Here is a 57,671-nt window from a genome sequence, read left to right as displayed (position 1 = left end):
CACCACGCGCGTTTAATTGCTTAGAAAGCTCATGTAATGGTGGGACACCGATTCCTCCACCAACTAAAAGAGCTGTCCCACCCTCTTTTACTGCATCCACAGGAAATCCGTTACCGATTGGTCCTAATACATTTACAAGCTGACCTTCACGATTCGTCGCTAAAACCTTTGTTCCACGACCTTCTGCTCGATAAATCATTGTAAATTCGTTGTTATCTTTATCTATATTTGCAATACTGATTGGTCGACGTAAAAGCGGCTCCAATGAATCTGACACCTTTACATGGACAAACTGGCCAGGAGTCATATCCTGAACCAGTTCACCATGAAGTGTCAATTCGAAAATGTTTGTCGCTATTTGCTTTTGAGAGACGACCGTCATTTTCTCTTGACGTATCATATTAGTGTACTACCTCCGCTTTTGGCATTTGTTCTGCTGTAAATGTCATTGATTCAATAACACGTAGCATTGCTTCTGCTGTATCTAATGATGTTAAACATGGGACACCGTTTTCAACTGATTCACGACGGATTCGGAAACCATCACGAGCTGGTTGCTTGCCTTTCGTAAGTGTATTCACTACAAGCTGTGCTTCACCGTTTTGAATTAGATCGATTAATGTTTGGCCTTTTGCACCGATTTTTCCTACGATATCTGTGCGGACACCTGCTGCTTCAAATGCTTTAGCAGTACCTTCTGTAGCCACAATACGATAGCCTACTGTTGAGAAACGTTTTGCAAGGGCAATCGCTTCCTCTTTATCTTTATCAGATACAGTAAATAATACTGTACCTTCTGTGCGAATTTCCATTCCTGCTGCAACTAAGCCTTTGTAAAGGGCTTTTTCTAATGTTGCATCTTTCCCCATTACTTCACCTGTTGATTTCATTTCAGGTCCTAATGTAATGTCGACACGACGTAATTTAGCAAAGGAGAATACTGGCACTTTTACAAATACACCTTTTTGCTCAGTTGCTAAGCCTGTTGGATAACCTTGTTCAATAATTGACTTACCTAGGATTGCTTTTGTTGCAATATTAGCCATAGGGATATTAGTAATTTTACTTAAGAATGGTACTGTACGAGAAGAACGTGGGTTCACCTCTATCACAAATACTTCTCCTTGTGAAATAACATACTGAATGTTCATTAAGCCTATGATGCCAAGACCTTTTGCAAGTCGAGTTGTATAGTCCACTAATGTATCCTTTTGTGCCTGTGTTAATTTTTGTGGTGGGTATACTGAGATAGAGTCACCAGAGTGAACACCTGCACGCTCAATATGCTCCATAATACCTGGGATTAATACATTTTCACCGTCACAAATTGCATCAACTTCAATTTCTTGACCTGTTAAATAACGGTCAACTAATACTGGATGGTCTGGAGATGCTTCAACAGCATTTTCCATATAGTGTTGTAGCTCTTCTTCGTTGTAGACGATTTCCATTGCACGTCCACCTAATACATATGAAGGGCGAACTAACACTGGGAAGCCAAGTCGTCCACCAATAGCAAGTGCTTCCTCAGTTGAGATGGCTGTTTCACCTTGTGGCTGTGGAATATCTATTTCATGTAATGCTTGCTCGAATTTATCTCTATTTTCTGCACGGTCAATATCTTCAAGTGATGTACCTAAGATTTTCACACCATTTGCCGCTAATTTATCCGCAAGATTAATGGCTGTTTGTCCACCAAACTGCACAACTACGCCAATTGGTTGTTCTAGGTCAATAATGTGCATCACGTCTTCGATTGTTAATGGCTCGAAGTATAATTTATCTGAAATCGAGAAGTCCGTGGATACAGTTTCTGGATTAGAGTTAATAATAATTGCCTCATAGCCTGCTTCCTGAATTGCCCATACTGAGTGTACTGTCGCATAGTCAAATTCTACCCCTTGACCAATACGGATTGGACCTGACCCAAGGACAACAACAGATGGCTTGTCTGATTTAATAGATTCGTTTTCTTCCTCATATGTGCCATAGAAGTAAGGTGTTTCAGATTCAAACTCCGCTGCACATGTATCAACCATTTTATAAACTGGGATAATGCCATGTTCTTTACGATATGCATATACTTCCTCAGGTGTTGTTCCCCAAAGCTCTGCAATTTTCTTATCTGCAAAGCCTAGACGTTTTGCTGTACGTAATACGTCCTTATCATTTTTATTGTCAGCGAGTGTTTGCTCCATATCTACAATATTTTTGAATTTATTTAAGAAGAATAAGTCAATTTCAGACCACTCATGAATTTGCTCAATCGTCACGCCGCGACGTAATGCTTCACCGATGAAGAATAGACGTTCGTCTCCCGCTTTGCGGATACGTTTTTCAATCCAAGAATCGGAGTTTTCCTCGGCATGCTTTAACTCTAAGTGCACTTGACCTGTTTCAAGTGAACGAACCGCTTTAAGCATCGCTTCTTCAAATGTACGACCTAGTGCCATAACTTCACCAGTTGCTTTCATTTGTGTACCAAGATTACGTTTTGCTGATTCGAATTTATCGAATGGCCAGCGTGGAATTTTTGCCACGATATAATCTAGTGCTGGCTCGAAGCAAGCATACGTAGAACCTGTTACAGGGTTTTTAATTTCATCTAATGTTAAGCCAACTGCAATTTTCGCTGCTAGTTTGGCAATTGGGTAGCCAGTTGCTTTTGATGCTAACGCTGATGAACGTGATACACGAGGGTTAACCTCGATTACATAGTAATTAAAGCTATATGGATCAAGAGCTAATTGAACATTACAGCCACCTTCAATTTTTAGTGCACGGATAATATCTAGGGAAATATTACGTAGCATTTGATTTTCACGATCTGACAGCGTTTGTGTCGGTGCTACTACGATAGAATCCCCTGTATGAATACCTACTGGGTCAACGTTTTCCATGTTACATACTACAATGGCATTGTCAGCCGCATCACGCATTACTTCATATTCAATCTCTTTATAGCCAGCGATTGATTTTTCTAGTAAACATTGTGTAACTGGAGAGTATTTTAGCCCAGATGTCACGATTTCTTCTAAATCTTGATCATTGTAGCAAATACCACCACCTGTCCCACCTAGCGTAAACGCAGGGCGAACGATAACTGGATAACCAATCCTTACAACAAAGTTTTTCGCTTCATCTAAGTTATGAATAATATCTGATTCAGGCACTGGAGCACCCAGCTCATACATTAAATTACGGAATAAATCACGATCTTCTGCTTTATGGATGGCTTCTAATTTTGTCCCAAGAATCTCAATACTAAGCTCATCTAAAATTCCTGATTTATCTAATTCAATCGCCATATTTAAGCCAGTTTGTCCACCAAGTGTTGGCAGGATAGCATCTGGACGCTCTTTGCGCAAAATACGTGAAACAAACTCAAGTGTGATCGGCTCAATATAAACCTTGTCGGCAATTTCTGTATCTGTCATGATTGTTGCAGGGTTTGAGTTGATTAAAATAACGCGATAGCCTTCCTCTTTTAAAGATAGACAAGCTTGTGTTCCCGCATAGTCAAATTCTGCTGCTTGTCCGATAACGATTGGACCTGATCCGATTACTAAAATAGTTTCAATATCTGTACGTTTAGGCATGTTGTTTCCCCTTCCCTGCTTCTACTTCCATCATTTCGATAAACTCATCAAATAAGTGGTTTGAATCTTCTGGACCTGGTGATGCTTCTGGATGATACTGCACTGTGAAAATTGGATACTTCTTGTGGCGTACACCTTCACAAGTACTATCATTTAATGCGATATGTGTTAATTCTAAATCTGTCTCTTTTAATGATTCAATGTCGATTGCGTAACCGTGGTTTTGAGATGTTATATCTGTACGACCTGTGCGTAAATCTTTTACTGGATGGTTTCCTCCACGGTGTCCAAAAGGTAATTTAAAGCTTCGAGCACCACAAGCAAGTGAGAAGATTTGATGACCTAAGCAAATACCGAACATTGGCACTTTACCAATTAAATTGCGAACTGTTTCAATACCTTCCTGCACATCTTCCGGATTACCTGGACCGTTTGATAGCATAATTCCATCTGGATGCCATGCTAAAATTTCCTCTGCTGATGTGTTATAAGGTACAACTAACACATCACAATCACGTTTGTTTAATTCACGAAGAATACCATGCTTCATACCAAAATCAATTAATACAACACGTTTACCACGTCCCGGTGACGGATAAGCTGCCTTTGGTGATACTTCTCTAACATGGTGTGTAATCGCTGGTGTTGCTTGTAATTTTGCTACGATTTCATCTACATTCACTTCCTCATCAGCAGCTGTTAAAATAGCCTTCACTGAACCTTTACTACGAATAATACGTGTTAATTTTCGTGTATCAATACCCTCGATGCCTGGGATATCCTTTGATGTTAAATAATCATCTACTGTTAAATCACAGCGGAAATTTGAAGGTGTTTTGGCTAATTCACGAACAACAAACCCACGAATAGCAGGTGTAATTGATTCAAAATCATCACGGTTGATACCGTAATTACCAATTAAAGGATATGTTAATGTTACGATTTGTCCGTAGAATGAAGGATCTGAAATGGTTTCCTGATAACCTGTCATACCTGTTGTGAAAACTACCTCACCTTGTGAAGCTCTCTCACTACCGAACGCTGTACCTGTAAATACTGTGCCATCTTCTAAAATAAGTAAACGTTTTTTCATTACTCTGCCTCCTGGTATACGATATTGCCTTCAAAAATTGTTAGGATTGGCCAACCCTTTGCAGCCCAGCCATTGAATGGTGTGTTACGTCCTTTTGATACAAAGCCTTCTGCATCAATTGTTTGCTCTTTATTTAAATCAATTAAAATCATATCTGCCGAAGAACCAACTTCTAATGTGCCATATGGCAAATCAAAAATTTGAGCTGCCTTTACAGTCATCCAGTCAATCAACTGTTTTAACGTCCATTTCCCTGTTTCTACAAATTGTGTATATAGCAGAGGAAATGCTGTTTCAAAGCCTACAATGCCAAACGGTGCACCTACCATGCCGCAGCATTTTTCTTCCACTGTATGTGGCGCATGATCTGTTGCGATACAATCGATTGTGCCATCAAGCAGTGCTGCATGAAGTGAATCTTTATCATCTGCACCACGTAATGGTGGATTCATCTTCCAGTTTGCGTCATCTGATGGAATATCCATTTCTTCAAGTAATAAATGATGTGGGCAAACTTCAGCAGTTACACGAATGCCTGCTGCTTTAGCATCTCGTACAGCACGGACAGATTCCTTAGTTGATACGTGGCAAACATGATAACGTGCACCAGCTGCTTCTGCTAGTAAAACATCTCGCGCAATTTGTACAGATTCACATATGGACGGAATGCCTGGAAGACCAAGCTCTATATTTCGTTTCCCTTCATGCATAACACCATCATAAATTAATGAATTATCTTCACAGTGTGCCACCACAACCATATCGTGCTGAGCAGCATCCTTCATCTGTTCATACATTGTTGAAGCAAGCTGAATACCTACACCATCATCAGAGAATGCAACTGCTCCATGTGCTTTTAATTCCTCAATATTTGTGCGAACCTCACCAGAGATATCCTTTGTGAGCGAGCCATATGGAAGTACTCGAATAACGGCACTTTCCTTAATCAGCCCATTAATTAATTGCATATTTTCTACTGAATCTGGTACTGGTTTTGTATTAGGCATTGCACAAATTGTCGTAAAGCCGCCCTTTGCTGCTGATGCTGAGCCTGTTGCGATTGTTTCCTTATGCTCAAAGCCTGGCTCGCGTAAATGCGTGTGGACATCGACAAAGCCTGGTGCAACAACAAAACCATTTCCTTCAATTATTTCAGCATCTTCAATAGTTACATCTTGTCCGATTGCTGTGATTTTCCCTTCAGCCATGGCGATATTAACAGTATGCAGTTCACCTTGTTCATTTAACATTTGTACATTTTGAAGAATCTTTGTCATGTTATTCTCTCCCCTTTAAAATCGTTTCCACTATAGCCATCCTTGTATAGACACCATTTCGGACTTGCTCAAAAATTCGAGAGCGTTCACACTCTACTAGCTCAGAAGCAATTTCTACATCACGGTTAACAGGTGCTGGATGCATGATAATCGCTGTATCCTTCATTTGTTTCTCTCGTTCAATTGTTAAACCATATTCTTGATGATAGCTTTCCTTCGAGAAGCTTTTATTTACTTTATGACGCTCATGCTGTACACGAAGTAGCATAATGACATCACTTATTTCGATTAAATCATCCCATGAATGATGAGCCTTGAAATCACCTGCCCACTCTTCTGGACAAAGGAAATGCACATTTGCCCCTAGGCGTTGTAATGCTGTTGCATTTGATTTTGCTACACGACTATGGGATATATCTCCAGCGATTGTAACATTTAACCCTTCAAATGAACCAAACTCTTTTTTAATTGTGTAAAGGTCAAGTAATGATTGGGATGGATGCTGCCCTGCTCCATCTCCTGCGTTAATGATGGCTACATTAATACCTTCCAGAAGCTCATTGTAGTATTCATCTTCAGCTGCACGAATGACCACTGCATCCAATCCAATCATTTCTAATGTTTTTACCGTATCGTACATTGTTTCCCCTTTTGTAACACTCGAAAAACCAGCATCAAATGGGATAACTGTACAGCCAATTTTGCGCTCAGCCATTTCAAAGCTTGTTTTTGTTCGGGTACTTGGCTCAAAAAATAAGTTTGCAATGTTGTATGTGCGAGATAACGATGATGCTTCACCCTTTTCAAAAGCTTGTGCACAATCTAGGATGTGGTTAATTTCTTCAGTTGCTAAATGTTCCATCGATAATAAGTTCTTCATCATGTGACCTCCATTAGGTTGTGTATCATGAACGCCTATGTATGACGTTCTCTAAATCAATTTTGCCTTGGCTCATTCATCATCACCTTGAAGGTGGGATGAATGAAGATAAAAAAGCCCCGCTGATGTCATCAACGAGGCATAAGGAGGCGTGACAAACTACAGCAGGCATCGACTCCTGCTTTGGTATGTCCACAACTTCCCTTTTTTTGCCTCTCTGGACAATTCATTAAAAGGTACTACTATGAATTTGTTTCTTGATTGTATGGTATTGGTTTTTCTGCTTCTTTTTTACCAGGTAGGATTGCGTTTAATACAACACCGATAATGGCTGCTAATGCCATACCCTCTATACTTAGAGATTCTGAAATCACAAACTTCGCGCCACCAATACCGATGACTAGAATAACAGAGGCAATCACTAAATTTCGACTATTGCCAAAGTCAATATGATTATCAACTAGCATACGTAATCCACTTGCTGCAATAATACCGAAGAGCAGGATAGATACGCCTCCAAGTACTGCTGTTGGAATCGTCGCAATTACTGCCATTGCTTGCCCGAAAAATGAAAGTAAAATGGCAACAACTGCTGCACCTGCAATGACATACACACTGTAAACACGAGTGATAGCAAGAACACCAATATTTTCACCATAAGTTGTTTTCGGTGGACCACCAATTAATGCACTGATGAATGTACCAAGTCCATCGCCTAACAGTGAACGGTGTAAGCCTGGTTCTTTAATGTAATCTCGATTTACAACTTTACCTAAAACCAACTGGTGACCAATATGTTCTGAAATGGTTACGATAACGATTGGTACCATTGTTAGAAGTAGCGTTGTTGTAATTTCGAAATCATAATGAACACCTGGTATTAAAAAATCAGGACTTGCAAAGAAAGTTGCTTGGGCGATTGGTGAATAATCAACAATGCCGATAATCATTGAATAAACATATCCTACAATTAAGCCAATTAAGATCGGCATTGTACTTAATATACCTTTAAAGAAAATCGTGAAAATAATCGCTGTAAATAATGTTACTAGAGCAGCTGAGAAATGTAAGAAGCTGTACTCTCCATCTACATTCATCGCCATATTAACTGCAGTGCCAGATAATCCTAGACCAATAACCATTATTACTGGACCTACCACAATCGGCGGTAATATTTTCATAATCCATTTATAGCCGCTTTTCCAAATGATAAGGGACACTATACCATATGTAATCCCGACTGCCATTGCGCCTATCATTGCACTACCAACACCGCCTGCTTTTGTGGCAATAATAATCGGTGCAATGAAGGCAAAGGATGATCCTAAATAGGCAGGCACCTGGAATTTCGTTATTAATAAGAAGAACAGTGTAGCAATCCCACTTGTTAGAAGGGCAATTGCTGGGCTAAGTCCAACCAACTGAGGCACTAAAATAGTTGAACCAAACATAGCAAACATATGTTGGAAACTTAAGGTCACTAGTTGAAGCCCTGTTGGTTTGTCCTTAATATCTAATACTGCATTTGACATGGTGTTTCCTCACTTTGTAGTTAGTCTTCTTTATAAAGAATGACGTAATCTTCTCCGTCTACTTCTTGTAAATTCACGATAATGCGCTCTGATCCAGATGTTGGAACATTTTTACCCACATAATCGGCTCTAATCGGTAGCTCTCTATGACCTCTATCAACAAGGACAGCAAGTTGAATTTGAGCAGGTCGCCCTAAATCCATGATAGCGTCTAGTGCCGCGCGTACTGTACGCCCTGTATATAAAACATCATCCACAAGAATAATCTTTTGATTGACAACAAGATAATCAATATCAACTTGTTCAACATGTGCCTGTTCGTTATCATGCTTTGTTGATAAATCATCTCGATATAAGGTGATATCCAGCTCCCCTGTACGAATCGGTTTACCTTCAATTTTTTCAATTCTCTCTGCAAGTCGTTTTGCAAGAAAAGCGCCTCGCGTTTTAATGCCAACTAGTATACATTCATCAATCCCTTTATTACGCTCAATAATTTCATGGGCGATGCGTGTTACTGCTCTTGCCATAGATGGGCCATCTAATAGCTCATTTTGTGCCATGAAGTCTCCTCCTCTCTGATAACTTTTATTGGTCATGTGTCCATAAAAAAACCTCTCGAGGCGAATAGCCTGAGAGGGTTGAATACGTGTTTAAAAGGCATGTTGAATAATTTGCAGCACAAATTATTAGCAACACGATCACATATACCTTCTCAGCCTCTCTGGACTGCCATTAAAGGTGAATATTTTATTTAGTAGTTCATTCACTTTCGTTAGTATAGACCTTCTTTTGCTAAACGTCAATGCCTATTTCTTAAATCATTTAATAATTGTTCATAATCAGCAGGAAGTGGTGCTTCAAACTCTAAATATTCACCTGATGTAGGATGATTGAAGCCTAAAATACCTGCATGTAAAACTTGTCCACCAAAGTCTATTGTCTTTTTGGGACCATATTTTGGATCACCTACAAGTGGATAGTCAATATAATTCATATGCACACGAATTTGATGAGTTCGTCCTGTTTCTAAACGACATTCAAGTAATGTGTAATCACCAAAACGATCAATGACTTGGAAGTGTGTGACAGCATGCTTACCTTTATCCACTACCGCTTGCTTTTGACGATCCTTTTGATCACGGCCAATCGGTGCATCTATTGTTCCTTTATCATGTGCAATATGCCCGTGAACAAGCGCAGTATACTTACGTGTTACTGTTTTATTGACTAGCTGATTGACTAATGATTCATGAGCTGCATCATTTTTAGCAACCATTAATAGTCCTGATGTATCCTTATCAATGCGGTGGACAATGCCTGGACGCAAAATACCGTTAATGCCTGATAAATCCTTACAATGATACATTAAACCATTGACGAGTGTTCCCGTCATATGCCCGGGTGCTGGATGTACAACCATTCCCTTAGGCTTATTCACCACAAGGACATCTGCATCTTCATAAACAATGTCAAGATCTAAGTTTTCAGCAACAACATCTAATGGTTCTGCTTCAGGAACATCTATTTCAACCAAATCTCCCGCTTTTACCTTATACTTCGCCTTAACCGCATCGCCATTTACTTTGACAATGCCTTCTGCAATCCAATTTCCAATTTGTGTGCGCGACCATTCCGATTGCACACTTGAAAGTGCCTTATCAATGCGCTCTCCCTGCTGCTGTTCTTCCATTGTATATGCTACTTGCGTCATTGTTTCACCTGTTTCTTTTCTTTTTTATCTTCTGCAATTAAGCCAATCATTAAAATAACAACTGCAATTGTTAATGCTGCATCCGCAATATTAAAGATTGGGAAATCATAATTAATGACCGGAATTAATACATCTACAAAATCGACCACTTCGCCTCTAAATAATCGGTCAATAAAATTACCAATAGCTCCACCCAATAAAAACATTAAGCCTACTTGAAAGACTGGCTTTCCCTTTGCTTCTTTATGATAAAAATAGATAATCGCACAAATAACGCCTATTGTAACAATGCTAAATAACCACATTTGTCCTTCTAGCATTCCCCATGCTGCACCTCTATTTCGATGAGATAGTATCCCAAGCCATGGGTCCCATACTGCAATCCGTTCACCAAATTCCATATTTTTGACAATCAGCCATTTAGTCCATTGATCTAAAAGGATTACAAATGCGGCCAATCCATAGTACTTATACACAAACATTCCTCCGTTCGCTCAACATCTAACCTATTCTACCATAACAGCCCATCTCAGAATAACTAATATAGCATGAAATTATAGCGGATTCACTTGCACAGCATTTTTTTGAAATGTTCTAATGATGTTCACTAAAAGGAGAAAACTCTATGTAGAAAATAGTATGTCAGGAAGTATATCCCAACATACTATTTTCGGAAAGATTGTTTTACAGTCGATTATGATGAACTGCCTCAATCAAATAATTCAATTGTGAAACATAGGAGGTAATATTGTGAGCATTATAAAACTTATCCTGTGAAAAAGAATAAAGCTGATTAATGCCCTTAATAGATGTTTCAGTGTCGTCCATAATATCAATAAGCTGTTGCTGGAATTGCTTTACTTCTAACAGTGTCTGATTTGTAGCCTGCTGAATTATTTGCATATTTGAAAACAACTCTTGTTCTGACTGCTTAATTCTTTCAAAAAAACTTTTAGTTGTCGTAGCCATATCCTGTGTCTCAATGACTACTTTAGATTCCTGAAGCATTGTTGTCGTGATTCCATCGATTCGATTCACTATATCCGAAATTTTCGTACGAATTTGTACCAATGCCTCTTTACTTTGCTCCGCCAATTTTCGTACTTCATCAGCAACAACTGCGAAACCCTTCCCATGCTCACCCGCACGAGCAGCTTCTATGGATGCATTTAACGCTAAAAGATTCGTCTGATCAGCTATATCACTAATTATTTTTGTAAAAGCTGTAATATGACCAGTCTCAACTTGCACCTCTTTCATGGATTGTTCAAAACGATTAAACACATCCATAACTTTGTTCATTTGCATCAATAATAAATGTATATTTTCATTACCTTCTGCGACTAGAGAAATATTTTCTTTTCCTTTTCCCTCTACAGCATTTGTAATTTCATAAAAGCTTTCTGTCTCATTTACTATATTGACAGCACTCTCATTTGCCTTAGAAACTGTTTGCTGCTGGGTGTTAAGTACTTTTTTGATATTCTCTATCTGTTCAATCATCATACTATCTTCTTTAGCATTATTCTCATTCGCAGTGGTTAACAGTCCAATCAAATCGAACATCCCTTTTAAAACCATATTTTTTTCTTCAGGTGTTAAGCCATTAATTTCTTGTATCAGCACTGCTTTATTTTGTTCATCCCTAGACTGTCTGAAAAATTGTTTTAGCATGTTTTTTTCTCCTATCTATCATTTACCAAATCCTAACAATACTAAGGTCTGATTAATTAATGATTTATTTAACTGTTCACCATAGCTGCAAAATCCAGCTAAACTAGGCAATTCTCTTAATTGGGCATTCAGCGCTGGAAATAATTGCTGATCTTGAAACTGCAATTTTCGTAAAATACAATTACATGCTAATACACCTTCAAGTGAATTAAAATGAGCCGTAAAATCTGCTAAAGTTGATTGTAATGTTGCGATTGGATCTTTAGGCTCCAATAATTCAACAACAGTATCCTGAAACACTTGGCAATAAAAAACAATAGCCCCATTCTGTTCTATTTTAAATGGAGAAGCAATAAGTAACTCCTCATTAAATCGTCGCCCTAAAGGATTTTTCATAAAATACTTTGATAATTGTTGAACATTTATCTCTAAAGCTTTGGCATACGCATTTGCTGCTGGTTCATGATTGATTTCATAGACAATTCGTTTTTCAGGATTTGATTTCGTAATTTTTAATTCAATTCCTGTACTCTTAAATATATTTTCTTTTTGAATATAAAACTGCAGATTAGGTTTTATAAATATAACGATGCCTCCCTTTGAAGTTTGACACCCGTTCAAGCTGACAAGGGTTTCTTCAAATTTTGCATCATCTCCTGCAGTTCCTCCAAAAATCGGGAAGCCATCATAACGAAAAATAGAATTTACGATTGATAACATTTTCTCCTCGCCAGCAACTAAACCTGTTGGGAAGACTAATGCAAGACCCTCTTTAGCAATTTGTGGACTATCTAGTTGTAAGCCTAGCGTTTTTGCGCTGTGTTTTAAATGATCGCGTGCAAATATTGGATACTTCTCAATATTTTCCACTAATACAGCCTTTACCTGTCCAAAATCCTTGCCATAGCTTTGTGCACTTAGACTATATTCAGAAAATCCCTTTGGACCAATTTCGCCAGTTGTTGTTATTCCTACTACTTCACTGTTTGGATATTTGTTATGAAAATAAGAAGTTAATTGATCAAAAGGATGAACTGTACTCGCAAAAAACAACACGAGTGATGGCTCTTTATGTAATTGTGAACTGACTTCTTGAAAAGCCTGCACGGTTTCTCTAGTTGTCGATAGGGTAGCTTGTATAACTGACATATAAATCGACGTCTCCTTCTAACATTAATTGTAAGTACTATAGCATGTGTTGGACGATCTATAAGCAAAAGAATAGCCTTATTTATTATAATTTAGGGTTCATTTCCAAACAATTGAGTAACATTCTTTGAGATACTCGATGTGTCGCCTCATTAACAAAATCAACTTTTCAATAAGACATATGTTTTAGATAAGATAAAAAAAGCTATACCCATCACTTTATAAAGCAAATGGATATAGCTTATATCAATTATACCTCGGCATATTTGCGTCCGGAATCGGCTTTGTGCTTAGGGCTGCGTGATGCAGGTCAGTTAGCCGTTATCGCATGAATGCGATGATTTTAGGCTAACATCCTTTATTAACTCCTTTCCGATTCCGTGACATCCGCCAGGGGCTTTGGGTCAACACGATATTGGTCACTCAGGCGATTTCACAGGATGTGAAGATCTTAGCCTGAGTTCCTCTATTTCAGCTGGTGATTGGACACCCGCTGAAAAGTAGCTTAAATTCGCATTCCTCTCATCACCTATAGAGGTAGGAGACTTCTGTATCTGCCGCTGTCGCTACGCTTACGCGCATAAAACATGCCGCTATGCTTTCGATACAAAAAACATTTGCTGAAAGAAGTTAAATTAGACAGTTTCAGATTCTTTTGAATGCACACGCTTCATAAAATCATTTACATCCGCAGGTACTTTTCGATCTAATAAAGAGACTATGATTACTGAAAGGAAGCCAGCTGGTACTGTCACAATTCCAGGTATTTTAAATTGTAGGAAGCTCGGTAATGTCCCTGGTAAAAAAATCATCCACATGGAAACACCAAGTCCAATTAGTAAACCTGCAATCGCTCCTTTTTCTGTCATCCCTCTCCACCAAATACCTAAAATAAATATTGGTGTAAATGTACTCGCTGCAACGGTAAAGGCTAGAGCTACTAAATGACCAATGGATGCATCCTTTACAAGCAAGCCCAATGCGCCATAAATAATCCCTAAAAAAACAATGGAAACCTTCGCTGCGATTACTCGTTGTTTTTGCGTAATATCTTTTTTCATAACAGTCGCATATAAATCATGTGCCAATGCTCCTGAACTTGTAATGAATAGCCCCGATAAGTTAGAGAATATGGCAGCAAATGCCCCCGCTATAACAAGTCCAAGAAGCCACTTCCCACCTAATGCAAGTGCTGTCGTAGGAATAACCATATTATTTCCACCAAGCACTAAATCACGCATTACCTCTCCACTTGCTGTACCAGAGATAAAAATAGCTCGACCTACGACACCTAAAAATACAGCTAATAAGAAAAACGTACTGGCAATTCCAATCGCCATTAATGCCGATTTACGAGCTGCCTTTGCACTTGGATTTGTATAAAATCTTAGTAAAATATGCGGCAGACCAATTGTTCCTAATGCTAATCCAATTGTCATACTAATGGTTTGCCAAAATGTTGGGAAATAGAAGCCTGTCCCAGTCCAAGCTGCACCATCAAAATTAATATCTTTTCCATCTAGGGCATATGGTGAAGTTCCCGTAATTGGACCACTAAATGAATTAATCGCAGCTAAAATCTTATCGTAGTGTAATCCACTATACATTGCAGCAATCAACATGACTAAAAATGCACCAAGACGAATCCAAAGCTCTAGAGCCTGATTGATGGTTGTTCCTTTCATGCCACCTATACCAACATAGAAAATCATCACTACACATGTAAAGATAATGCCAAATTCGTATGAAGTACCAAAGAACATGCTTAAAATTTGTGCAGCACCTAGTAACTGTGGAGCGGCATAGAAACCAGAAATCGCTAAAACAACCGCTACTGCAACTAGTCGAGCTCGCTTACTATGAAAACGATAGGCTAAAAAATCGGCAACAGTAAATGCACCAAATCGTCTTAATGGACCAGCCACAAAAATAGCTAATAGTGTTAAACCTATAGAGAAGCAAAATGCATAGTATGCACCATCATACCCCAATTGGAAGGTTAGTCCGGCTATCCCAAGAAATGTTGCCGCACTTAAATAATCCCCACCAATTGCTGAACCATTTGTAAACCATCCGAAGCTACGCCCCCCAACGAAGAAATCGGATGCGGTTGTATTTTTTTTCGTTAAATACGTAATATATACAATTGTTCCCATTAAAGCAATGGTCATTATCATTTTCGGTTCCAATAGAGCTTTCATCATTCAGTATTTCCCCCCAAACCTACTTATTAGCTACTTCATATTTCTTTAGGCGTTTTTCGTACAATGTTGTATGGACATAGGCAATAATAAAAGCCATAGCCATCATAATGACAGTTGTAACAAACCATGTTACCGTCATTCCGCCCCAAATTTTCTTAAATGCGAATTCCGGAGCAAACCAGTTCATAATCGGAATACTAAAAATTAAAATGAAATAAAATACCGTTAAGCCAAAACCTGTAGTAAGCTCATCTTTCATAATTTTGTTAGTAGTTGCATCTAGTGGTGGAAGATCCTTAATATCGATTGTTCCAGCTTCCACGTACTCGTAATCATTACTTCCTACTTCCGCCATATTTCAACTCCCCCTTTTTTTCTATACGCAAATAATTATCTGAAATTTCAAATTATTATTCACTACAATTATTCTATTCTATTTTGTTTATAATATAGTTACAAAATATTGCTGTATTAGTACAAAAAAACGCTATTTTAAGTTAAAATACTTTTATCGTTATAATAGAAGGGAGTTGTTACCATTTTAAATATTGTTTGGTACATGGAAAGTTACTTAGAAAAACAACAGATGAGCAACTGGCTAGAAGAATTTCTACCGAATACCTTTATTAATTGTAATCAGCCTAATACAGAGGATGTTGCAATCTTTATCTATGATATTAACCACTTATTTGATTGGGTAAAGGTAAATCGTTTAAAAAGAAATTATCCTAATAGTTTAATTGTCCCTATTGTTGCAGAACACCTTACCTACTCAACTGGTATAGCGATTGAATTAAATTTATCTGCATTACTTATAAAACCTTTACAGAAATCAAAATTCATCAGAATTGTAAAAAAACTTTATACATCTTATAAAGAAAAACAAGCAAGCACACTTACAATGCTTGAGTTATCACAGCAAATTTCACAAGACCACACCTCACCTTTCAGAGAAGCCTTTTTAAAACGGCTTATTCGTGGAGAAATTGAAAATGAGCAGGAAATTATTCAATCTGCCTCCTTTTTATCAAAAGATTGTATCCCAAATATTGTTTTTTTAATTCAAGGCTATATCGATATACATGAAAATCGATGTATTCCTCAGGATGCAAATAGCGTTATTACCAATATGTTTCGCCAGGGCTTTGCAGATAAAGCCTCTCTTTCCTTTTTAAATTTTGAACGTTATTTACTGCTGCTGATGCGTATACCTAATGAAATTACTTCGTTTAAGCATTGGACAGAAGGAGCGGACTCTCTGTATGAGGTAATTGAGATCTTAAAAAAGGAGTATTGTATTCATCTATTTATGGGGATAGGAAGCGTCTTTCATGATCCTATGCAAGTGAAGGAATCCTACAGCCAAGCTCGAAAGGCAAGGAGAAAACCACCTGTTGACAATATACATGCAAGATTTTATGAAGACTTAACAGAACAGGAACAGCTTCAAAGGGCCATTCTTTATATAGAGGAGCATTATGATGAGCAAATTACAATCAGTGATGTTGCCAAATATATAAATTTCAGCGCCACACATTTTAGCAGATTATTCAAAAAGGAAACTGGTCGCAATTTTGTAGATTATGTAGCCTTTACCCGTATCATTAAAACATTGCCTTTTTTAAGAAAATACGACTATACTATTGAGAAAATCTCCTCCATCTGTGGCTTTAACACACCAAATTATTTCAGCCTGACATTTAAAAAATATGTAGGCATTTCTCCAACAGACTACCGCAACACAAAAGAAATTTTATTTAAATAAAAAGTGCATTCACGCCCATCTTCATGTTTCATCAACCAACATAACTAGTAGTATAAAAAGTCCACCACGATTGGTGCTTTCTATGCGTGAGACAGGCCACACCCAGTAAAGGGCGAGAATGCAATTCACTAAATAATTATACATAGGCTTTATTACATGATAGTCTCATCAAAAAACGCAAGCCCCCAATTTTGGAGACTTGCGTTTTCATCACAATTAATATTATTTCTAAACGTAATATTTTTCTACAACTTCTGCACAGCGCGCACAAACTGTTGGATGTGCTTCATTTGCACCAACTGATTCAGAAATTGACCAACAGCGCTCACATTTTTCTCCTGTTGCTTTCTCAACAACAATAGATGCGTGCTCAAGCACTAACGCATCCGCTGGTGCCTTATCAATAGATGCTACTTCAAAGGCTGAAACAATAGAAAGTTGAGCAAAATCAATGCTTGCATCATTTAATAATGCAGCAACATCCTCTTTAGCGTACACAGTTACTTTTGCTTCAAGAGATTTACCGATTGTTTTTGCATTACGGGCTTCTTCTAAAGCTTTTAGAATATCATCACGAACATCAATAATTTTCACCCATTTTGCACGCAGTTCCTCGAAGTTCCCTTGTACATCAACTTCTGGGAAATCAGTTAATTGTACAGAACCCTCTTCTACTACACCTTGAGCATGTAAGTAAGACCACATTTCATCTGTTGTATGAGGAATAATAGGTGTCATTACTTTTACTAACGTCATTAATGTATCATAAATCACCGTTTGCATTGCACGACGATCTTTGTTGTCAGTGCCCTCAATGTATACAACATCTTTTGCAATATCTAGGTAGAATGAGGATAACTCTACAGCAACAAAGTTATTAACAGCATGGTATACAGCTGCAAAATCATAGCGATCATAGGCAGTACGTACAGTTTTTAAGACATCTTGCAGACGCATATAAACGTATTGATCCATTTCACGAAGATCTGCATAGGCTACACGATCTTTAGTTGGATCGAAATCAGCTACATTACCATGTAAGAAACGGAATGTGTTTCGGATTTTACGATAAACTTCAGATACTTGTTTTAGCATATCCATTGAGATACGTACGTCGCTTGTATAATCAACAGAGGCAACCCATAATCGAAGAATATCAGCTCCGTATTGATCCATAACCTTTTGCGGAATAATGACATTTCCTAATGATTTACTCATTTTGCGTCCTTCTCCATCCAGTACGAAACCGTGTGTTAATAGTCCCTTATATGGAGCATAGCCATTAATGGCAACAGACGTAATTAAAGATGAGTTGAACCAGCCACGGTGTTGGTCAGAACCCTCTAAATATAAATCTGCTGGATATTTCATACCACGTTCTACTAGCACGCCTTGATGTGACGACCCTGAATCAAACCAAACATCCATAATGTCATTCTCTTTTGTAAATTCACCATTCGGGCTACCAGCGTGTGTAAAGCCTTCAGGTAATAGTTCTTTAGCTGTTTTTTGGAACCAGATATTTGAGCCATGCTCACGGAACAACGCAGAAACATGCGCAATTGTTTCTGGTGTAATGATTGGCTCACCATTCTCAGCATAGAAAATTGGAATCGGCACACCCCATGCACGCTGACGTGAAATTACCCAGTCACCACGGTCACGAATCATATTGTAAAGGCGCGTTTCACCCCAAGCAGGTGTAAATGCTGTTGCTTTTACAGCCTCTAGTAACTCACCACGGAATGCTTCAACAGACGCAAACCATTGTGGTGTTGCACGATAAATAACTGGTTTTTTTGTACGCCAGTCATGTGGGTATGAGTGCGTAAAGAAATTAAGCTTTTCTAGTGCGCCTACTTCTTGTAATTTTTCGGTAATTAATTTATTTGCATCGTTATAGAACACATCTTCAAAACCAGGTGCCTCCTCTGTGTAGCAGCCACTATTGTCAACAGGGCTTAAAATTGGCAGACCGTATTGCTTACTAATATAATAGTCATCTTCCCCGTGACCAGGTGCTGTATGAACACAGCCAGTACCTGCCTCAGCCGTTACATGCTCACCAACCATCACAAGAGATTCTCGGTCATAGAATGGATGCTGCGCAACAACTCGATCCAGTGCTTCACCTTTAACTTCTTGAACAACTTCATAGGATTCCCAATCAAGTTCTTTAGCAACTGTTTCTAATAATTCTTTAGCAATGATGAATTTTTTATCTGCAACTGCTGCAACTACATAAATAAATTCAGGGTTTACAGAAATCCCTAAGTTCGCTGGAATTGTCCAAGGCGTTGTTGTCCAAATGATAATTTTAGCATCGGCTGGTACTACACCTTTAGCATCTTTAATAGCAAAGCTTACATAAATAGAAGGTGATTTAATATCCTGATATTCAATTTCCGCTTCTGCAAGTGCAGATTCAGAAGAAGGAGACCAGTAAACTGGCTTTAAGCCTTTATAAATATAGCCTTTTTCCGCCATCTTCCCGAACACTTCAATTTGGCGAGCTTCAAATTCTGGTTTTAAAGTAATATATGGATTTTCCCAATCACCACGAATGCCTAAACGACGGAATTGAACTCGTTGATTGTCGATTTGTTCGTACGCATACTTTTCGCATAGTTTTCGGAAGTCCGCAACAGACATCTCTTTACGCTTTACACCTTTGTTTGTTAAAGCCTGCTCAATTGGTAAACCATGAGTATCCCAGCCTGGAATATAGTTTACATGAAAACCATTCATAGAGCGATGGCGTGTAATCATATCTTTTAACACTTTATTTAGTGCATGACCGATATGAATATCACCGTTTGCATAGGGAGGACCATCGTGTAGTACGTACTCAGGACGTCCTTCAGTACGCGCCATCTGTAATTTGTTAATGTCCATTTCATTCCATTTTTCTTGCATTTTTGGTTCATTTGCCGGTAAGTTTCCTCGCATCGGGAAATCTGTTTTAGGCATTAATAAAGTATCCTTATATTCAACCATACTTCTATTCCTCCTTTAATTTTACACACAAAGAACAAAGCTAATGCTTAAGGCATTCATATACATATGACAGCACTTGGCGAATTCAACACGTTTAAGTATTTCTTTCATCGCTTACGATTTAACGAAAGAAAAGTAGCTGTTCGTTGGAAATTAAGCAAATAAAAAAAGCCTCTCTATCCCCACTAAGGGACGAGAAGCTTATACTCGCGGTACCACCCTACTTGTAGCACAAATTTGTACTACCTCTTTAAGCACGTTAACGTTGTGCATCACGAAATAACCTACTTCCATTCAGTTATTTAGCTCTGAAGTGATGTTCATTGTTATTTGCTTGTTTGGGCTCACACTATCCCCAAATCGCTTTGCTACGCCTAACAAATACTGTCTTCGTCTCTGCCAGTATGCATATCTGTTTAAAATAATTACTATTTCATTAGTATATGAAAATCAAACAATCACGTCAAGTTTCACTTATTGCGCTCATACGTCACGCAAAATAAATGTTAAATTTGATCTGATTCCTGTGCTTCTCCCACAGATGCTTGAATTTCTGTTAAATCTATATCATATTGCAACAAATGGTCCCAGTCATCTGCATTTAATAGATCAAGCTGTGCCTCTACAAGCATTTTAAATCGATTACGAAATACCTTGGATTGCTTTTTAAGCTCATCAATTTCAATTGTTACTTTACGAGCCTTTGTTAAAGCTTCATTGAGGATACGATCAGCATTTTTCTCTGCTTCTTTCACAATAAGCTTTGCCTCTTTTTGTGAATTTCTTCGCACCTCATCGGCAGCCTCCTGTGCTACAACAATTGATTTTTGTAACGTTTCCTCTAAAGTGTTAAAATGCCTAGCTTGTTCTAAGGCCATCTCTAACTGTTTTTCAACGTCCTTTTTTTCACGTAATAAAATTTCGTAGTCTTTAATAATTTGATCTAAAAATTCATTTACTTCATCCTCAGCATAGCCCCTGAAGGATTTTGTAAACTCCTTATTATGTATATCAATAGGTGATAATGGCATACGATCCTTCTCTCCTTTACATGTACATTCGTATTTTCTATTATACAATTGTTCCGACAACTTAGCAGTAAAAATTAATGAAATTCACTTGATTTTCAACCTTTTTGGGTCAAACGACCGACTTGTAAACGGATTTTATCTTTTTTTGTACGGCCTTCTGTCATTAGAATTTTTACTCGACCACTACCCCGTATAGATAAAATATCCCCCTCTTGTAATTCAAAAGCAACTGTATCTCGCTCTGTCCAGTTGACACGCACTTTATTACCCGTTATTAAAGCCTGTGCCTTTTGACGAGAAACCTTTAAAATTGTTGCGATAATAACATCTAACCGCATTGAAGTAACCGTGTGAGACTCTTCTAGCCATTCTTCCTCATTTTGCAGAAGCGACTCTGCCTCTTTCATGGATTCTACATGAACCTTCACCTTTCCAATACCTGTTAAATGCAAGCGGACATACTCCGCTATCTCATTTGCTACAACAAACTGGACATGGTGTTCATCAACGCGGATATCACCAAACTTACTTCGATTCAACCCCAATGATAATAATGCGCCAAGTACATCTGGATGACGCAATTGTACAAATTTTATAGGATATTGAATGGTAAACACTGTAAACTGAAAATCTTCCTCCACTGGCTCATAATAAGTGGGATAAATGAGCATTCTTTGTCTTTCTGCCTCATTAAAAAGTCCAGCACTAGCCGTTTGCAATGTGTCGTATTGTCCAATAATGGATGTTACGATAAAGCGCTGACGAGGATCTAAAAAATCAGTGAGCTTTGGTGCGTAGCGGTCCTCCACTTCTCGCTGCCAATTCACCACTTGTTCAATAAAAGGCTGTTCTTCTTTTCTAAAATGTTGTATTAAATGCTCCATTTAACTACACCTCTATTATCTCTCTTTTACTAGTACAATTTCATTGGTATTTTCATGTTTGGTAACCAAAATTTAGTTATGTTAGCTACTTATCGTTTATTAGTATTCCCTAAAATAAAAAATCCCCACCATTTGTGAGGATTTCTTTTACATAAACATAAAGTATATTTTTTGAATGACAATAATAACTCCTCTTTGAACAAAATTAAGGACAAAAATTGCCACGATAGGAGAAATATCAATCATGCCAATTGGCGGAATAAATCGTCTAAAGATACCAAGATACGGTTCACATACATTTGCCAGCATGCGTCCAATAGATGAATTTTGAGCAGCAGGTACCCAAGACATTAAAATGTATGCAATTAACATCAGTGAGTAAATATCAAATGCTAATGATACAAACCTTAAAACATAATAAAAAGTCATATAAACTACAATCCTCGCTATTAATTATCGTCTAAAATAAAATTTGAAATTTCGCCGGACACTTCTACATTATCTGGTGTACATAAGAAGATATCTTTACCAATTCTTTGGATATCGCCGCCAAGTGCATAAACTGTGCCGCTTAAAAAATCAATAATTCGTACGCCTTGTTCACGTTCAATTCGTTGTAGATTGACGATTGTTGCACGTTTATTTTTTAAATGTTCAGCGATATCCTGTGCTTCAGCATAGACTCTAGGTTCTACTAATACAACCTTTGCCCCTTTAGAGTTCATGGCTGCCTGTAAGCTAACAATGTTGTTTGCAGGTGCAGCACTCTGTGGAACAATTTCGTGAATGGGTGCCTTGCGCTCTTTCATAACCTTTTTAGGCTTTACTGAATGAATCGGTTGCTGATGATGTACGGGTTGTTGTTGCTGTTGAATAGGAGCTTGCGTGATTTCTTCTTCTAATTCTTCCTCTAGATAAAAGAAGTTTTTAATTTTATTTTTCATGCTCATCCTGTTCCCCTCTTTCATTTCCAACAAGAGCCGTTCCGACTCGAACGAATGTAGCCCCTTCCTCTACCGCAATTTCAAAGTCATTAGACATGCCCATTGATAACTCGGTACAAGGCGCATGTACGAATCCCTGCTCGGCTATTTGCTGTTGACATTGTTTTAATTGCTTAAAAACAGTGCGAATCATGTCATCGTCATCTGTATTTGGTGCCATCGTCATTAAACCTACTACTTGAATTTTCGTAAAACTTGCTAAAGATTGAATAAAAGGTAGGGCTTCCTCAATCGTTAAACCATGTTTTGATTCTTCACCTGATACATTAATTTGAACAAAGCATTTTACAGGTTTGTCTGCTCTTTTTTCGATTTCTTCTGCTAAACTTAATCGATCCAATGAATGTAAATAATCAATATGGTTAATCACTTGTTTTACCTTACGTGTTTGTAAAGAACCAATATAATGCCAATTTACATCTTCTTGAATTGCTTCTATTTTTCGACTTAAGCCCTCTGGACGATTTTCTCCTAAATGAAGAAGTCCTGCATTGATTGCCTCTTGTGTTCTTCCAACTGAAACTTCTTTTGTTACTGCAATAATTTGAACTTTCTCTGTTTCCCAAATTGAACGTTTTTGGGCTGCATGTATAAGATCATTAATTCTGTTTAAATTTGTTAAGATTTTTGTCACTGTTTTTCCCAACTTTACAACAATAGTTTCCTTTATTGTAACAAGCTATGCCTGAATTATCAATGAATAGCCTGACCTAATATGAAAGGACAGTTGCATCATTCATAGTAAATGAAAATAGCTTGGCTCTAAATAGGCAACCAAATTTAAGATAATGCTTTTACTAAAATAACATCTTTCCCAACAACAAGTACATCTTTCATGTAGACCTTTCTAACAGTATCTTCACCTCGAAAAAGCCCAAGATATTTTCGCGGCTCTGCAATCATAAACGCTGTCACATAGCCTGTTTCTTTTGACACTTCTGCATCTACAACAAACCCTAAAAAACGCCCATTACCTGCTTCAATAACTTCTTTTTGTTGTAACATTGAAAAACGCATTATATCCCTCCTGTAACAATTACTTTATGACATCCACTATTATCTCCATCAAAGTATGCTGTCACTTTATATTTATGTTATGTATTGTTAGATAGCTGAATGAAGATCAATTTCGCCTTGGCGTAATTGTAGCTGCCGCTTTGCTTTCGCTACAGAAAACATTTGTTGCTGTCGCTTCGCTTTCGCACAGATAAACAATACGTCCGGATTTTGGATTGTGCCTAGGCCTGCACGAGGGCCGATACGATGTCGGTCATTTCGGTAATGCCACAGGACGTGGCGTTTTTACCGATGCAGGTCAGTTAGCCGTTTTCGCAGGATGCGAAGAATTTAGGCTAACATCCTTTATTCATTCCTTTGAAAATCCGTGACATCCGCCGGGAGCTTTAGGCCAACCCATCTGTAGAGATGGGAGTCTTCTGTATCTGCCGCTATACTTTCGATACAAAAAACATTTGCTGAATGAAGATAAAATGCGCACCGAAAGCTCTGGTGCGCATTGTCTACTACTTATAATCTTTCTGCATTGTTTCAATCGCATTTTTTTCTAGACGTGAAATTTGCGCTTGAGAGATTCCCAATTCTTTTGCAATTTCTGTTTGTGTCTCACCGTAATAAAAGCGCTTGGCAACAATCATTTGTTGTCGTTCATCTAACTTTTGCAAACTTTCCTTCACCGACACGTAGGCAACCCATTGATCTTCAGATACATCATCATCACGTAATTGATCCATCATATAAACAGCGTCTCCACCGTCTGAATAAATAGGCTCTTGTAAAGAAACAGGATCTTGAATGGCATCTAAAGCGAATAAAACATCTTCCTTTTTCATGTCAATCATTTCTGCAATTTCTTCAATCGTTGGTTCTCGTAAATTGTCAGTTATCCATTGCTCTTTTGCCTGCATTGCTTTATACGCAATATCTCTTAAAGAACGAGAAACGCGTAACGCATGATGATCACGCAGATGGCGACGAATTTCTCCAATAATCATTGGTACAGCATATGTTGAAAATCGCACATTATGCTTTAAATCAAAATGATCGATGGCTTTCATGAGGCCGATGCAGCCTACCTGAAATAAATCATCTGCCTGTTCACCCCTATAGGCAAATCTACCGACAATACTGAGCACTAACCTTAAATTGCACATCACAAGCTCTTCTCTAATCTCGGTTTCTCCTGCTTGTAATCGGATGAAGAGTTCCTTCATTTCCTCGTGCTTTAAAATTGGCAAAGTCGATGTATCTAAGCCGCAAAGATCTACTTTAGTTCGCATATTCGATTCCTCCGGATGTTATTCTCTGACTAAACCGTGACATCAGTTTGTCCGAGAGAAACGAGAATATGCACAAAAGCTATGACCAATTTTAGGTAGGTTAATTTTCCCTCTCTAAGATATTGGCTGGTTTAAATTTTCACGTAAATCTTGAATGATTTTCTTCTCTAATCGGGAAATATAAGATTGTGAAATCCCTAAATGATCCGCAACTTCTTTTTGTGTCATTTCAACTTTACCATTGAGGCCAAAACGACATTCCATAATGTATCTTTCACGCGCACCTAGTAAATTAATAGCATGAAACATATGCTGACGCTCAATTTTCTTTTCTACATTGTCTAAAATAATATGCTCTTCTGTGCCTAAAATATCAGACAATAGTAATTCATTGCCATCAGCATCAGAATTAAGTGGTTCGTCTAGCGAAACTTCACCTTTCATGCGACTTGTTTTCCGTAAATGCATGAGAATTTCATTTTCAATACAACGGGAAGCATACGTTGCAAGTTTAATATTTTTATCCGTATTGAACGTTTCAATTGCCTTAATTAAACCGATCGAGCCAATACTAATTAAATCCTCAATCGGCGTACCCGTATTATCAAAACGTCTAGCAATGTAAACAACAAGACGTAAATTACGTTCAATTAGTGTGTCTCTAGCTCGTAAATCACCATTCATAAAGGATGCAATGACTGTAACTTCTTCTTCTCGACTTAATGGCACTGGCAATGAATCATTTCCCCCTATATAGTACGTTTCACGACTCCGAAACTTACTCCATAATTTTTTCAAGCTAGCAAGTAGCCTAAGAAGCAATAGTTCTCCCCCTCTATGAGTTATTTGAAAGCGCTGAAAAATGTAAAATTGCTGCTGTGCTATGTGGAAAATTTTTAGCCTTCTTTGTTAAAACGATATATTCATTTGTTTTCACTTGTGGGGGCTCCCCCTTTATTTGCCACTCATTAAAGCGAAAACCTAGCACAACTGATTGCTGTTGTACTGTATTGACATGAATAAACCGAATTAAACGCTGATAATCTTCTGAAAACATGGATACATTATACGGATCCGTTTCTTGCCATTCTAATAATGATTTGCAAAATGCTGCAGGTAAATGTGGTTTTAACGCTGTATAAGAGACAAAGTGAACTGGCTTTCCTGATAGAGGTTCAATTGCTTGATTCCCTGTGTCTACAAAAGCAGAGAGCGGTATTGTTACATCAAAAATTGTTAATGTTGTATCAAAAACAAACTGACCACTTAAACGCTCAAGCTTTACAAATCCCCATTGCTTATAAAAAACAACTAGATTACCAATAGCCAACAGCAGGCAAATAATAATAAAATGGACGACAGAAAGATTTTTTAAATAAGGTTGTAATGCTGTAAGTAACCCTCCAATAATAATTGTTGCTGTTAAAACAATTGGCCCTTGTTTTTGAAAACTTCGAAGCTTAAAGCGAAAAGCTATGCCAATTAATAGAATAAAGCTCAGTAATGTTGTCCACAGCAATTGACCACCTATAACAGCTACAAAACTACTACAAACCGAACTCATTAATAATCTTGTATTCTTTACAAAAACCCCTGTTACTTTTGCCGTAAACGTGAGTATCGCTAGATTAAATAGCGTATTAATGAGCACCAGCCATTCTCCATACATAACAGCCGCCTCCTACTTACAAAGTTAGCATGTTATGCTCACAAATATTGTCAAACAATCGCATCATTTCCTTAAAATATTTTGACAAAATACATGTTTTCCTTACACATTTGAACAACTTTACAGACAAATATAAAAAGCTCGTATTCTACAAATGTAAAATACGAGCTTTTTAGAAGTGAGATATTATCCGCGGTTTTTACGATTACGTAGAAACGCTGGTACCTCAAGCATATCATCCTGACCATATTGTTGTTGATTTTGACGAGGCTGCTCTTGTTGAACATGCATTTCTTGACGTTGTTCACGAATAGGTGCTTGCTGTTGTTGTACAGCTTGTCTATTTGTATTTAACGAAGGTCTTGGAGTATTGCGTTGTTGTTGTAATACTTCTTCTGAGAAGCCAGTCGCAATCACGGTTACAATAATTTCATCTTTTAGATTTTCATTAATAACAGAACCGAAAATCATATTTACCTCTTCATCTGATGCTGAAGCTACAATATCTGCCGCTTCTTGGACTTCGAATAAGCTTAAGTTGGAGCCTCCAGTAATATTCATAAGGACACCTTTAGCGCCATCAATTGAAGATTCAAGTAAAGGACTTGAAATGGCTTTCTTTGCTGCTTCTGCAGCACGGTTTTCACCTGTTGCAATACCAATCCCCATTAATGCAGAACCTTTGTTAGACATAATTGTTTTTACATCTGCAAAGTCTAAGTTAATAAGACCTGGTGTAGCAATTAAATCTGAAATACCTTGTACACCTTGTCGTAAAACATTATCAGCTTCACGGAATGCCTCTAACATCGGCGTAGATTTATCGACAATTTGTAGTAGTTTGTCGTTCGGAATAACGATTAAAGTATCAACAGATTCCTTCATGCCGCCAATACCACCGATAGCCTGAGTTTGTCGCTTACGACCTTCAAACGTAAATGGTCGCGTAACAACACCAACTGTAAGAGCACCTAAATCGCGAGCGATCTGTGCAATGACTGGCGCTGCACCAGTACCAGTTCCTCCACCCATTCCAGCTGTAACAAATACCATATCCGCTCCACGTAGAACCTCTTCTAATTGTTCACGGCTCTCTTCGGCAGCTTTTTTTCCTACCTCTGGATTTGCTCCTGCGCCTAAACCACGAGTAAGTTTTGCTCCAATTTGAAGCTTCACTTCTGCTTTTGATAAATTTAGTGCCTGTGCATCTGTGTTTACTGCGATAAAGTCTACTCCTTGCACACCATGCTCTATCATTCGATTGACAGCGTTGTTACCGCCGCCACCAACACCAATAACTTTAATTACTGCAAGTTGATCAACACTTGTATCAAATTCTAACATTTTTTTTTCCTCCCACGGTAACTCGACTCTGTATCATTCATTACGCATTCTAGTTAATCAAAAAACTTATCAAATAATTTTTTTGCTCTACCGATTACGCTTCCTTTTGATTCGGAAGTTGAAGCATATTCTTGCTTCTTAGGTGTGGCTGTTGGAGACCCTACAACCGCATATTCAATAGGTTGCGTATTCGTACCTTTTCCGTAAAAATCATCTTCTAAATAGGCGTAACGAATAAGTCCGACTGCCGTCGTAAATGAAGGCTCCCTAACGCCAATATAATCGGGTGTATATATTCTAACACGAGTTTGCAGAATTTGACGTGCCAGTTGAGCAATACCTTCAAGCTTTGCAACACCACCCGTTAAAACAACACCGCCAGGTAAATCACGGACACCTAGACGTGCTAACTCGTCAATCACTAACTCCAAAAGTTCTTCCAAGCGTGCACCAATTATTTCTGATATATAGCGCTGACTATATTGATCAGTTGAATCTGTTCCAACAATTGGTACTTCGAAGATTTCATCATCTGATGCATCATCATAAAAGGCATGTCCAAATTGATGTTTAATTTGCTCAGCTTGTTCTGTTGGTGTTTTTAAAACGATTGAAATATCTTTCGTAATATGATCACCACCAACTGGTATTACACCCGTATGTGTTAACAGCCCCTCTTCAAACACTGTAATAGTAGTTGAGCCTCCCCCCAGGTCAATAAAGGCTGTCCCTTGGTTTTTCTCATCCTCTGTTAGTGCAAAATTGCCTGCTGCTAGCGGTTGCAAATATATTTCTCGTATACTTAATCCTGCACGCTCTACACAACGTAAAACATTGTGTAAAAGTGTTTTGGAAGTTGTAATCATCGTTGCATCCATTTCTAGACGAATTCCAATCATACCGCGTGGATCTTTAATCTCATCTAAGTTATCCACAATAAATTGTCTTGGAATAATGTTCACCAATTCACGTTCAGGAGGTATTGACATGACTTGTGCAGATTCCACCACTCTGTCTAAATCATCGTCTGTAATTTCTCTATTTTCACTATTTACAGCGACAACACCTTTAACTAGCTGTAACATCGTCTGGTTAGCTGGAACACCCAGAACAACTTCATTGATTTGATAGCCAGTCATTCGTTCTGCTTGTTCGATTGCTTTTCGAATTGATTGAACTGTTGCATCAATATCAACAATCGCACCTTTTCGAACGCCATTCGATTTTACATTTCCGACGCCAATTACATGTAATTGTCCGTCACTCATTTCACCTATTAATACCTTGATAGAGGACGATCCTATATCAAGGGAAATATATAAATCTTGCTGATTCAATTCGCTGCACCTCCTTGAAAAATGCTCTTATTTTCATTCTATTGTAAATTTGGCGTAATGTCTAAGCAAATCGAGTAATTTGCTCAATTTTTCTCTCATTCTATGGAAGTTTTCTTCTTTTTGTGACGTTTTTCATCTAGCCTAGTTAGTAAAATACGCCTAATAATTGCTATATTTTGGAACAAACGTACTCCAAAAGCGAAAATGGCAGCTAAATACAAATCTATTCCTAAATACACTCCTAAAAAGGCTAAACCTGCTGCAAGGATTATATTAAAAAAGAAGCCTGACACAAAAACTTTATCATCGTATACTTGTTGCAATTGAGCACGAATTCCGCCAAATAAAGTATCTAAAGCTGCTAAAACTGCTATTGACAGATAATTTTCATAGATAGAGGGAATTTGTATATTCGTTAACAAGCCTAGGGCAAGTCCAAATATCAAACCTAAAAATGGTAGCCACATATTTTATTCTCCTTTTTTCACCTCTGTTAAATAATCATTTGTCAATGGCTGATCAAATGCTGGGATTGTTAATTGTTCAGTCGGCTCTTCAATTATTAGATTAAAATTATCTAAATAAAAGGAATCAATAAATGTTGAAGCTTGTAACGAATTGTACATTTTTTGAGCTTCCTTAAAAGAGCTTGTCCCAACATAAATTTCAAAAGGAGGCGATGACAGTGCTACACTATTCACAGTCGTTTTTCCATTTATGTCTCGAATTGCTGTTGTATGTACAACGCGATTTCCATCTATCGAAACACTAGCCGCATTGTTTTTAAACAAAGCATTCAATAGTTGAGTCAGCAAATCAGGTGAAATTTCTTGAATGTCAAATCCCATTTCCACTAATTCTTGTGCTGGCTCTACACGTATGACAACTCCTGGACCTGTAACTTCAGTTAAGCCCGCTTGAAGCTTTAAACGTTTCAATGTCTCATTTAAAGCTGCCTGTAAACTTGCTTTTTCAGATTGCTCATAGCGACCCACTACTTCATTGAGTGAGCGAATTTCTGCTAATAATGTGGAATGTCTTTGTTTTTCTTCTGCTAATTCCTCTCTTATGGCCCAAATATCTCGTGTATCTCGCTCAGCTGGTTGTTGTATAGTATTGTACTGTACCGCTATCATCAAACCGATAATAAATAGCACGATCGTTATTCGGGTGTACATATTTTTTTTCAAAATAGCCCCTCCTAGACGTATCGTAACCCCCATAAATAACGCCTTAGATTTTGAATAATGCAAATGCATGTAAAATCTGCAACTACTCTGGAGGCTAATGTTGAAAATTAAATTTAACTCTCAACTTTTACTTTTGGCATACTTAGTTTTTGATTTTCTTCTAATGACACAACAATATTGTCATTTAATAACTGATCCACTACACCACCATTTAAATTTAATGAGGACGCCAATGTTGGAGAATCACCTATAGCCTCAACAATAAATGGTGCAGGATGCTGCTTACCGTCAATCGTAATCACAGGTCCATTACAACGTATATAGGAATTCGCTAGAACCCGTTGACCATTGATGGCAATAGCCTGTGCACCAGAAATTTTTAGCTCATTAAGCAATTTAAACACATGGCTTTCATGAACGATATAATCATTAGGATTTGCAGATTTAGGATCATAACCTCCATCTTGCAGCGTTATACGAATTCCTTTTCCTTCTGCTTGTAAATCGCCTAATAATAATCGTAAATCCTCTGCTTCTTCAACAAGCTTTTTGTTAGCCTTTTCATCAGCAACAAATGATTTCTCATACTTGCGAATTTTTTCTTGCAGCGCATTTGCTTCTTCTGCTAATACTTTATTCCGTTCTTGCTGGGCTATTAAATCCTCACGGTATGATTCCTCTTGCTCAAAAAGCTCTGAATCAATTGAACCTGCATTTCGGCTATCTTTTGCCTGATTGTATGAATAGCCAATAATGAATCCCATTGTTATACAAACAATAAGCAATTCAAATTGCTTCCTTGACAAAAAACTTCCTTTGCTATTCATTCGTTTGTTGCTCATCATTATTCACTTCCTGGTTGGCCGTTTCTTCATCTTCTTTTCCATTTACATCAATGCTTATTTTGTTGTATTCATCATTGTAAGGACGATAATATGAGCCTACCTCTAAATCAATAACCCCCTTTTCTAAATTACTAATTTGTGCCACAATTGAGGGGTAATAATTTAACTTATCAGCTAAAGTTTGAATAACAGCACGTACTTCATATCCATCATTCATATAAAGTCTGACTGCATTAGGATTTGTCTCATTACTGTTTGTATTGACTTGAGAAATTAAGGCTAATACTTCTGGCTTTAACTGTGCTAATTGCTCAACAAGCTTGTTGATTGTTTTTTCACCAGTTATACCAATAAAAACAGGAGCATCAATTGGCACTTCATCACCAGCTTGTTCAAATCGTTTGCCATTTTCGAGTAAAGGATAATAGGTGCCATCACCAGCTAAGTATGCAACTTTTTTCCATTCTTTAATTTCTATTGTTACATCACGCAGCAAGTTACGTTTAACATGCGCTTCTTTTACCCATTTATCCTTGAGTATTAACTCCTCAATATCATTTACCTTAAAACCCCACATCGACTTTCCAGTAGCCAGAGTACTGGCCTGTAAATAATAATGTTCATCAGCTAAGCGAGCACCGTTGACTGTAATTTTGTTGATTTTACTGTAAGGTGATTGAAAATAAAGGAGTACTGCTAACACGATAAAGAAAAGTAATATTAGCACTATAAATTTCCGATTTGTACGCTTTTTTCGTCGCTTTTTTAGCGTAGGTATGCGATCTTCTATATCAATTACTTTCTCCAAAAAGTACTCCTCCTTTATATTTATTTCGCTAATTGATAAATAATACCTATTATTAACCACATTGTTACTAAAGATGTTCCGCCATAACTAATAAAAGGCAGTGTGACCCCCGTTACAGGTACTAAACCAATCACTACAGATATATTTAGAAATGCTTGCACGGTCAGCATTGTAACAAGTCCTATAATCGCGTAATAGGATGCTCTCGATTTAGCTTGTACTGCAAATTTATAACCAGCATAAATCGCTAGTACAAATAATGCTAAAATAAATAGACCCCCAAGCAATCCAACCTCTTCTAAAATAATCGCATAAATAAAGTCATTTTGAGGCTCGGGTAAATATAAGAACTTCTGTCTACTTTGTCCAAAACCATGACCAAAAATGCCGGCAGGTCCAATTGCCATTAATGATTGTACAGCTTGAAATCCACTTACCAAAGGGTCCGCCCATGGATCAAGAAATGCTTGAATGCGTTTTAATCGATATGGTGCTGTTACAATCAACCCTGCTAACCCTGCAACTCCTGCTATCATAAACATTCCATAAAGTTTTAATGGATATCCTGCTACAAAAAACAATAAAAAGACTGAGACCACTAATATAAATACCGAGCCAAAATCAGGCTGCAGCATAATAAGAACCACTGGTAATACTAAAATGAATCCGTGTCGCCAGTTAATAATCGGTGTACCTGTTTTATGCTGCGCTAATATATGACTCAAGTACACTATGACTGTAATTTTCGTTAGCTCTGCTGGCTGAATGGTTAATGGACCTACACCTATCCAGCTTTGCGAGCCATTTCGTACTAGTCCAATGCCTGGAATAAGTACAAGAACCAGCAAAATTAACGAAAAAATATAGGCCATTTTCCAAAAGGATTGCTCTCTCAAAATATTTAATCGAATGGTGATTAAAAATACGACAATGGCAACAGCAAAATACATACTTTGCTTCATATAAAACGGCATTTTTCCACTATAATGAACGGCACTCCAATAGGTACCTGCAGAATAGACGAAAATAATGCCGATTATTGATAGCATCAATGTTGTGACGAGCAATAAATAGCTTTCTTTTCCTCTCAGTAATGCCATCCTTCCAAGTCAAGTATATTCTAAAATAGTTACAGACTTATGACAGCTTCATTACAGCTTCAATAAAAACATCTCCTCGAATTTCGAAACTGTCATATTGATCCCAGCTTGCACATGCAGGAGACAATAGAATAACATCCCCCTCAGCTGACATCGGTGCCGCATAATGTACAGCATCCTCAACATTTTGTGCAATAATTGTTTGCTGAACACCACATGACTTTGCAAATTCTACAAAGCGTAAGCCTGTTTCTCCAAACGCCACTACACCTTTGACATGCCCCATACATGGACGTAATTCCTCAAACGAATGACCTCGATCTAAGCCCCCTGCTAGAAGAATAACTGGTGCCTGAAATGCATCTAAGGCACTTTTTGTAGCTAAGCAGTTTGTTGCTTTGGAATCATTGTAAATTTTTCTTCCATTCCATTCGCGTACAAACTGTGTACGGTGACGAACACCACCAAATGTCGCAAGAATTTCCTCCATCTTAGCTTTATCACAACCAACTAAAATACATGCTGCTACTGCTGCTAAAATATTTTCTAAGTTATGTTTACCTGGTAAAGCAATGATAGCCCGTTCCATATAGGGTTCCCCTTGCCAGTAAATCATTGTGTCGTCTGCACTAATTCCTTCAGCTGTATGTCCATTTGAACTAAACGGAATCTTATTTCCTTTAGATTTTGCGGCATAACCAACAACAATTGGCTGATCTGCATTATAAATAAAATAATCATTCTCATCTTGATTACGAGTAACACCGAATTTTGACTCTGCGTAATTGTCAAATGTTCCATGATAATCAAGATGCGCATCATAAAGATTTGTTAGAATAGCAATTTTAGGCTGGAAAGTTTTTGTGCCCATCAATTGGAACGAGGATAATTCCGTTACAATGATATTATCTTTCTGTGCTTCCCTTGCAACACCGCATGCCACTGTTCCAATATTTCCAGCAATCAGTGGCTTTTTACCACCATTATTCAACATGTCAAAAATTAAAGTTGTCGTTGTTGTTTTACCATTTGAACCAGTGATACCAATAAACGGTGCTTCACTGATCAAATAGGCCAGTTCAATTTCCGTCCAAACAGGTATTTCTCGGCTAATAGCATCCGCTACAATTTTATTGCTGTAAGGAATACCTGGATTTTTTACAACTAATTCAAAGCCTTCATCTAGTAAATCCTCTGGATGACGACCACAAATAACTGTTACTCCTTTTTGCAATAGGCCTTGTGCATCTGGACTTTCATCAAATGGCTTTGAATCATTGACTGTCACAAAGGCGCCTAGTTCATGTAAAATTTCGGCTGCTGCCACACCGCTTTTGGCTAGGCCTAAAACAAGTACCTTTTTATGTTGTAGATCTGTATAGTTTTTCATAAGAACGCCTCCGATAAGACTGCAATCAATGCTACTGCTAAAGCGGTTGACCAAAAGACAAGGACAACTTTCCACTCTGACCATCCTGATAATTCAAAATGATGGTGGATAGGACTCATTTTAAAAATACGTTTTTTACGAAGCTTAAAACTACCAACCTGTAAAATAACGGATAATGTTTCAATTACAAACACTAATCCCACTAATAACAATAAGAATTCTTCTTTTATTAATACAGACACCATAGCTAAAGCTCCGCCTAAAGCTAATGACCCTGTATCACCCATAAATACCTTTGCAGGATTTGCATTAAACAGCAGAAACCCTAATAATGCCCCAGTTACAGCAAATGCAAATAAAGCAATATCAGCTTGATCTTGGAAAAGCGCAATTACACCAAAAGCTGCAAAGGCAATAGATGCTGTGCCTGCCACTAGTCCATCTAGTCCATCTGTTAAATTTACTGCATTCGAGAAGCCAACCAACCAAAAAATTAGAAAAGCTACATAGAAAACCCCTAAATCAAATGTCAAGTCTGTAAATGGTATAGCAAGCGTTGTATCGAATGATCCTACGTGCAGTAAGAAATAAGCCAGAACGGCAATGACGATTTGACCAATTAGCTTTTGCAGGGATGTTAAACCAAGGTTACGTTTAAAAATAACCTTTAAGCCATCATCTAGAAATCCGATTAAGCCAAACCCAGCTAATACTAACAACAGTACGACGGTTTGTGTGGTAAATAAATCTAAAAAGCTTCCTACACCAGCAGTAGTGAGGATTATGGCAATTAGAAAAATAATGCCCCCCATTGTTGGAGTACCCGCTTTTTTCATATGTGATTTTGGTCCTTCTTCACGAATACTTTGACCGAATTTAAGTCGACGAAGAAGAGGAATACTGATTGGTGCCAAAATAACTGTTACTATAAAGGCAAGAGCTAAAATGGTAAGAGTTGTTGCGAGTTTCATTGAAAAATCTCCTTTAAATCTTGTTTCACTTTCTTCTTCAAGAAAAAAGCATAAACCTTCATTTATTTATTACTACCCTTCATAATAATAGTGGTTCTTTCCCATTTTTTAAAGGTAAAGTTATATTAGTTCTCCAAATATAAATGAATTGTGCCATCTTGTTTGATAACACTATCCACTTCAGGCAGTTGATTACCAATTTTAGTTCCTTCACCATGCCATTCAATACGAAATGGATAATGTTGCTTTGCAATATCATCCTTCGTTTGACCAATAAAGCTAGGTACTTTCACAGTGATTGGATCACCCCAACGATAATCCTTTTCAAGCTGTTCCTTCGATTTTTCAATGCCAACAAAAGGTGAAGCATCTTCAATAATTTGACCGACAATTGGAGCTGCTACAACACCACCAAATTGAGTTGTTTTCTTCGGGTTATCCACCGCTACATAAACGACAATCTGTGGATTATCCGCTGGTGCAAAGCCAATAAAAGATACGATATATTCTCCGCTTTTATAACGCCCATTCTCTACTTTTTGTGCTGTTCCCGTTTTTCCCCCAATACGTAAGCCATCTCGGTAGGCCTGTCGTCCAGAGCCCTTTGCTACAACTGATTCTAATGCACCTCGAACCTTTGCAGATGTCTCCTCACGAATAACCTGTTTTTTAACTTCTGGTTCAGTCTCTTTTATGACTTCGCCAGTATTCGGATTGAAAATTTTCTTCACAACATATGGCGTATAAAGCTTGCCCCCATTTATAGCTGCAGCAACTGCCTGCACTTGTTGAATAGGAGTAACAGCCACCCCTTGACCGAAAGAAGTTGTTGCCTGCTCCACAGGTCCAAAGGCTTCTTTAGAAAATAATATTCCCGAAGCTTCACCTGCAATGTTAGACCCTGTCTTTTGACCAAAACCAAAGTCTTTAATATATTGTAATAATCTTTCATTGCCAAGTCGTTGTCCTAATTCAATAAACCCCGGGTTACATGAATTCTCTACAACTTCAAGGAATGTTTCATGACCATGCCCACCACGATTCCAGCAACGTAATCTTGCACCTGCAACCATCGTATAGCCTGGGTCATAAAACGTATCATGTTCTAAATCCACTAAATTCTCTTCTAGAGCTGCACTCAAGGTAATAATTTTGAATGTTGAGCCAGGCTCGTAGGTCATCCATACGGGTAAATTCCGATTATAGATAGCAGGTTCAACAATTTGATATTTTGCTGGATGAAAAGTAGGGTAGGAGGCTAATGCTAAAATCTCGCCATTGTTTGGATTCATTGCAATAGCTAACGCTTGGTCAGCCTCATAACGCTCCATAGCCTGGGACAGTTCACGCTCTACCACCTGCTGCACATCTACATCAATTGTAAGCTCTACCGTTGCACCATCTTCTCCAGCTTTCCAAGCACTTGCAACATTCGGTAAATTATTCCCTTTCGCGTCTGTAAAAAGGCGAATGGCTGAGGAGTTAGCCTGAAGTAGTTTATTATATTCATATTCAATACCAGCTAACCCTTGGGCATCATAGCCTGTGAAACCTAAAAATCGCGAGAGCATTGTGCCATATGGGTAATCCCTTGCATAATCAACCCCGCTATATAAGCCCTCGATTTGCATTCCTTGTAATTGCACCGCTTTTTCATAAGAAATATTTTTTCCTTCCGGTGCTAATTTCACTAAATATTCTCTTTTCTTCATTTTCTCCAACAGCTTTTGTTCATCAACTTCCAGTACCTGTGCTATCTTTGCTGCTGCCCCTTCAATATCTTTGCTTTGAGAAGGCATGAAATAAAGAGTGGGTGCAAGCTTATTTGTGACAATACTTTGCCCATCACGATCTGTTATATGACCACGTTCATTTGCAAAGGGAATTTCTCGGTCCCAATTCTCTTCGGCCTTCTTTGTTAGCTCCTTTTGATCTAGTACCTGTAAGAAGAACAATCTAATGACAATGGCTACTGCAACACACATAAATAACACATATAAAATACGTAAACGTTTTTTAGAATGGATAGAAATCCACTTCATTCGACATCACACCTTGTTTTTTACAACGTATGAAATAAAGTGGACTTCTATTCAGTATCTATTGATCAACTATTTGTTCAACTTCATCATCGGATGTAGCTTCAACATCTTTTATAAAGCTTTCAGCAGGTGTTTTCAGCTTCACAACTATCGGTGAACTATCTGAAATTACAGTACCTGCTGATACACTCTGACTGGCTACAAAGCCCTCACCCACAACCTCTATCTCAAGATTAGCCATTGACTTGAACACAAGTACATTGCGCAACGACCAATCAGTAAAATCTGGTAGTGAGATATCACCTTCTGTTTTTAAAAACACAAAATTACCTTTTATAAGTTTTTGAGGACCTTTTGGATATTGTTCAATGATTTTCCCGCCGCTTCCAACAACAATTGGCTGCAAACCATCATTTGCAAGCTCTACCTGTACAGTCTCAGCACTTTGACCTGTATAATCCTGAATTGCTGCATTATCCACCTTTTTGACATCTTCTGTATTAACATTTAAATACTTTAAACTATTTAACATAACTGGCTTAAATACTTTTGATACTGGAACAGAACCATTTTCTCCTTTTTTGAGCTTAGGTTTTGTTACTGAGACGTACATAATGAGCTGTGGATTATCAACTGGAGCCATCCCTAGGAATGAATACAGATAATCATTTGCAAGATATCCACCACTTGCTTTCGGTATTTGGGCAGTTCCTGTTTTTCCTGCAACCTCATATTCATCAAGGATAAAGTCCTTTGCTGTTCCATATTTAGACGTTAATGTAGATGCAAGGATTTCTCTTACTTGCTTCGCTGTGTTAGCTGAAACTGGCTGTCCTTTTTCAATCGGCTTATGATTTTGAATGATTTTTCCAGTTGAGGGATCAACAATTTGATCTATAACATAGGGCTGCATCATTTTGCCATCATTCGCAATAGCTGTCATCGCCTGAATAAGCTGAATCGGTGTTACTGTAGAACCTTGACCATATGTTGTTGTTACACGTTGGATTGGATATTTCGATAAAAGTGTACCTGCTGCCTCATTTGGTAAATCAATTCCTGTTTTCTTGCCAAAACCAAATTTATCTAAATAATCATAAAAGACATCCTCTCCAATAACCTTTAATAAATGTGCCATGGCTGTATTGGATGAACGTTGGAAGCCTTCTAAATAAGTAATTCGATTCCAACCAACATTATTATGATCTTTAATTACTCTATCAAGGACTCTATACTGACCTGACATATACGTAGCATTTGGAGGCCATGTATCTGTATCAATAGCTGAAGCAAGTGTGAATGTTTTCATTGTTGAGCCTGGTTCAATGGTTTCCTCAATAACATCGTTCAGCCATTTCATATTTGTACCTTCACGTGTATCAGGATTAAATGTAGGACGTTGGGTCATCGCCAGTATTTTTCCTGTTTTCGATTCTGCCACAACAGCTGTCATAGATTCAGGATTATATTCCTTTTCAACCAGTGACATCGCTTCCTCTAAAAAGCTCTGAATTGTTTTATCAATTGTTAAATAAATATCATCACCATTTTTGGCAGGTGTCACCATTTTTTCGCTATTCGGTAAAAGATAACTAAAAGCATCTGTCTCATATTCAATTTTACCGTCTTTTCCCGATAATTCTTTGTTATAGGTTAATTCAAGCCCCATCTTACCTTTTGTCGTGAACGTATGATCTTTATTTTCCTCTTTCACTGCAAAGCCAATTAAATGTGAGGCAAAAATACCATTTGGATAATAGCGTTTCAAATCATTTACAAATAGAATCCCAGGCAATTTCTCATCTTTGATTTTACTCATAACCTGATGGCTAATTCCTCGTCCTGCACTACCAAATTCAACTTGATAAGGTTTTTCTCCATCTTCCTTTAACCTTGTTAGCTGTTTATAAATCGCTTCCTTATTCATCTCATCCTCTTTATTCATATGAATATACTGCGATAAAATTTCAGCTGTTTTTTCTGGATCTATAACATGTCGCGGAGCTTTTTTATCTGTCGTGGCCTTTTCATTGACGACTGCGATTAATCGATAGCTAAGTGTATCCTCCGCTATGACTTGCCCAGTTCGATCGTAAATCTTACCACGACTTGCTGTTATGGCGCTTTCCTTGCTATACTTTGCAGCTGCTCTAGCCGCAAGCTCTTGTCCTTCTGCCTCACCTGTCGCCTGTAATGTCACCATTCTTGTGAATAATAGAAAAAAGAGCCCTCCATAAAAAATCAATAATAGAAAGGCTCCCCATTGGAATCGAAATCTCTTTTTTTTCATTCTCCCGGCACTACCTTTACATTTTTCTCATTTTGAGTTAAACCGAGTTCTTTCGCTTTTTTCCATATATTTTCGTATGTAGAAAGTTCACTCACACGAACCGTCAAGTCAACATTCTTTTTAGCAATCTCTCCTGCTTCTGCTTCGATTTTTTGAATGTCCATACTTGTTGTTTGAATAGCCGCTTGCTTATTTAAAACGACTACCGCTAATACAACAATAATACCAACTAAAGCAATTAGCATTGTTTTTTCAAACTTCTGGTTCGTTTTTTTACGACGTATGATAGTGGGTTGTGGACTAGGTGGTGTTATCGGTTGTTGCACTTGTTGATGTTGGTGCTGCCTTACACGTACTGCTGCCATTTACTCACGCCCTTTGTCGTTAATTTTCTCCACCACTCTAAGCTTCGCTGAACGTGCACGTTTGTTAACCTCAAGTTCCTCATCAGATGGAACAATCGGCTTTCTCGTAATAAGCTTTAAAGTTGGCTTCATGTCATCAGGAATTACAGGTAAATTTGGTGGTAATTCCGGTAATGATGACGCTTCCTTAAAAATAGTCTTGCACAGGCGGTCCTCCAATGAATGGAACGTAATGACACTAATGCGTCCACCTACGCTTATCATATCAATCGCATCGACTAATGAATCCTCTGCCGCGCCTAGCTCATCATTAACAGCAATTCGTATTGCTTGGAATATGCGCTTCGCTGGATGTCCGCCTTTACGGCGTGCCGCTGCTGGAATACCCTCTTTTATAAGTTCTACAAGTTGGCCGGTTGTTTCAATCGGTGCCACCTTACGTGCCTCTTCGATTTTACGAGCAACTTGCTTTGAAAACTTCTCTTCTCCATACCGGAAAAAGATACGTACTAAATCCTCATATGCCCATTCATTCACAACATGAAATGCTGTAAGCGTTGCCGTTTGATCCATGCGCATATCTAATGGTGCATCGTGATGATAACTAAAGCCTCGTTCAGGTGTATCTAGCTGTGGAGAGGAAACACCTAAATCATATAGAATACCATCTACTTGCTCGATACCAAGTGCTACTAACTCTTCTTTCAAATTCCGAAAATTAGAATGGATAAATGTCACACGGTTTATATAGGGTGCTAATCGTAATTTCGCATTGTTAATAGCTATCATATCTTGATCAAAGCAGATTAAACGGCCCTTATCAGATAATTGTTGTACTAAATATTCACTGTGACCTGCGCCACCTAGCGTACAGTCCACATAGATTCCATCAGGATCGATGTTCAACCCGTCAACAGTTTCTTTTAATAGCACGGTTGTATGATCGAACATACCACTCGCTCCCCTCAGGCCTTAACTTCATTCAACTGACATCTTTACAAAAGTTAAAAATCAAAGCCAATCATATTTTCTGCAATTTCATTAAAGGATTGTTCAGACTCACTAAAGTAAGTCTCCCAAGCATCTTTTGCCCATATTTCTATTCGATTCGAAACACCTAGCACAACACATTCTTTTACAAGATGCGCATGTTGCATAAGAGTTGAAGGAATATTGATACGACCCTGCTTGTCTATTTCTACTTCCGTTGCCCCTGAAAAGAAGAACCTTGCAAATGCACGGGTATCTTTTTTGGTCATCGGTAAGCCCTTTAATTTTTCTTCGAGTTTTCGCCATTCATCCATAGGATAGCCAAACAAACAATTATCAAGTCCGCGTGTTACAACAAACGTTTCGCCTAAGGCTTCACGAAATTTTGCGGGTACGATTAATCGTCCTTTAGCATCAACAGAGTGTTGATATTCTCCCATGAACATGCTATTCACCCCACTTTATTAAATAATGTACCACATCCCCCCACTTTCCTCCACTTTTTTTAAAAAAAACTTGACATTTCAACACTTAATGTGCGAATAGACCTTTAGCAATTTTTTTGATCTATGCTAAATGACATAATTAAAGAGCTATCCTTAGTAGGATAGCTCTTTAATTATTATTAATTTCGACAATGTTCATCAAATCTGCATTGTATCAAATTATTACTTAGGTATAAAGATACATTTATTACATTTTATAAATACAGTAAATAGTGACGATTTCCAATGCTATAATTTTGCTTAAGCATTTCAGTCACTAACATAGGTCCAAATTCATTGATATATTGGTACGGATTATAAGTTCTTTCCTGAAACCCCTCATTTGGATATAGCTCATTTTGTAACGTCTTAAATTTACGAATTGTTGTTTCATGCTTATTAAGTACAGATTGTTCAATCTTTTGCTGTAAATAGTCAAACTGTTTTTGATGATTCTCTTTATTTTTTTCAAGTATTTTATCTAATGGTACTTGCTGTTCTTTTAAATAAGATGCAAGCTGATTGTAATTATTGAAAAGCTCTAGCTGCATTGTTTGAATTTGAAATTTCGCTTCTTCATCCTGCACTTCAGCAATAAACTGCTCCTTAAGTTGTAATGCCTTGCCAGCCCATACATCAGCAACAGTTAATTGTTGCTCACGTAATAATTGTTCCACATGGCGTGTAATAATTGTAATATGCAGACGTGGAGCGAAAATAGGCATTTGCAGTCCTAGTACCGAAAATGCATCCTTCAACGTTGCCCAATAAGCAAGCTCCCCTGGACCACCAACAAACGCAAGAACTGGTAATGTCATTTCCTGCATAAGAGGACGTGTAACAACATTATTACTTAATCTCTCAGGATGATTCACAGCAATATCCAATATTTCTTCTTGCGATAATTTAATATTTTCTGCTAGATTAACAAATGATTGAGTCTTTCGTTCTAACAGATGACGTTCTCCATCTTCAACAAAAAATAGATTTGCTGCTTCATTTGTTGCTAAAATAGGCTTACCATAACCAGAGCGTTCAAGGTGCTCTTCTTTCTCCGTCACTACTCTAGCAATTTCTTCGTTATGTTGAATAATATGAGTAAAATTTTCGCTCTCATACTGACGGAGTTTATAATTTGTTGCATCAATAAGTAGCAAGCCCTCATCCTTGAATAGGTGATTCATAAGCTGTGCAAAGAAGTCCGTAAATGTTTCACTCTTATTTAGAGTATCTATCAATTGTTTCATAAGCGTTTCAGTGAATTCAGTTTCACCAAAATCTTTCGCAATTGTATTCATTAATTGTGTCATAGTTTCTTTATTAATAGTTGTTGCTGAAGCCATCGTTTTACGTCTAGAGCGTTCCCCGTAGGCACGTTTTTTTACCTCTACACCCAACACTGTATACGTATGGTTTATCTCTTCTAAGTCATGATCTTCACCAGCAATCCAAAACACAGGAACAACTGGTCGCTGTAGCTTTAGACTTTGTTCTTTCGCCAACGTTATGACAGATATTGCCTTATGAACTGAGTAAAGAGGGCCTGTTAAAATACCAGCTTGTTGCCCACCAACAACTGCAACAGCTCCTTGCTCTAGTTGCTGTAAATGCTCATTTGATTGCTTTGATATTCCAAGAGGCTCCATAAATTGACGAATGATTACTGCTATTTCTTTTTGGTCTTTTGCATGCTGTTCTAAATATCGCACGCGTTTTTCAAAAGATTGATCGTTATATTCATATTCAAAAAACTCATGAATGGCAGTTTTCGGTGACCAATAATCTGCTAGCACACGATTTTCTATGGGTACTTGGATAGACTCCAGTTTCATTAACATAAACTCCTCTACTCACTAAATCATCTTACTCTAATAAGCAAATTGAAAAAATAAGTTCCATTAATACTATGCGTTTTATTTTAGAACGATTATTTAAAATGACAATTCTCAACAAAATATTAAGAAAATACTCAATTCAACCTGCATTTCTAAGTGCATAACACACACCTCAAATATTTAGTATTTTCCCAATTTATTACTTATAAAGAGTTAATTTTATAGAAACATTTTTAATGTTATTATTTTAACGCTTATGGCTTCAACATGAAAAGAAAATGCTTAGACAGTCTGTAAATATTCTATAACGGATTGAATAATTCCAACAACACAAATAACGACATAGGCTGTACTTAGCATTAAAAATTGAAAGCGCCAAATTTTTTTCAGTAGTGGCTTCACTTCAATTTCTTTTTTCGTTCGCCAATCAATATATGTAAAAATCATAGCCATCGTCAGTGCTAGCATTACTAAAAGCACACCAACATTGACACTCCATAGAACACCAATTGCTAACGGCACTGAAAAAAACAAACAAAACGTCGTTACATCTGAAGCAGCCCCAAAAGCATGTGTGCCTCGGATTTTTACCTTTCGACTAATTAAATAAACAATCATAAAAAGAAGAATTGGACAAAAAATAATGACACTAATCACAATATGTAAAAAATCTTTCAACGTCTTTCACCACACTCTTCAATTGCAAGTACTTGGTGATATAAAGTACGCAAGGTTGGCAAATGATGACCATTTTTTAAAGCCTTATTGAGAAGCACACCAACAATCGTATCGATTTCGCTTTTTCTTCCTTGTATACGATCTGTCAGCATAGAAGATGTGTTATTCGCTGTTTGTTCACATAAATCAATGACTTTAGAAAAGGGTATCGTCTCTTCAATTCCTTTAAAAGCCTTTATTAGCTCTTGGTAGATGGTTTGCATAATTAAAAACGCTTGTTTATTTGTGACTAACTCTCCGTTTTTCACTTGCAAAACAGCTGTCAATGGATTAATCAAGCTATTCAGTACAGCTTTCTCAAATAATATCTGTTGTGCATTATTCACTAATTGAACTGGAAACAAAGCATTTTCGAAAAATAATAGTCTCTTGAATATATCACTTGCTCCTCTTTCTAATGCAATCTTACAAACACCAACACCTCTATGCTGTACAGTAGATGAATCTATCAGTTGTGCGCCAAATGACACCGTGCAAAAAGCTATATTTTCTTGCGCTAATTGTAGTGCATCCTCAAAATGTGCTAAGCCATTTTGCATAAATAGTAAGGGAACTTCTTTTGATAATAATGACAATTGTTTGTACAGCTCGTGTAATTGACCATATTTAACCGCAACTACTATTAAATCTTGCTGCGGAAGCTCCTTTATATCCATTGTTGAAGCTACTTTTCGAACAATTTTTGTGCCATCAACATTGATTCGTGTTAGACCATTTACACGTAGCTCATCTACCTGTTCTTGCCTTCTAGAGACCAATGTTACAGTACTACCTGACTCAGCAAAAAAGCTTGCCATCAGCTGACCGACTGCACCGGCACCAATAATTGCTATCTTCACAACACCTCGTCACCTCCCACATCACTCTTATAATGTGAAACTCCTTTTAAACAGTTTTACCACAAAAAGCTGTATGATTCATTTTTCCCGCTTTACAGAAGGAGGTGCCTTAGAAAATTTCTAAGGCACCTCCTTTTACGGGTTCTTCTATTATACAGGATTGACTGATTGTTTACGATAAAATATGGATAATTGTTTACTAACTTAGCCAGTAAACAGTATTTAACATACCATTTTAAAGAAGCTAATTCTTCATCATTTTCCATACTTTTAGTTTAATCTTTCATTAAAGAATACCCTTGCTGCAGCCATTTCACTAGTTTGTCATGCTCATTTTGCAGCTCACGGTGTCTAACTTCAAGGGTCTGATAAGCATCTGTTAATTCATCAAAACTTGTCAATGCCAATTTCAAATGACTTCGCATTGACTGTTGCGGTTGATTTCGTACAGCTAATAGTGACTGACTATATTGACCACGTAACGTTTTATTCCACCGAAAACCACATGCTTGTTTTGTACGCCCTAGTTCAGAAGCAGCTAATTCAAAAGCTTCTAGCTGTGTTTTACCATTTTGCACATTATGCAAGACGATTTCTGCTAATCTTTCATCGTCTTCTTTTGTCCATTGATCTTTTCTTTTTTTCAATTCCATAATCTATCACCCTCGCATTTTTTACTACTATATGCAAGTGTAAGCAAAATAGAATCTTTGAATAAAAAAAGACAGCGATTATCCTTATCAATAAACGCTGTCGTTATACATTAATTATTATTCTTCTTAGTCAGGAAATTATTAACTGCCTCATGATGGGCTTCACTTTCCCACAGCTTTGCACAGGTACGAACTTCCTCCATCACACGTTCATACATATTCCGTTCACGCCACTTACGAAGCTCAATTTCTTTATAAGCCTTATGAACAGAAGGATGAATTTTACGCATATGCTCAATAAAATCATTTAACGCTTCTTCTTTTGAGCCTTCAAAAACACGCATAGCCCAACCAATTTCATATAGTAATTCCGCTGGATAAGGCTTGGCGTCTACTAGCATCTTCATTGCACGATCATGACGTAAGCCTCGCTCAAACAAGTATGTACCGCCTCCCCAGCCGCTTGTAATTGCTAATGTCCCTTGAATAAAACCACATTTTGCATGACTGGCTACTAGACGAAAATCACAAGCTGTTGCAATCTCGCACCCTCCTCCAACTGCCGCTCCATTAATCAAAGCAATCGTGGGTACAGGTAAAGTTGCAAGATCATACAATATTTTCCCCATCTTACTCAGCATCCCAAATGCTTCATCCTCTGTTTCAAGCGAATGAAATTCTGATAAATCTCCCCCTGAGCAAAATGATTTATCACCTGCACCAGTTACAACTAAAAAACGAACATTATCATGGTTTTGAATATATGTAATTACTTCTTGTAGGCCATCCATAACCTCGTCATTGACCGCATTTCGCTTTTCTTCACGATTAATGGTAAAAGTCATAATACCTTCATTATTGTCAATTGTATACGCCATACTATTTCCCCCTTTGTCCCAATGAATAAATTGTATCACACAATTATTATAGCACTATACATCTTTTTATTATTAACGAAATATTCCGTCTCTTCGAGCATACAAAAAGGCTAGTAAAGAGCCATGGTCTATCAATTAAAATTAACAAAACCATTGTCACACCAATGTTTACAAGGGTTTTAAGGCATCTAAAAAGATAACTAAATGCCAAAAAAAATGCCATTGCATTAAAACAGCGTTGTCGGGGGCAAATTTTTATATTTGATTAAAAAAGATTGAGGCTAAATACTTCAATCTTTTTTATTTGTTCTTTAGGAAAATAAGCAGAATCCAAACTTGGATTTTGTTCCAATATAAAAGCCCTCCACAAGTTATCTATGAAAGGCAAATTCCCAAGCGTTTGGGAATTTAACAATGAAAATAATGTAGCTCTTCCATAGTCTTGATAAGTTTTTTCTATGGGATGGGCGCAATTTTGAGCTCATCTCTAATTTTCATTTTACTCAACGCAAAATTGCGTTCACCTCCTAACTACTCATTTGACTCCTGAAAATTTAGGAGCGAAAATCCCCCACTGTAATATTCTCTTTGTACTGAGCACTAACTCTTAGAGAAAATAATCTAAAGGTTGATAGGCTGAATTTTCAGCTCATCTAAATTTTCGATAATCATTCTAAACAAAAAGCACCCACACTCTTTATTGTGGATGCCCTCGCCATCTATTTAATAATCTTCAAATGCTGTTTCTTATTGAGCTTTAACTTTACAGTCTTGCCATGCCTGACATACATTACCTCACCTTTGCCGTTTCTGAATGTGTTCTCGGTGTCCATGCCCTGTGTAGCCATAAACTCCTCCATCAAGTCTAAATGACCATCAAAACGCCTCATAGCACTCATGGCTACCATGCCTTGTACAGCAAAATCTGATATATCATCATTCATGTATTCCATGATTAGCTTCAGGATGCTTTCGCCTATTCTTTCGTATGGTTGAAGCCCTAATTCATTGATGGCTTCCAGTGTCGAATAGTAGTCCTTCATTTCATATTTAGCACCGTCAAACACTTTCTCAATTGGGAATAGATTCATAAACTCATGCAGCGTTAAAAGGCTCATGATCCCCTTTAAGCCTGATATAAACTCAAAGCAAGTTTTAGCTTCATCTGCAGTAATTATTTTCGGGTAGGTGCTTACTGCTTTCACCCCATAATAAATAATCTTAGGAATGTACTTTGATTGGTCGGCCCCTTCCTCTGTTGGACATGCTTTTAATGAACGAATGTAGGCTTTTATATAAATTCTATGTTTATTCATTTCTTCTATTGATTGTGTTTCTGGTGCGAATTGCAAACCGATCCCTCCTATTTTGAAGCAGCCACAGCCGATTGCTCTGATTCACTTTTAATCACTGTCTGATACAATTCATCTGCATGATTGTTAAGGGTATCCACATCTTTCGACATTTCTTTAAACAACGGATGAAAAGCCATATCAATTAAACGTACAGTATCTTGAATTTCTAAAATAGACATATAAGCCATCCAACTATCTTTATGCCAGCCTTTATGAGTGATGTCCTCAATACGCTCAAGTAATCGAGCTACAGCACCTTGTACAACTTCTAATTGAATCATTTGCGCTGATAATCCATAAACACTGTGGCTATTTTCTTGAACAACTGTTTCTAATGTGTGCTGTGTATATTGCTGCATGTTTTCATTCCCCTTTTTCGTCTATGTTTTATTTAGTTGCGACTGCATTCAAAAGTAATTGTTTGTTACGATCAGACATTACACGCCATTCTTTAACCGTTACTTTCATTTGCATTCACTTCCTTTCCTATTAAAATACGTCCTGGTCCATTACGTTCTGATAACCAATTGTAGAAAGGTACCGGACGTACATTTACAGGCTTTTTCTTCATATATGTTGTGTTTGTCGTTGGATACTTACCTATGTGCTGTACTGCTTTATTGTGGGCTCCTACGAATACTGAACGTAATGTTTTCGTAACTGTCAGCACACCGTCTCTAATATCGTTGACCATTTTAAAAATGATGTCTTTGGTTTTTATTAATTCCCGAATACTACTTACATTAGATGCCAATACCACTTTATGCAGCTCGTCTTTGAAAATGTCCGAAAGTGGTAGCGAATGCATGAAATCGTATAACATCACCTGGTACTCATTCATAAACTCTTTGCATGCTTCTTTTTCAACTTTTGCTGTGTTATAGGCTTCTTGTAATGGAACAACCTCAAAAGGCTCATTATGGCTTTCACATGATTCAGATTGGACAGGTAAAATAATATAGATGTTTGCGCCTCTACCTCCCTTTTCCTTAGTAGTTGATTGTTTCTTAATGATGCCTAGCGATTCTAAATTCTTGATAGCTCGATAAACTGTTTTGGTACTGATCTCTAAACTCTCAGCAATTGTGGATGCTTTCAGGTGACACACTCCAGGATAATTAAGAGAGTGTGAAGCAAGCTTGAAAACGATGGCACGTTCTGATTCTGTTAGCTCATAAAAATGTTGCTGGATATGTTCTTCCACATGCTGGTCCATGTCTGCTACTGATTCAAATGTTGTGTATGCTGCTAAATATTCAAATGCCATCGTTTTCACCTCGCTTTCTTAATCATCCAAAATATTATTGTGTACCGCGCTTTACGCATTGCTTAATTTCTGTTACTTCCAGCTCTGTTAAAAGCGAATGATAGCGCATAAGCCATTTGAGCCTGTGTTGATATTTATACACATTCGTAATACTGTTGTGCTGCTGATTCTTCATTTGAATATACTTTTGGCGTTGCTGGATGGTTTTCATTTTTTCACCCACCTTTCTGTTTTTTAAAAACCCAATCAAGAGCACCAGCTGTGATGCTCCCTGTTCGGTTTTTAAATGCAACCATCACATAGGTCTTGCTCACCAATAAAGTAGTCTGTATGGACGTACAATCCACAGCATTTACACTCTCGATAGTTATTTTCTATAACCAATCCATAAGCTTCAATGTCGCTCATCTCCTCAATTTGTATCCATGTATAACCAGATGCGCTTAATGCTTCTTTAATTGAATATTTTTTCATTTCAATTCCGCCTTTCCTGCAGCATGTCGGCTATTTCTAGTCCATTCACCGACTAAACCTTTGATTAAAATCGACTACGTTCCGTTGACAAAAATATAACACTGTCTACGATACGTTGTCAACTACATTCCGTTGTTAGTTTTTATTTTATTTTGTATAATGGATTTAGATATTGAGAAGAAGGTGAAAATGATGCGCGCAAGATCTAAATTAAAAAAGATTCTCGATGAACGTGAGTTATCCATTCGAAAGTGTGCTGAAATGGCTGATTTAAAGGTTGAAACAGTGCGACGTATGTATAATGACACGACAATGCAATATCAACGAGATACATTAGGCGCTTTATGTAAGGCGCTTGAATGTGAGATAAGCGATCTATTGGAATTAATCGAGGAATGACAAAAAACACTCTCGGCTTATGCAGCTGAAAGTGTTTTTCTTTTGTCCAAAATAAAAGCAACCACATTTCTGCAGCTGCTTGATTATATATATTAATTATTAAGAGCATGTTTTAAAAGATTAAAAGAATAAATGATTAAGTTTCAAAATTTATGGGCTCACACTTACTCCCACAATGGTTCACAGTATTTCAACGGTAGGACATTGCAGTAGGACATTAATAGCATATTATTATTGCCACTCATCACAAAGTGGTCTTTTTTATTTATTCATCTGAAGCCTTCTGTTAATTTAAGTGCAAGGTTTCACAATCTTTTTTATTCAGTGGGTTCCAGCATAGCAGTACGTTAGAGCTAAGATAAAAATAAAAGTTAAGACTGCTCCTAAAACGTTTTGGTTATGAGTGCTTTTTCCATTCTTTAAGTTCTTCAATAAAGTAGTAAAATTTAAAAACCATAAAACTCCTAATAAAGGTATAACAAGCAAAAGCATAAATAACATAAATTATTCCTCTCCTTCACATTTACAAAATTTTATTCAACAAACTCGCCCTGTTCGTTTAATAATACCTAATAAAAAAATAATTTGAACAAATATTTACATTTACCACTCCAGCCAATTATCTAAATTTGGTCTATTACATATTTCTGAACTACTATCCCTTTCCTTTAACCAATTATAAAAAGGTACTGGACGTTCTTTATTAGGAGTTTCTTCTATATAAGATGATTTACTCACCTTACTACTTAAACGCTCCACAGTCTTTCTATACACCCCTACAAATACGGCTCTTAATGTGCTTGCAACCTGTGCTGTAAAAACTTGTGGAAGTTATTGTCCTCCACAATTCATAGTTATACCTCTGGTTCATCATGCACCAGACCTCTCAAGGCATAATAAAAAGCCTACATCAATGTGATATAGACTTTACTTTATTTTTTCTGCCACAGTATCTAAGTAAACATCAATGTTTATCATTATATACTTCATTTGAACAAAGGTAGCATCATTAGAAATCCTATAATTTTTTATAAAAATGCACCAAATAGATATTATAATGATAGATGTTAACCAGAAGGTTATGTTTTTATATATTGGCATTTCAAATAAAAATATGTGAATAATTGCGAAAGCAACAAAGGATAAGAACATTCCACAAATCGTTGCTCCAATTCCATGAACTCTATCTGTTCTTGATTTAAATGAATTATACCTTCTCATAATGTCTTCATAATTCAGTTTTTCTTTTGATAAAAACAATGTTAAATAAGCATCAAACGAACGCTCTGCATGTTGCCAATCTTCCCAAGGATTTTTTGCTTCAAATTTTAAATCTCTATAAAGATTTACTCCTTCTAGAGCTCTAGTGATTTTATCTTTCTTCATAATTTTCCATTTAAAGAAAAAATAAATTTGATAAACTATATAACCTAATGGTATCCCTGCAGCAACAAATAACGCTGCCATACCTGCCATATTGGCACCATTCAAATTATTTTCATTAGTATAAGTATATATATCAAAATTATTTAATGACAAAACCAATATTGAATACGTAAATATTGTTATCCAACCAGGTATTCCCCAACGAAATATTTGCAAGTCTGAATTACCCATTCTAAACACCTCCCATCTACCTATATCATAGGATAAATGGAATGTATTGTCATTATAAAAAGAGACTACCAGTTTTAGCAGTCCTAATTACTTGATTCAGTGGTAAATAAAAAAACACCTACAGAAGTAAGTGTTTTGATAAAGAAAATGTTCTTATAATGGAGCGCTCTTTTGAAATTGTTTTGCATGCTTGATAATTATATTAAATATTAATTTTTTCTATTTATTAAACCTAATAAGGGTAGAACGACGACATATCCTCAAACAAACAATTATACACACTTGGCGTTCCTTCTCTTAATTCTAAAGTAATATTTGGAACCTCTAAGGTTAAATCATTGTCGTCTAAAAGAGTATACTTAATTTCTTTAAAAAATTGTTGCACAATTATTTCGTAACTCATATGTTCCTTTAAATGTGGAATGTCACTAGATGACATCTCCTGTTGGTTATTTCTTAATTCATACTTTAAATATTTACGCATGGCATACGGAGCCAGTAAAGATAATTGAAATTCAAGCCTATACAAATTCAAGTTTTTTTCAAGAAATTCAGTAAAATTTTCATTTCCAACAGTAGCATCAGTATCTGATAAATTAATACAAATGCTTATACATTTTGAATAGTTAAAATCAGTTACATTTTCAAAATACTTATTTTTAAACATGGCTTTGATGGCATTATCATGATAGTGTTTATCCACGTAATTATCTAACATGAATCCAATTGAGTTTTTCTTATATATAGCTTCAATTTCATTTATTAAATACATCATTCCCACTCCTATTGTACAGGGTAACCATGAATATTGCCCTTTCCATCCATATGAACTTTAATCTTTATATTACCATTATTCCAGACTTTTACGGTTCCATCAGGTTTAACAACATTTCCTTTCATCCACGCCTCTTGAGTTAATTTAACTCCATTCTCACCTGTTGACCATTGAGATTTACTAGGAACGTTATTTGGATGTTCTGGTACGTGTTTACCTTGTTTCCCTGCATCTACTTTTGGAGCACCTGGTACACCAGCATCCACTAAGCCTTGACTTGGTAACTTATCATTTTCACCAATTAAACTTGAATCTTTATCCTCTCTAGCCTTCTCCTCATCTTTAGCACTAATCAATACATACTCAGCCGTTGATTCATCCACACCAGTAGCGGATGCCATTTCAGGTATAGTTGCGTCACGTATTTTCTTACCTGTATTAAGATCAACCCAAGACCCTATAGCACTATCTAATATAACAGGAACGCCATCCATTGTATCCAATAGAGGTTGTCTCCAAGAATAATCACCTTCCCAAGGTGTGCCATCTGGTAGTTTTAACAACTGCTGTCCATCCTCAGATAATCCTAAACGGTAGCCATCTGGTGACCATCCTATAGCATCAGTTGGAACGTAAACGCCTAAATTACCTGCAGGTATTGCCACGTCACGCAGCCATTGGTCCATTTTGTTGTAAGTATTATCACCTGGATTAACAACATTACCATCAAGTGTAAGTACCACAGATGCTCCAAAAACAGATTCTATAAAAGCTTTTAAATCTACTAGACTACTTACTCCTTGAGCCTGTGTATAATATTGCTGACCTAATGCATATTCTTCTGCGCCCCCACAACGATCACTAAAAGATTCAGACAATATGTTACCTGTATAAGTACCCCCCTTAAACTTAAAAAGAATAGTATTACCACAACCAGTACGATCAGTATAAAAATCTAAGACAGCAACATTAGATATAGTAAATCGATCACCATCACTACGTTGTACATAAATAGTGATACCAGTATTTTGCAAAGTAAATACAGCAGAACTATGACCACCATCAAATGGTGGATTAAGAGTATCACCTGACGACCCAAACTTAGATTTAAGAGCATCCAATCCAGCCGTTATCCAATCTCCAGCCACAATAACACCATCAGCCATCTGGTCAAGACTACTTAAAAAGTTTGACTTCATATCGGCACTCATCTTTGGCCAAGTCTCTTTAGCTGTTTGATACATTTCATCAATGTTGTCTTTTAAATATTGTTCAGTATGCATTGCACTTGCAGCCACAGTTGTGGTAGCTACAACCGCAGTTGCATAGGATGCTGCAGCCCACTCTTCAAATGTGGCAGTTAGAGCATTGGCATGAGCTTCTGACGTCTTAAAAGCCCCGTAATTGATATTAAATAGAAGTAATAGGGCTACAAGAACCATTAAAACTTTGTTCAATAGCTTTGTACTATGTAACAATTTCATCTCTCCTTTTTTATCTAAAAATATTTTTATATACCAAAGTTACCATATAAATACTATGTAAGAAATATAATCTAAGAGGAAATGCCTTAAGGAAGATAATTCGAATTACTTACTTCAATAGATTGTGGAAGTCTCCCACACTAAAAAAACAAAAGACCACTCATGAAGCTGAAAATAAAAAAACACCTACCCAAAGGTAAGTGTCTATATATACAATTTATTTAATTGCTTCATTGCTCTTTTCTTATTCTTCTCCAGTTGCTGCACCGTTATAGGCTTGGCTTTTGGTGCTGGTCCTTCAATATCATTAGAGATTACTTTTGAACGTTGCTCTGCAGCTTCTGTGTCTTTATCATAGTATGCCTCAATAAATGTAAGATGCTTTTTCACAACTCCACGTAGTAATTCATAATCAACCTTTTTACGTTCTATAAAGTACTGTTTTAGCACCCCCACATCTTGTGTGGGTAAACTATCCAAGATAGAGCAAAAACGCTCATACGCCCTCTCTAAACGGTCTATTTGACGTTTCCTGTTCTCTTTCTCCGCAATAATCATTAAAGCGAGTCGCTCGGTTCCTTTAATTATACTTACATCGTCATCATAAGAGGTAACACCGTATGAAAACTCATACAATTCCTGAAAGTATTGTTCTGCTGATCGCTCTAAATACTTGGCCAACTCTTTTGAAGTTGCATCCTTCCACAAGCAATACATGGTGTTACGGATCCTGGCTTCCATCACTGGAACATCGTTATCTGATTCACTACTTATTTCGTATCTTGTTCCAGCTGTAATGGCTGCTATTTGCTCTCCAAATTCTTCACTAATCATTGCTAGATTCACAGAACATCACCTCAACTTTCCATAAAACCGTAAAATTTTTAGAATTTCCGAATGCTTGTTATAAATATAATTTGCGCTATATTCTAATTCACTTGCTATTGTTTCCAATGTCTTTCCTTCTACATATTTACGATACAAAATTTTTTGTTCCAACGAATCAAACCTAGAAATCAGCTGCTCGAACTGCACTTTTCGTTCTACACAAAATTGTAATTGATTTTCTGTATCTTGCTTTTCTTGTTCATTCAGTTCTGGATCCGTCAATTTAAACTGTAAATACTCTAGCTTTTCTAGCAAACTAGCATAATCTTTCAACCAAAATGACATGTTTTCACCACTTCTCAATCACTTTTATTCAACTTACTTTCACAAAAACACCTACAGAAGTAAGTGTTTTTTGATAGTGTTTACACATTAATAAAATTAAATTTCCATTCTTTTTGCCATGTACTCATTAGGATCCCTAATTTCAGTTCGGATTTCATTTAATACTCGGGATACAGAGCCGTTATAGCTTTTGTCTACATTATTTAAGAGAAGTCTTGTTTTTCTATGTCCTAAAACACTAAGCATTAAAGAAGCAGCATAATCTAACTTTTCGTGTGTTTGGTTTTGAGCATTTATAAACTCGTTATATGTTTCTATTAATGTTGTTGCAGCTTTTTCAAATTCATTCATTTTTAAATGAGTGTTAAGTGTAACTTCCTCAAGATCCTTTATTAAATCGTTTTCCTCTTCCACAGCTATTTCTAAATACATTGATTCACGACGTTTCAGATTAGCTATAAAACGGTAGTGTTGCTGTAACTCATCTTTTCTCTCTTGGATTTGTAGTAGGATACTATTTCGAGCCTTTTTAGTCTCTTCTGAGTACTCCAAAATATGTCTAGCATCCGCTTTTTCTAAATCAGCTTCTAAACGGGTAATTTCCCCTTCGTTGTAATCAATTAATGCAAAAACTTCATTTTCTCTCTCCTCTAAATTTTGTTTGTACTGAGCTAATTTCTCTAAAACTGTAGATTCAATAATTACTGTCATGTTCAATTTCCGCCTTTCAATTTTTTATTTTTATATTGTTTTTTATATAATCCACACACTCATTTTTCAGACAGTCCAGCCAACTTCCTCACCTCCTAGAAAAATTTTCATTTAGGGAATTTTTTTAGAGCAAATAGGGGCAGTCGGTGTACAGGAATTTCGATATTTTTAACCAAACACCCCGGGGGTACTACATTGGAATGTAACCAATTCGATTTGCTAAACAATTGATTATATAATTCCGTTTACGTAACACACGTTGCACAGACATATATAATTCATCTGCAACGTTTATCCACTCGTGACAAGCTGTTGACTTATCCCAATACCGCATATTAACTATTGTTTTTAACTCTTCATCAAACGTTTCATACAACTGCTCAACAGCTTCTACAATTATTTGAAGGTTCTTGTAATACAAGGATTTCATTTCATCTTTTGATGCCTTGGATAATTCTTTTTTGAAATCTTGATAGGAGATCCAATAAGACTCTAACTTCTGAATATCAATTCTATTCGGTGCTATTGTATTCATTAATTCACCTCCCCTAATAGAAAAAGTCCAATAACATACACATCACTGTGCAGCTACTGGACTTCATGAGTCTCCATGTTTATTTAACTTTGTAACGATTGATAGTCTTACACCCTGATCGTGTGCATTGAACTTCTAACTCACAATCATTGGTACTGACTTCATACTCTTTATTTGCTTTAAGTAATAACTTCCTACACTTTGTACATCGTATTTCTTTCATCGCTTTGCCTCTTTCTTATCAACAACTACTGGTATCTTAATGCCATACTTATTGGCCAATCTAATATTATCTAAATCATACCAATCGATATTAATAATATAATTATGTGGAATGACTTCATCATTATCTACTAAACCTTTTAATTTACACATAGTTACACGTGTACCGTTATAAACTTCCTTACCATGTTTATGCAATCCGCCACATATACAACATTGTGGAATAAAAATACCTATATTAAATCTACTATCAAATTCGTAGAAATAACCTTTATTAGTTGGCACATAAGCCAATATTTCATGATCACTCATTTCTTGAAACATTTCTTCTCTTTTACGTTTTGCATCCTGAATCATTGCTTTAGTTATTCGTTTATTTTCATTTAACTCCACTAAATTCACCTCATTAGAACACATATGTTATTTAAAATGCGTTACCTTCTGTTACCATCTGTTACCCTTATAAACCCTTATACATCAACGTTTCTCATAGTTTTAGATCAAAAAAGGTAGCGCATTTCCCCCCTATTTTTCTTATATAAGACTAAAATGTTTTTTATTTATTAATCACTAGCATTGCATAAATATTAACCGAAATTTCAGTTTTATTTTTTTCTACAATTAGAAGAAAAACAAAGACACGTAAGCAGAGGTAGTGAACATCCATTTTTTTACTATAACCTTTAACGAGGACAACAGAGATGAGAAATTCCTTATGGTACACATTTTCCTTTGATTTTTCGAAGCCAAATGTGGGCAGATTTCCACCACGATACCTTCAAGAAACGAC

General features: G+C 37.0%; 57 protein-coding genes and 1 other annotated feature (1 of these 58 running past the window's edge). Of the genes, 2 read left to right on the top strand and 55 right to left on the bottom strand.

The annotated features are described in order from the left end of the window. The 13 genes from AC3WOM_RS13575 to AC3WOM_RS13515 all read right to left on the bottom strand — a co-directional run. Positions 1-400: the 5' portion of a dihydroorotate dehydrogenase electron transfer subunit gene (locus AC3WOM_RS13575; protein WP_427540709.1), read on the bottom strand. It extends 374 nt beyond the left edge of the window; the window shows 400 of its 774 coding nt (coding positions 1-400); it begins with the start codon at positions 398-400; its stop codon lies beyond the left edge, outside the window. A gap of 1 nt (position 401) precedes the next feature. After that, positions 402-3,599, bottom strand: coding sequence for a carbamoyl-phosphate synthase large subunit (gene carB / locus AC3WOM_RS13570; protein WP_492447258.1), 3,198 nt, complete (start codon positions 3,597-3,599; stop codon positions 402-404). Further along, entirely contained in the window at positions 3,592-4,692 is a 1,101-nt protein-coding gene (locus AC3WOM_RS13565; RefSeq protein ID WP_492447257.1) for a carbamoyl phosphate synthase small subunit, read from the bottom strand. The genes carB and AC3WOM_RS13565 overlap by 8 nt, the downstream gene beginning before the upstream one ends. Next, positions 4,692-5,969: a dihydroorotase gene (gene pyrC / locus AC3WOM_RS13560; protein WP_492447256.1), complete on the bottom strand. Its 1,278-nt coding sequence runs from the start codon at positions 5,967-5,969 to the stop codon at positions 4,692-4,694. Before pyrC ends, AC3WOM_RS13565 begins: the two co-directional genes overlap by 1 nt. Before the next feature lies 1 nt (position 5,970). Continuing rightward, positions 5,971-6,849, bottom strand: a complete 879-nt coding sequence (locus AC3WOM_RS13555; protein ID WP_492447255.1) for an aspartate carbamoyltransferase catalytic subunit — start codon at positions 6,847-6,849, stop codon at positions 5,971-5,973. 242 nt (positions 6,850-7,091) lie between these two features. Continuing rightward, entirely contained in the window at positions 7,092-8,381 is a 1,290-nt protein-coding gene (locus AC3WOM_RS13550; protein ID WP_427540724.1) for a uracil-xanthine permease family protein, read from the bottom strand. Between the two features lie 20 nt (positions 8,382-8,401). Further along, complete coding sequence (gene pyrR / locus AC3WOM_RS13545) at positions 8,402-8,944, bottom strand: bifunctional pyr operon transcriptional regulator/uracil phosphoribosyltransferase PyrR (RefSeq protein ID WP_492447254.1); 543 nt, start codon at positions 8,942-8,944, stop codon at positions 8,402-8,404. Between the two features lie 239 nt (positions 8,945-9,183). Next, on the bottom strand, positions 9,184-10,095 hold the full coding sequence (locus tag AC3WOM_RS13540; protein ID WP_492447253.1) for an RluA family pseudouridine synthase: 912 nt from the start codon (positions 10,093-10,095) through the stop codon (positions 9,184-9,186). Then, complete coding sequence (gene lspA / locus AC3WOM_RS13535) at positions 10,092-10,571, bottom strand: signal peptidase II (protein WP_286926154.1); 480 nt, start codon at positions 10,569-10,571, stop codon at positions 10,092-10,094. Before lspA ends, AC3WOM_RS13540 begins: the two co-directional genes overlap by 4 nt. 208 nt (positions 10,572-10,779) lie before the next feature. Next, positions 10,780-11,385: a methyl-accepting chemotaxis protein gene (locus AC3WOM_RS13530; RefSeq protein WP_492447261.1), complete on the bottom strand. Its 606-nt coding sequence runs from the start codon at positions 11,383-11,385 to the stop codon at positions 10,780-10,782. 402 nt (positions 11,386-11,787) lie between these two features. Further along, complete coding sequence (locus AC3WOM_RS13525) at positions 11,788-12,918, bottom strand: FIST signal transduction protein (RefSeq protein ID WP_427540741.1); 1,131 nt, start codon at positions 12,916-12,918, stop codon at positions 11,788-11,790. 635 nt (positions 12,919-13,553) lie between these two features. Beyond that, positions 13,554-15,122, bottom strand: coding sequence for a sodium/solute symporter (locus tag AC3WOM_RS13520; protein WP_427540744.1), 1,569 nt, complete (start codon positions 15,120-15,122; stop codon positions 13,554-13,556). Between the two features lie 19 nt (positions 15,123-15,141). Continuing rightward, on the bottom strand, positions 15,142-15,477 hold the full coding sequence (locus AC3WOM_RS13515; RefSeq protein WP_427540747.1) for a DUF485 domain-containing protein: 336 nt from the start codon (positions 15,475-15,477) through the stop codon (positions 15,142-15,144). Positions 15,478-15,708: 231 nt separating this feature from the next. Here AC3WOM_RS13515 and AC3WOM_RS13510 point away from each other — a divergent pair, with 231 nt between their 5' ends. Continuing rightward, positions 15,709-16,887 (top strand): AraC family transcriptional regulator, encoded by a 1,179-nt coding sequence (locus tag AC3WOM_RS13510; protein ID WP_427540750.1) that lies wholly within the window; start codon positions 15,709-15,711, stop codon positions 16,885-16,887. 228 nt (positions 16,888-17,115) lie between these two features. On the opposite strand, the gene ileS is transcribed toward AC3WOM_RS13510, so the two are convergent. The 34 genes from ileS to AC3WOM_RS13340 all read right to left on the bottom strand — a co-directional run bounded on the left by ileS (position 17,116) and on the right by AC3WOM_RS13340 (position 49,965). Next, positions 17,116-19,884, bottom strand: coding sequence for an isoleucine--tRNA ligase (gene ileS / locus AC3WOM_RS13505; RefSeq protein ID WP_492447252.1), 2,769 nt, complete (start codon positions 19,882-19,884; stop codon positions 17,116-17,118). A gap of 185 nt (positions 19,885-20,069) precedes the next feature. Continuing rightward, positions 20,070-20,290: a binding site (T-box leader), on the bottom strand. A gap of 100 nt (positions 20,291-20,390) precedes the next feature. Further along, positions 20,391-20,915 (bottom strand): DivIVA domain-containing protein, encoded by a 525-nt coding sequence (locus AC3WOM_RS13500; RefSeq protein ID WP_427540756.1) that lies wholly within the window; start codon positions 20,913-20,915, stop codon positions 20,391-20,393. A gap of 95 nt (positions 20,916-21,010) precedes the next feature. Next, positions 21,011-21,799: a YlmH family RNA-binding protein gene (locus AC3WOM_RS13495; RefSeq protein ID WP_492447251.1), complete on the bottom strand. Its 789-nt coding sequence runs from the start codon at positions 21,797-21,799 to the stop codon at positions 21,011-21,013. A 147-nt stretch (positions 21,800-21,946) separates the two neighbouring features. Beyond that, the gene (locus tag AC3WOM_RS13490) at positions 21,947-22,228 is read right to left on the bottom strand and encodes a YggT family protein (protein WP_427540762.1); all 282 of its coding nucleotides are present in this window, start codon (positions 22,226-22,228) and stop codon (positions 21,947-21,949) included. Between the two features lie 20 nt (positions 22,229-22,248). Continuing rightward, a complete protein-coding gene (locus tag AC3WOM_RS13485; protein ID WP_427540765.1) occupies positions 22,249-22,749 on the bottom strand; it encodes a cell division protein SepF in 501 nt (166 codons plus the stop codon). Then, a complete protein-coding gene (locus tag AC3WOM_RS13480; protein ID WP_492447250.1) occupies positions 22,733-23,437 on the bottom strand; it encodes a YggS family pyridoxal phosphate-dependent enzyme in 705 nt (234 codons plus the stop codon). Before AC3WOM_RS13480 ends, AC3WOM_RS13485 begins: the two co-directional genes overlap by 17 nt. Before the next feature lie 146 nt (positions 23,438-23,583). After that, a complete protein-coding gene (locus AC3WOM_RS13475; protein ID WP_427540771.1) occupies positions 23,584-23,820 on the bottom strand; it encodes a YlmC/YmxH family sporulation protein in 237 nt (78 codons plus the stop codon). 506 nt (positions 23,821-24,326) lie between these two features. Then, entirely contained in the window at positions 24,327-25,100 is a 774-nt protein-coding gene (gene sigG, locus AC3WOM_RS13470; protein WP_004227313.1) for an RNA polymerase sporulation sigma factor SigG, read from the bottom strand. 114 nt (positions 25,101-25,214) lie between these two features. Then, a complete protein-coding gene (gene sigE / locus AC3WOM_RS13465) occupies positions 25,215-25,922 on the bottom strand; it encodes an RNA polymerase sporulation sigma factor SigE (protein ID WP_009373518.1) in 708 nt (235 codons plus the stop codon). Between the two features lie 13 nt (positions 25,923-25,935). Beyond that, positions 25,936-26,769: a sigma-E processing peptidase SpoIIGA gene (locus tag AC3WOM_RS13460; protein WP_492447249.1), complete on the bottom strand. Its 834-nt coding sequence runs from the start codon at positions 26,767-26,769 to the stop codon at positions 25,936-25,938. Between the two features lie 186 nt (positions 26,770-26,955). Further along, positions 26,956-28,113 carry a cell division protein FtsZ gene (ftsZ, locus tag AC3WOM_RS13455; protein ID WP_427540776.1) on the bottom strand — a complete coding sequence of 386 codons (1,158 nt, stop codon included), beginning with the start codon at positions 28,111-28,113 and terminating at the stop codon, positions 26,956-26,958. A 53-nt stretch (positions 28,114-28,166) separates the two neighbouring features. Next, entirely contained in the window at positions 28,167-29,450 is a 1,284-nt protein-coding gene (ftsA, locus tag AC3WOM_RS13450; protein WP_427540779.1) for a cell division protein FtsA, read from the bottom strand. Between the two features lie 95 nt (positions 29,451-29,545). After that, positions 29,546-29,917, bottom strand: coding sequence for a small basic family protein (locus AC3WOM_RS13445; RefSeq protein ID WP_402778091.1), 372 nt, complete (start codon positions 29,915-29,917; stop codon positions 29,546-29,548). A 3-nt stretch (positions 29,918-29,920) separates the two neighbouring features. After that, positions 29,921-30,640, bottom strand: coding sequence for a DUF881 domain-containing protein (locus tag AC3WOM_RS13440; protein ID WP_427540785.1), 720 nt, complete (start codon positions 30,638-30,640; stop codon positions 29,921-29,923). A 113-nt stretch (positions 30,641-30,753) separates the two neighbouring features. Beyond that, on the bottom strand, positions 30,754-31,482 hold the full coding sequence (locus AC3WOM_RS13435) for a DUF881 domain-containing protein (protein WP_427540788.1): 729 nt from the start codon (positions 31,480-31,482) through the stop codon (positions 30,754-30,756). After that, complete coding sequence (locus AC3WOM_RS13430) at positions 31,460-32,293, bottom strand: cell division protein FtsQ/DivIB (protein WP_492447248.1); 834 nt, start codon at positions 32,291-32,293, stop codon at positions 31,460-31,462. Before AC3WOM_RS13430 ends, AC3WOM_RS13435 begins: the two co-directional genes overlap by 23 nt. A 20-nt stretch (positions 32,294-32,313) precedes the next feature. Continuing rightward, entirely contained in the window at positions 32,314-33,393 is a 1,080-nt protein-coding gene (locus AC3WOM_RS13425) for an FtsW/RodA/SpoVE family cell cycle protein (RefSeq protein ID WP_427540794.1), read from the bottom strand. Between the two features lie 37 nt (positions 33,394-33,430). After that, complete coding sequence (gene murD, locus AC3WOM_RS13420; protein ID WP_427540797.1) at positions 33,431-34,783, bottom strand: UDP-N-acetylmuramoyl-L-alanine--D-glutamate ligase; 1,353 nt, start codon at positions 34,781-34,783, stop codon at positions 33,431-33,433. Continuing rightward, the gene (gene mraY / locus AC3WOM_RS13415; RefSeq protein WP_427540800.1) at positions 34,780-35,754 is read right to left on the bottom strand and encodes a phospho-N-acetylmuramoyl-pentapeptide-transferase; all 975 of its coding nucleotides are present in this window, start codon (positions 35,752-35,754) and stop codon (positions 34,780-34,782) included. The genes murD and mraY overlap by 4 nt, the downstream gene beginning before the upstream one ends. 125 nt (positions 35,755-35,879) lie before the next feature. Further along, the gene (locus AC3WOM_RS13410) at positions 35,880-37,796 is read right to left on the bottom strand and encodes a stage V sporulation protein D (RefSeq protein ID WP_492447247.1); all 1,917 of its coding nucleotides are present in this window, start codon (positions 37,794-37,796) and stop codon (positions 35,880-35,882) included. A 58-nt stretch (positions 37,797-37,854) separates the two neighbouring features. Further along, entirely contained in the window at positions 37,855-40,086 is a 2,232-nt protein-coding gene (locus AC3WOM_RS13405; RefSeq protein WP_492447246.1) for a penicillin-binding protein, read from the bottom strand. Next, on the bottom strand, positions 40,083-40,451 hold the full coding sequence (gene ftsL, locus AC3WOM_RS13400; protein WP_427540809.1) for a cell division protein FtsL: 369 nt from the start codon (positions 40,449-40,451) through the stop codon (positions 40,083-40,085). Before ftsL ends, AC3WOM_RS13405 begins: the two co-directional genes overlap by 4 nt. Continuing rightward, the gene (gene rsmH, locus AC3WOM_RS13395; RefSeq protein WP_427540812.1) at positions 40,452-41,402 is read right to left on the bottom strand and encodes a 16S rRNA (cytosine(1402)-N(4))-methyltransferase RsmH; all 951 of its coding nucleotides are present in this window, start codon (positions 41,400-41,402) and stop codon (positions 40,452-40,454) included. 53 nt (positions 41,403-41,455) lie between these two features. Next, a complete protein-coding gene (gene mraZ / locus AC3WOM_RS13390; protein ID WP_068983256.1) occupies positions 41,456-41,887 on the bottom strand; it encodes a division/cell wall cluster transcriptional repressor MraZ in 432 nt (143 codons plus the stop codon). Positions 41,888-42,141: 254 nt separating this feature from the next. Next, the gene (bshC, locus tag AC3WOM_RS13385) at positions 42,142-43,758 is read right to left on the bottom strand and encodes a bacillithiol biosynthesis cysteine-adding enzyme BshC (protein ID WP_492447245.1); all 1,617 of its coding nucleotides are present in this window, start codon (positions 43,756-43,758) and stop codon (positions 42,142-42,144) included. A 285-nt stretch (positions 43,759-44,043) separates the two neighbouring features. After that, complete coding sequence (locus AC3WOM_RS13380; RefSeq protein ID WP_427540818.1) at positions 44,044-44,439, bottom strand: DUF3397 domain-containing protein; 396 nt, start codon at positions 44,437-44,439, stop codon at positions 44,044-44,046. Continuing rightward, complete coding sequence (locus AC3WOM_RS13375) at positions 44,436-45,338, bottom strand: ketopantoate reductase family protein (protein ID WP_427540821.1); 903 nt, start codon at positions 45,336-45,338, stop codon at positions 44,436-44,438. Before AC3WOM_RS13375 ends, AC3WOM_RS13380 begins: the two co-directional genes overlap by 4 nt. Before the next feature lie 275 nt (positions 45,339-45,613). Continuing rightward, positions 45,614-45,991 (bottom strand): transcriptional regulator, encoded by a 378-nt coding sequence (locus AC3WOM_RS13370; protein WP_427540824.1) that lies wholly within the window; start codon positions 45,989-45,991, stop codon positions 45,614-45,616. A 110-nt stretch (positions 45,992-46,101) separates the two neighbouring features. Then, positions 46,102-46,869 carry an enoyl-CoA hydratase/isomerase family protein gene (locus AC3WOM_RS13365; RefSeq protein WP_427540827.1) on the bottom strand — a complete coding sequence of 256 codons (768 nt, stop codon included), beginning with the start codon at positions 46,867-46,869 and terminating at the stop codon, positions 46,102-46,104. Between the two features lie 719 nt (positions 46,870-47,588). Next, positions 47,589-48,221, bottom strand: a complete 633-nt coding sequence (locus AC3WOM_RS13360; protein WP_492447244.1) for a hypothetical protein — start codon at positions 48,219-48,221, stop codon at positions 47,589-47,591. 11 nt (positions 48,222-48,232) lie between these two features. After that, the gene (locus AC3WOM_RS13355) at positions 48,233-48,583 is read right to left on the bottom strand and encodes a hypothetical protein (RefSeq protein WP_492447243.1); all 351 of its coding nucleotides are present in this window, start codon (positions 48,581-48,583) and stop codon (positions 48,233-48,235) included. Positions 48,584-48,675: 92 nt separating this feature from the next. Further along, positions 48,676-49,491, bottom strand: coding sequence for a helix-turn-helix domain-containing protein (locus AC3WOM_RS13350; protein WP_492447242.1), 816 nt, complete (start codon positions 49,489-49,491; stop codon positions 48,676-48,678). 34 nt (positions 49,492-49,525) lie between these two features. Then, positions 49,526-49,702, bottom strand: coding sequence for a hypothetical protein (locus AC3WOM_RS13345; RefSeq protein ID WP_492447241.1), 177 nt, complete (start codon positions 49,700-49,702; stop codon positions 49,526-49,528). A gap of 71 nt (positions 49,703-49,773) precedes the next feature. Continuing rightward, positions 49,774-49,965: a hypothetical protein gene (locus AC3WOM_RS13340; protein ID WP_492447240.1), complete on the bottom strand. Its 192-nt coding sequence runs from the start codon at positions 49,963-49,965 to the stop codon at positions 49,774-49,776. 189 nt (positions 49,966-50,154) lie between these two features. On the opposite strand from AC3WOM_RS13340, the gene AC3WOM_RS13335 reads away from it, so the two are divergent. Then, on the top strand, positions 50,155-50,364 hold the full coding sequence (locus tag AC3WOM_RS13335) for a helix-turn-helix domain-containing protein (RefSeq protein WP_492447239.1): 210 nt from the start codon (positions 50,155-50,157) through the stop codon (positions 50,362-50,364). Positions 50,365-51,291: 927 nt separating this feature from the next. Here the strand turns inward: AC3WOM_RS13335 and AC3WOM_RS13330 are convergent. The 8 genes from AC3WOM_RS13330 to AC3WOM_RS13295 all read right to left on the bottom strand — a co-directional run bounded on the left by AC3WOM_RS13330 (position 51,292) and on the right by AC3WOM_RS13295 (position 57,274). Further along, positions 51,292-51,981 carry a BA5345 family protein gene (locus tag AC3WOM_RS13330; protein ID WP_492447238.1) on the bottom strand — a complete coding sequence of 230 codons (690 nt, stop codon included), beginning with the start codon at positions 51,979-51,981 and terminating at the stop codon, positions 51,292-51,294. A 232-nt stretch (positions 51,982-52,213) separates the two neighbouring features. Then, positions 52,214-52,753 (bottom strand): hypothetical protein, encoded by a 540-nt coding sequence (locus tag AC3WOM_RS13325; RefSeq protein WP_492447237.1) that lies wholly within the window; start codon positions 52,751-52,753, stop codon positions 52,214-52,216. A gap of 11 nt (positions 52,754-52,764) precedes the next feature. Beyond that, positions 52,765-54,234 carry a hypothetical protein gene (locus AC3WOM_RS13320; RefSeq protein ID WP_492447236.1) on the bottom strand — a complete coding sequence of 490 codons (1,470 nt, stop codon included), beginning with the start codon at positions 54,232-54,234 and terminating at the stop codon, positions 52,765-52,767. Positions 54,235-54,444: 210 nt separating this feature from the next. Further along, positions 54,445-55,086 carry a hypothetical protein gene (locus AC3WOM_RS13315; RefSeq protein WP_492447235.1) on the bottom strand — a complete coding sequence of 214 codons (642 nt, stop codon included), beginning with the start codon at positions 55,084-55,086 and terminating at the stop codon, positions 54,445-54,447. Positions 55,087-55,092: 6 nt separating this feature from the next. Continuing rightward, positions 55,093-55,413, bottom strand: coding sequence for a sigma-70 RNA polymerase sigma factor region 4 domain-containing protein (locus AC3WOM_RS13310; RefSeq protein WP_492447234.1), 321 nt, complete (start codon positions 55,411-55,413; stop codon positions 55,093-55,095). A 96-nt stretch (positions 55,414-55,509) separates the two neighbouring features. Next, positions 55,510-56,124, bottom strand: coding sequence for a hypothetical protein (locus tag AC3WOM_RS13305; RefSeq protein WP_492447233.1), 615 nt, complete (start codon positions 56,122-56,124; stop codon positions 55,510-55,512). 190 nt (positions 56,125-56,314) lie between these two features. Beyond that, complete coding sequence (locus tag AC3WOM_RS13300) at positions 56,315-56,659, bottom strand: hypothetical protein (protein WP_492447232.1); 345 nt, start codon at positions 56,657-56,659, stop codon at positions 56,315-56,317. A gap of 219 nt (positions 56,660-56,878) precedes the next feature. Next, positions 56,879-57,274: a hypothetical protein gene (locus tag AC3WOM_RS13295; protein ID WP_492447231.1), complete on the bottom strand. Its 396-nt coding sequence runs from the start codon at positions 57,272-57,274 to the stop codon at positions 56,879-56,881. Between the last annotated feature and the right edge of the window lie 397 nt (positions 57,275-57,671).

This window comes from Lysinibacillus sp. FW301-JW8 (assembly GCF_058788755.1).
Note: the sequence above shows the minus strand (reverse complement) of the source record. Positions and strands in the feature narration are given on the sequence as shown.

Excerpts from the sequence above, each read along its gene's own strand:
- AC3WOM_RS13540 (WP_492447253.1), bottom strand. The coding sequence starts at position 10,095 with ATGACGCAAGTAGCATATACAATGGAAGAACAGCAGCAGGGAGAGCGC.
- rsmH (WP_427540812.1), bottom strand. The coding sequence starts at position 41,402 with ATGTTCGATCATACAACCGTGCTATTAAAAGAAACTGTTGACGGGTTG.
- AC3WOM_RS13300 (WP_492447232.1), bottom strand. The coding sequence starts at position 56,659 with ATGAATACAATAGCACCGAATAGAATTGATATTCAGAAGTTAGAGTCT.
- AC3WOM_RS13435 (WP_427540788.1), bottom strand. The coding sequence starts at position 31,482 with ATGAGCAACAAACGAATGAATAGCAAAGGAAGTTTTTTGTCAAGGAAG.
- AC3WOM_RS13500 (WP_427540756.1), bottom strand. The coding sequence starts at position 20,915 with ATGCCATTATCACCTATTGATATACATAATAAGGAGTTTACAAAATCC.
- AC3WOM_RS13510 (WP_427540750.1), top strand. The coding sequence starts at position 15,709 with ATGAGCAACTGGCTAGAAGAATTTCTACCGAATACCTTTATTAATTGT.
- AC3WOM_RS13485 (WP_427540765.1), bottom strand. The coding sequence starts at position 22,749 with ATGAGCATGAAAAATAAAATTAAAAACTTCTTTTATCTAGAGGAAGAA.
- AC3WOM_RS13330 (WP_492447238.1), bottom strand. The coding sequence starts at position 51,981 with ATGGGTAATTCAGACTTGCAAATATTTCGTTGGGGAATACCTGGTTGG.
- AC3WOM_RS13325 (WP_492447237.1), bottom strand. The coding sequence starts at position 52,753 with ATGTATTTAATAAATGAAATTGAAGCTATATATAAGAAAAACTCAATT.
- AC3WOM_RS13340 (WP_492447240.1), bottom strand. The coding sequence starts at position 49,965 with ATGAAAAAATATTCAATTAAAGAAGCATTAAGCGCATCTGGTTATACA.
- pyrR (WP_492447254.1), bottom strand. The coding sequence starts at position 8,944 with ATGGCACAAAATGAGCTATTAGATGGCCCATCTATGGCAAGAGCAGTA.
- sigG (WP_004227313.1), bottom strand. The coding sequence starts at position 25,100 with ATGCGAACTAAAGTAGATCTTTGCGGCTTAGATACATCGACTTTGCCA.
- AC3WOM_RS13515 (WP_427540747.1), bottom strand. The coding sequence starts at position 15,477 with ATGGCGGAAGTAGGAAGTAATGATTACGAGTACGTGGAAGCTGGAACA.
- mraZ (WP_068983256.1), bottom strand. The coding sequence starts at position 41,887 with ATGTTCATGGGAGAATATCAACACTCTGTTGATGCTAAAGGACGATTA.
- AC3WOM_RS13365 (WP_427540827.1), bottom strand. The coding sequence starts at position 46,869 with ATGGCGTATACAATTGACAATAATGAAGGTATTATGACTTTTACCATT.
- AC3WOM_RS13565 (WP_492447257.1), bottom strand. The coding sequence starts at position 4,692 with ATGAAAAAACGTTTACTTATTTTAGAAGATGGCACAGTATTTACAGGT.
- AC3WOM_RS13520 (WP_427540744.1), bottom strand. The coding sequence starts at position 15,122 with ATGATGAAAGCTCTATTGGAACCGAAAATGATAATGACCATTGCTTTA.
- AC3WOM_RS13410 (WP_492447247.1), bottom strand. The coding sequence starts at position 37,796 with ATGAAGTGGATTTCTATCCATTCTAAAAAACGTTTACGTATTTTATAT.
- AC3WOM_RS13425 (WP_427540794.1), bottom strand. The coding sequence starts at position 33,393 with ATGGCATTACTGAGAGGAAAAGAAAGCTATTTATTGCTCGTCACAACA.
- AC3WOM_RS13370 (WP_427540824.1), bottom strand. The coding sequence starts at position 45,991 with ATGGAATTGAAAAAAAGAAAAGATCAATGGACAAAAGAAGACGATGAA.
- AC3WOM_RS13405 (WP_492447246.1), bottom strand. The coding sequence starts at position 40,086 with ATGAAAAAAAAGAGATTTCGATTCCAATGGGGAGCCTTTCTATTATTG.
- AC3WOM_RS13350 (WP_492447242.1), bottom strand. The coding sequence starts at position 49,491 with ATGGCATTTGAATATTTAGCAGCATACACAACATTTGAATCAGTAGCA.
- pyrC (WP_492447256.1), bottom strand. The coding sequence starts at position 5,969 with ATGACAAAGATTCTTCAAAATGTACAAATGTTAAATGAACAAGGTGAA.
- bshC (WP_492447245.1), bottom strand. The coding sequence starts at position 43,758 with ATGAAACTGGAGTCTATCCAAGTACCCATAGAAAATCGTGTGCTAGCA.
- AC3WOM_RS13345 (WP_492447241.1), bottom strand. The coding sequence starts at position 49,702 with ATGAAAACCATCCAGCAACGCCAAAAGTATATTCAAATGAAGAATCAG.
- carB (WP_492447258.1), bottom strand. The coding sequence starts at position 3,599 with ATGCCTAAACGTACAGATATTGAAACTATTTTAGTAATCGGATCAGGT.
- AC3WOM_RS13495 (WP_492447251.1), bottom strand. The coding sequence starts at position 21,799 with ATGGAGCATTTAATACAACATTTTAGAAAAGAAGAACAGCCTTTTATT.
- AC3WOM_RS13445 (WP_402778091.1), bottom strand. The coding sequence starts at position 29,917 with ATGTGGCTACCATTTTTAGGTTTGATATTTGGACTTGCCCTAGGCTTG.
- ftsL (WP_427540809.1), bottom strand. The coding sequence starts at position 40,451 with ATGGCAGCAGTACGTGTAAGGCAGCACCAACATCAACAAGTGCAACAA.
- ileS (WP_492447252.1), bottom strand. The coding sequence starts at position 19,884 with ATGGTTGAATATAAGGATACTTTATTAATGCCTAAAACAGATTTCCCG.
- AC3WOM_RS13460 (WP_492447249.1), bottom strand. The coding sequence starts at position 26,769 with ATGTATGGAGAATGGCTGGTGCTCATTAATACGCTATTTAATCTAGCG.
- ftsZ (WP_427540776.1), bottom strand. The coding sequence starts at position 28,113 with ATGTTAGAATTTGATACAAGTGTTGATCAACTTGCAGTAATTAAAGTT.
- murD (WP_427540797.1), bottom strand. The coding sequence starts at position 34,783 with ATGAAAAACTATACAGATCTACAACATAAAAAGGTACTTGTTTTAGGC.
- AC3WOM_RS13310 (WP_492447234.1), bottom strand. The coding sequence starts at position 55,413 with ATGTCATTTTGGTTGAAAGATTATGCTAGTTTGCTAGAAAAGCTAGAG.
- AC3WOM_RS13555 (WP_492447255.1), bottom strand. The coding sequence starts at position 6,849 with ATGAAGAACTTATTATCGATGGAACATTTAGCAACTGAAGAAATTAAC.
- AC3WOM_RS13530 (WP_492447261.1), bottom strand. The coding sequence starts at position 11,385 with ATGGATGTGTTTAATCGTTTTGAACAATCCATGAAAGAGGTGCAAGTT.
- AC3WOM_RS13550 (WP_427540724.1), bottom strand. The coding sequence starts at position 8,381 with ATGTCAAATGCAGTATTAGATATTAAGGACAAACCAACAGGGCTTCAA.
- AC3WOM_RS13490 (WP_427540762.1), bottom strand. The coding sequence starts at position 22,228 with ATGACTTTTTATTATGTTTTAAGGTTTGTATCATTAGCATTTGATATT.
- AC3WOM_RS13335 (WP_492447239.1), top strand. The coding sequence starts at position 50,155 with ATGATGCGCGCAAGATCTAAATTAAAAAAGATTCTCGATGAACGTGAG.
- AC3WOM_RS13355 (WP_492447243.1), bottom strand. The coding sequence starts at position 48,583 with ATGCAGCAATATACACAGCACACATTAGAAACAGTTGTTCAAGAAAAT.
- mraY (WP_427540800.1), bottom strand. The coding sequence starts at position 35,754 with ATGAAACTCGCAACAACTCTTACCATTTTAGCTCTTGCCTTTATAGTA.
- AC3WOM_RS13475 (WP_427540771.1), bottom strand. The coding sequence starts at position 23,820 with ATGCGTTTTTCAATGTTACAACAAAAAGAAGTTATTGAAGCAGGTAAT.
- AC3WOM_RS13305 (WP_492447233.1), bottom strand. The coding sequence starts at position 56,124 with ATGACAGTAATTATTGAATCTACAGTTTTAGAGAAATTAGCTCAGTAC.
- AC3WOM_RS13525 (WP_427540741.1), bottom strand. The coding sequence starts at position 12,918 with ATGTCAGTTATACAAGCTACCCTATCGACAACTAGAGAAACCGTGCAG.